Source organism: Listeria aquatica FSL S10-1188, assembly GCF_000525795.1.
Lineage (GTDB): Bacteria > Bacillota > Bacilli > Lactobacillales > Listeriaceae > Listeria > Listeria aquatica.
The window spans coordinates 1-55,608 of sequence record NZ_AOCG01000010.1; the positions used below are offsets into that span (position 1 = coordinate 1).

Here is a 55,608-nt window from a genome sequence, read left to right on the forward strand (position 1 = left end):
CAAGATTTTAAAGTGGATAGCGAAGGTGACAAAACGCGGAAAAGAACAGGTTTTATTCCGAGAAAAGAAGGAAAACATGCGGCTTGCGCCCAATTCCAACTTTGATTATGGAGTGAACTGGAACAATCAGGCGTTTAAACCTGGGAAATATACACTTCATCTAACGGCATGGGGGAGCGGGAAAAAATGGACGTTTACAAAGAACTTTGAAATCAAACGAGAGGAAGCCACCAAGTGGAACGACAAGGCAGTCGAACTGGAACGCGACTACACAATGTGGTATGTGATTGGCGGCGTGATTCTTGTCCTTCTTCTTCTGATTGGCGTGTATTTATTAGGCAGAAAATCACGCAAGAAAAAGGAAGAGGAGTAATAGATGAAAAATAAGCCGAGTAAAGCGGGAAAGCTTTGCTCGGCTTATTGATACTTTTATTTTACACGTAATTTTTGACCTACATAGATTGTGTTCGAAGACAATTTGTTAAGTGATTTAATTTTAGCTACAGAAGTTTTGTTTTTCGATGCTAAGCTCCATAGTGTATCACCTTTTTTAACGGTGTAGTAAGAAGCTTGTGAACTGTTGTTGCCGGGTTTTGGAGTGGAAACATTTCCGTTTGTGCTAGACGAAACTTTTAGAACTTGTCCAACGTGAATGACGTCAGATTTTAATCCGTTCCAGCTTTTTAGGTTTGCAACAGAAACACCAAATTTGTTCGAAATGCGCCATAAAGTATCGCCAGCGCTTACTTTATAAGTTTTTGCAGGGGCAGAAGAACCACCGCCTGTATTCGAATTTCCAGGATTTATGCCACCTGATGTTGGCGGCGCAACCACAGTTCCTTTTTTCACGATTAGTTTTTGATTTACATAAATCGTGTCGGATTTTAGGTTGTTCATCGATTTGAGTGCGGCAACGGAAACGCTGTGACGTGTTGCAATGCGCCACAAAGTATCACCTTTTTTGACAGTGTAATACACATCAGCCGAGGATCCTGCGTTATTTCCGCTTCCCGGTGTGTCAAACTGTGTGAGGTTATACGTTTTAATCAAGTTATTGAGCTTTACGCTATAGCTTGTATCTGTTGCGTATGTACCTGTTAGCGCTTTTGTTGCATCCAAGTAAGAAGCAGTGTTGCTCTTCCATGCGCCCGCATAATAATTTGGATTCCATGATGGGCCACCTTTAATAACGCGCGCATAATCTTCAAGAGATTGGTGATAAGATGGATACTTCCGGAAATAAGCATTTACTGGGTAAAGATTTCCTTTTCCATCATCTTCCATCGTTTGTTTCAATACGGACTGACCATTGTAGGATCCTTTTATGCCAAACAAGTTATAGTTTGGTACAGAACCTAACATGCTGGTTCCATAAGCACTTTCTAAAATGGCTTGTGCCATCATAACGGAAGCATAAAGGTCGTTTTGCGACGCGATTTGCGATGCACTGCCGCTGATTTGGTCAATGAATCCTTGGACAGTTGCTGTCGAACGCATTGTCGTTTTTTTGAATGTTGCTGTAAGTCGCAGAAGCGGAATAGCTTGCTATTGGTTGTGCTACTGAAGTTGCTTCCACATTTTGCTGCGATGTTTGCTCTTCAGCTGCTGGTGTGTGCTCTCCACCGTTTTGATCATTTGCTGCCACTTCATCAGCGCTAACTGTTGTCGCATAGGCAGGAACGATAACGGAACTTGCTGCAGCTGTGAAGCCTGCTAGTGCTACTCCTTTTTTCAGTGCATCTTTTTTTTGTTGATCTTTTTCTTGGAGTTTAGCGGCTTCGATTCTCTCTTTTCTACTTACGTTCATGAACGCTCACCTCAATTATTCAATAATTTACAGACATTTGTCATCTCTTTTATTATCGCATGTTTTTAGCGCGATAACCATCCAAAAAAGATTACAATTCAGTTTCAATTCCTTGTTATACAAAAAGTTGTCACATTTATTCGAATGTAAGCCTCCACAAGATCAAAAAATAAGTAGCTTGAAGATTTTGGAAGGCTCTGCTATACTCTAATTAAGTAAGTACTTGCTTTAGGCAGTGAGGGGAGCAAATTTGTGATTACAAATGAATCGATCATGGAAGCCACTTTAGAAATGGTTGCCAAAAATGGAATCAAAGGTTCGACAACGAGACAGCTTGCAGAAGCTGCAGAAATCAATGAAGCGACGATTTTCAAGAAATTCAAAAGCAAAGAAAATTTGATTCACATGACGCTTGAATTTCAGTTTGAAGCAATGAAACAAGAAATTGATGATTTTTTCGCGAAAGAAATCACGGATAACGAAGTTTTCTTGCGTGAAGTGAGTCGATTTATTTTTGAACTTTACGACCAGCACCGCTCCTTCATGGTCATTTCTGTGAAAGAAATTGGTAGTAAAGATATGGAGTTTATTAATCCTACAATCGTTGAATATTTATATGAAAAAGTAGATACCAAATTGAAGAGTTTTATGGATAGAAAAGGACAAGCAGAGCAGTCAGAGATGGTTTCTCTCGTGCTGAATAGCGTGATTTTACTAACGATGGTGGAGCGCGTTAATGATGATATTTACGATCGACCGCCCAAAATCTCGATCGATGCTGAAATGCTTGCAAACGTGTTGCGAAAAATAATTTATTAAAAAAAGAAAAAGCCAAAATCCGGCAAGAAAGCAGGGTTTTGGCTTTTTCGATTTTGGGGGACTAAAAGATAAGTTAAAGCATGGCCTTGTAAAGCGCCAAAATGTCGTGGAGAGAGGCTTCCCGCGGGTTCCCGCCTGTGCAAACATCTTTTAACGCGTCACTTGCAATGGCCTCAAGATCTGCTTCCTGAACGCCTAGTTCACTAATGTTTTGTGGGATCCCCACCGCTATTCCAAGGCTTTTCACTGCTTCTACCGCTTTTTCGCGGACTTCTTCAAGCGGAAGTGTTGCTGCATCAGGAACACTCATTGCGACCGCAATATCCCGGTATTTTTCGCCCGTTTCCGCTTTATTATAATCCATCACGATCGGAAGAAGCGAAGCACAAGCAACGCCATGTGGCACATCATACCAAGCACTTAACGGATGAGCCATGCCATGAACGAGTCCAAGCCCTACATTTGAAAACCCCATTCCCGCCATGTATTGTCCAAGTGCCATTTCTTCGCGCGCCTTTTCGCTACCAGAAACAGATGCTTCAAGTGCGTGGCTGATAATTTCAATCGCCTTTAAATGAAGCGAATCAGTGAGTGCCCAAGCGCCTTTTGTGATATAACCTTCAATGGCGTGAGTTAGGGCATCCATCCCTGTTGCCGCCGCAAGACCTTTTGGCATTCCAAGCATCATATCGCTGTCGACAAATGCGCAAACCGGGATGTCGTGCGGATCTACACAAACAAATTTACGATTATTCGCCGCATCAGTGATGACGTAATTGATCGTAACCTCGGCCGCAGTTCCTGAAGTCGTTGGGACTGCAAGAATCGGCAAGCTGGGTTTTTTCGTCCCCGGTTCCCCTTCAAGGCTCAAAATATCGGCGTGTTGCGGATTTGTGTGGATAATGCCCATTGCCTTCGCTGTATCAATTGGGGAGCCTCCGCCCACCGCCAAAATATAATCCGCACCAGAGGTCTTGAGCTTATGAACCCCTTCCGTTACATCTTGCATAGAAGGATTCGGTTTAATCCCATCGAACACCTCAAAATTCAATTGATTTTGCTCTAAAATCGCCGTAATTTTATCCAGAAGACCCGACTTCACAATTCCTTGGTCAGTAACAACCAAGCCTTTTTGAAAAGCACGTTTTTCTACTTCCTCTGCAATTTTAGAAATCGCACCTTTACCAAAATAAGAAGTTTCATTTAAAATCATTCGATTTACCACATTAAACAGCTCCTTTGTTAGTTGTTTCACAATAAATAACATAGAATTGGAGCTGCTCGCTTGCAGCTCCAATTCGCTAAGCAAGGTAGAAAACTTGCACCAAGTCCTTTGAAACAGGACTATTATCTTCATTGGATTTCATGATAGGAGCCATATAAGCCCACCATTTTTGGCAGATTTCAGTTTTTGAAATCTTATCGTAGGTTGCCTTGTCGGCCACTTCCAAATAAGCAAATAAAATATCTGTTGCAGGATCTAGAAAGATCGAATAATTGGATGCACCATGTTCTTTCAGTGCTTGCTCCATCTCAGGCCAAAGTTCATCATGCCGCTTTTTATATTCCGCTTGCTGTCCTTCATATAAATACATGATTGAAGCAATCCGTTCCATGTGAGTTAATCCTCCTTCAAATAGCCTTCTTTTGGGTTAACGCCAAATCTTTCACCTAGCTGAGTTAGCTCTTCATCAGTAATCGTTTGTTTGGCACCGCCTTGTGCGCAAACAATCGTATAAACCTGTGCTGCTTTTTCAGCCGTTTCAATTAAACCGAACGTTTCATCCATCGTTTCTCCAGAACCATAAATACCGTGGTGCGGCCAAACAACAAGTCGTGTTTCCTTCATTTTTTCAGAAGTCGCGATTCCAATTTCATTCGTTCCTGGAATTAGCCAAGGAACGATGCCGACGCCGTCTGGAAATACAACAAGGCATTCCGTGCACATCTGCCAAAGCGTCCGCGTAAAGAGGCGCTCATCTAGTTCGTGCGTAAACGTCATGGCCAGTAAATGAGTCGCGTGGCAGTGCATCACAATCCGATTTTTAGGATTGACAGAAAGCCTAGCGATGTGACTCATCAAGTGAGAAGGTAGTTCGCTTGTTGGCGTTCCGCCGTCCGTGTAGCCCCATAGCACCTCAACCCCAGCGCCATCCTCCGCAATCCGAATAATCCCCAAGTTTTCAGCAGGCGCTTTAGCCACATTTTTAAAATATTTCCCAGAACCTGTGACAAGAAAATATTTCCCAGCGAGGGCTTTTCCGTCAAAGTCCATCGGTATCAACCGAAGCACATTGGTGGGATCAAGATAAGGCGTAATTTCACTTTCTTCTAGCAAATAACTAATATTGCCGCCATTTCTTTCATCCCAACCTAAGCGATATAAATTTGAAGTAGTTTCAATCATTTCCCGAAGAAAAGGGGCATTTTCAATATTTTCCATCAAAGAGGACTCCTATCTATTTAAAAGTACATTTTTTTCATATTCGCGAACTTCTTTTAGCCAGTCAAGACCAACTGGAACCCCATTTAGTTCACAGAATTGGTTCCAGATATCGCCGAATGGGAAATCCTTTAATTCTTCCGTAAGAACCATTCGTGTTGTAAAGTCATTTTCAAGTTCGATTTTCTTCAGGTCATCCGTTGGTTCAAGGAATGCCTTAAGCAAAGCCTTTTGCGTATTTCGTGTGCCTACAACCCAAGCAGCGATACGGTTGATGGTCGCGTCGAAGAAATCGAGTCCAATATTTGTGATCGGTAGTAAATCGTTACGAACGAGCTCACGGCCGATTTCAGTTAATTCATCATCCATTAAGACCACATGGTCGCTATCCCAGCGCACAGGACGGCTAACATGCAACATAACACCCTTAGAAAACAAAGCTAACGAAGAAAGTTTGTTGGAAATAAATTCAGTTGGGTGGAAGTGGCCTGCGTCTAAGCAAATCAATTTGTCACGAGTTAAGCCGTAGCCCATATAAAATTCGTGGGAGCCAACTGTGTAGGCTTCTGCACCCAGTCCGAACAATTTGCTTTCTACCGCTTCTTGCGTATAGTTTTCATCTAGTTTTTCTTCAAAAATTTCATCGAGTGCTTCCATCAAACGTTTGCGCGGAGAAAGGCGATCAATCGGGTTATCTTTCATTCCATCTGGCATCCAGAAGTTGTTGATACAAGTTTGACCGAGTTCTTTTCCAAAGTATTCCGCAATTTTCCGGGAACGTTTGCCGTGCTCGATCCAGAAGTCACGCACTTCTTTATCAGGAGACGCTAGTGTGTAATTGTCCTTAAACATCGGGTGCGAGAAGAAAGTAGGGTTGAAATCAAGTCCCAATCCTTGTTCCTTTGCCCAGTCTACCCATTTTGAAAAGTGTTTTGGTTCAATCGTATTGAGATCCACTTTTTCATCGGTATCGACATAAATCGCATGCAAGTTCACTTTATGCTTCCCAGGAATCATCGCAAATGCTTTTTCCAAGTCAGAACGAAGTTGTTCTGGCGTATGTGCGGCGCCCGGATAATTTCCTGTTGCCATAATGCCGCCCGTTAATTCGCCATCTGGATTTAAAAATCCCTTCACATCGTCGCCTTGCCAGCAGTGCATCGAAATTTTGACCTCTTGCAATTTTTTCAGTGCTTCATCTGTATCGACACCAATTTTTGCATAGCGTTCTTTAGCCGCCAAATAACGTTTTTCTACTTCACTCATTGTAAAAGCCTCCTCTGATTAGTTACGAATTAGCGCCGCATAGCTTTCAAGCGCCTTCGTTTCCTTCATTTGTTCAGGAATAAATTCTTTTATTTCAAAAGACTCGCGGATTAAATCGCGTGCATCCTGCACGCTTCCGATTTCGCCTTCTGTAATTAGTTGTACACTTAAGTTCCCGATAGCTGTTGCCTCTTGTGGGCCGGCATAGACCTTGATACCTGCTAGATTCGCCGTAAGCTGATTCAGTGTCGCCACATTACTTCCGCCGCCAACAATATAAAGCGCATCAATTTCCTTCGAAGTGATCTCTTTCATTTTTTGAAGCGCCTGCGCGTAACAAAGTGCCAAGCTACCATACACACAATTGGTTAGTTCCCCGATCGATTCTGGAACCGGCTGCCCCGTATCCCGGCAGTAAGCTTGAATTTCCTCAATCATGTTATCTGGATTGTTAAAGCGGTCGTCGTTCACATCAATGATGGATACAAAGAATTCTTCTTTTTCGGCCAGTTGAGCCATCTCGGAAAAGCTATACTTATAACCTGTCAGGCGCGCGATTTCTTGCACGATCCAAAGACCCATGATGTTTTTTAGGAACCGGTAAGTTCCGTATGCGCCCCATTCATTTGTATAGTTTTCCTGAAAGGCAAGCTCACTTGTTATAGGCGTCCGAAGTTCCATTCCAAGAAGTGACCAAGTGCCGCTACTTAAGAAAGCCCAGTTTTCGCCTTTTGCGGGTGTTCCGACAACCGCAGAAGCCGTATCATGTGTCGCAACCGTGATGACATCCGTTTCCGGCAAGTCGAATTTTTCACGCCATTCGGGTTTTAATTTGCCAAGATGTGTTCCGGCATCACGAAGTTCTGCAAATTTGCAAGGGTCAATCCCGAGGTGTTCTAGCAAGTCCGAATCAAACAGTTGCTCCCGCAAATTGAGCATTTGTGTTGTGGATGAGTTTGTGGTCTCAGCGACTTGCTTGCCGGTAAGGATGAATCCAATGTAATCAGGAATCAGTAGGATTTTGTCCGCAGCCGCGATTAAATTTTTATCTTCCACATAAAGCTGATAAAGCGTATTTAATTCGAGAAATTGAATCCCCGTTTTCTTGTAAATATAATCTTTCGGGTATTCACTTGTTAGCACGCTAATTTTGCCTGCTGTTCGACTATCACGGTAGCTCACTGGATCGCCCAGTTTGTTACCCGCCGAATCAACGAGGACGTAGTCTACGCCCCATGTGTCGATTCCAAGTGTGCACGCGGAAATCCCCATCTGTTTGACCTTTTCAAGGCCGGTAAATATTTCATGAATCAGGGAATCCATGTCCCAGCGGTCGTGCCCATCGCGAAAGGTAAATCCGTTTTTAAAACGATGGATTTCGCTAAGTACAAGTTTCCCATCTCGGATATTTCCGAGTAGGAGCCGTCCGCTTGATGCCCCAATGTCAATGGCAACATAATTTTTCATCATTAATCACTTTCCTTTAAAACGCCTGTCGTTTCTTTTTTTACAAGATTAGGCTCTAAGTTTCCATAACGTTCTTTTGTGATTTCATCAAGAGTTCGACCGCGTGTATTTGGTGCCCAAATAACACCGATTAAGAGTGAAATTGCAAGGAGAGCAATCATAATCGTTCCTGCAACCGTAAAGCCAAGATTTGCAAGAATCACAGGGAAGATGATGGACCAAATTCCTGCACTACCGCGAACAAGGAAGAACATGATTCCTTGAACCCCGCCACGATATTGAGTTGGGAAAAGTTCCGTTGACCAAAGTGCATAAAAAGCTTGTGCACCGATTCCAGCAGAAATGCCCCAAAGAACAACGAATGTCCAAAGACCAAGCCAGCTCATGCCGACGTAAGTAAGAACGACCCAAGAAGCAACTGCCATTGCTGCGCCGACAAAGAATAAGAGGCGATGGCTTACGCGGTCGCCAAATTTGGCGAAGCCGAAATAAGTTCCAGCAGCAGTTAGGATCCAAAGTACCGCTTGTAGCAAATTGGCTTGTGTGTTGGTAAGGCCACCAACGGTTTCATAAACAAATGGCATGAAAAAGCCCATTGCTCCGGCAACAAGATTCCAGAACATATAAACCCCGACAAGGAATAAAATCGATTTGATATTTACTAAGTTTGAAAAAGCATTTTTCATCGGATGAGCTGGTTTTGCTCCAGATGCTTTTAATTTTGCTTGCTCTGCTTCCCAGTCTTTCGATTCATCGAGTTTGCGTTGTAAGTTCCAAGCGACAACTGCGACGATCAAAAGAGATAAGAAAAGTAAACGGTTTCCAAAGAGACCGAGCGGTGAAACTAAAATGCCAAGGGTGAAAATGATTGCCGGACCGCAAGACCAGGCGAACTGGGAAATTCCAATGTTTCTTGCCCGAGTTTTAGGGTCTGCCATTTCCGAAATATATGTCCAAGAAGCGGGAACGCCCGCGCCGACTGAGAGACCAGTAATTAAAAATCCTGCTAAAAGCATTGCAAAGTTCATCGAGAACATGATAATAGCAACGCCGAGAATGTAAACAAGCATGTTATATGTGTAAATAAATTTACGTCCATATTTATCAGCTAAATGTCCGCCGATAAGGGCACCAAAAGCCGATCCAAATGCGTTGGCACTGACTGCTCCAAGGAGCCCAACAGCAAAACTGCTGAGTCCAAATTGTTGTGCCCACAAAGTAAGACCACTAGCACCTGCAACAATACAACCTGAGTCTAGATAATTCGTTAATGATACTGCGATAGTTCCTTTTTTACTACTACCATTTGCCACATTACTCACAATTAACCCTCCTACGTATTTTGTTAAGCGCTTACTTATAATATATGTTTTAATGGTTGCGCTTACAATATCGAAGAGTTATGATAATAGTATCAAATATACAGGTGGAGATTACATGGAAGAACGAGTTGAAAAGCAGTTATATCGTTTGAATGCCAAGGAAAAATGGCAAAAAGAAACTGGACAATTTTCGATGGATTACCCGAAAAAATCCTTTTCTGAAAAAGATGGAACAATGAATTTGTTAAATGAATATTTTTTCCGAAATAAAGATATCTATGTTAGTAAACACAACCGTTTTGCAGATTATCCGGCGCATTCGCACCAGTTTTTGGAACTGAATTACATGCTTCGCGGTGAGTGTAAACAAGTGATCGAAGGAAAAGAAGAAACATTGCAAGAGGGGGAGTTATTGCTACTCGACATTGGTTGCCATCACTCGATTAAAGCGACGGGCGAGAACGACATTTTGATCAACATTCTTTTTCGCGATCAAAGTATCAATTTAGAGTGGCTTACGGGGATCAAGAAGAAAAACAGTTTAGTTTATGACTTTTTATTGAATTCAGCAGTTGATGGCCAGCGGATGAAAAAATATATTATCTTCAAAAGCGCCAACATTCCCCATATCAAAAGGGTTTTGGAACAAATTATCGTCGAGTATTTTTTAGATGAAGAGTTTTCAACTAAAATGATAACGCTTTATTTGCCAATATTATTTACTGAACTTGTGAGGAAATGTGATACGTATCTATCTGATGAAGTGAAAAATTTATATTCGGAAACGAATAATATTGCATTAAATACGTTACAATTGATTGAAAAAGAATATCGTGAATTGACTTTAAGCGGGGCTGCAGCTTCGCTCGGGTATAATAAAAATTATTTGAGCAATGTGATCAAGAAAAAAATCGGGGAAACTTTTACTGAGCTTGTGAACAAACAAAAATTGCTCGCGGCGGATCTTTTGATTGAATCAACAAGCCTGCCGATCAGTGAAGTTATAGAACAAGTTGGCTTTCAAAATAAAACCTACTTCTACACGCTTTATAAGAAAAAATATGGGATGCTGCCGCTTGAAAAGCGAAATACAAGCAAGGGAGTCAAATAATATAAAAAAATCCCGTTTGGTTCAGTGGGCTGAACCAAACGGGATTTTTGTTTTAACGAACGCGATACAATTCAACGATTTCTTTTGCTAAATCTTTGAAAGTGATACCGTTCATCAAGTGATCTTGCGCGTGAACTAATAACAATGATACAGGTGTTTTTTCACCGCGAGCTTCACCTTGGATAAGGGCTGTTTGCGAATGGTGAGCTTCAAGAAGTGCTTTGTCCGCTTCTTCAAGATACTTATCCGCTTCTTCAAAATTACCTTCTTTAGCGGCTTGAATAGCAAGCATTGCATTACTTTTTGCGTTTCCGCCATTGACAATGAGTCCCATGATTGTTTGTTCTAGATTTTCTGTATCCATTTTAACACGTCCTTAATTCTTTAATACTATATACAAGGTGATTAAGCTTCTGCTTCTCCTTTTTCACGACGGAGCTCTTGAATTTGAGCCATTTTCGCGAATGGAAGATAGATCAAGACAGCGATGATCAAGTTAACGGCTGCAAGAATACCACCTGCGATACTTTGTGTTGCAAGTGCACCACCGATAACTGGAGGCATTGTCCAAGGAGTGATGATTGTTGCTGCTGGAACAAGTCCAAGTTTTGTTGCAAAGTAAGCGATTGTTACAAGAACCATTGGTGTTAAGATATATGGAATGAACATGATTGGGTTCAGTACAATTGGAAGACCGAACATCATTGGTTCATTGATATTGAACACACCTGGTGCTGCTGAAAGTTTAGATACTGTCATGTAAGCTTTATGCTTACGAGCAACGATAAAGATCGCGATGATCAGTCCGATTGTTGCCCCAGTTCCTCCCATGTTCACAAATGAATCGAAGAAAGGTTTGTTAACGATATATGGAAGTTCTTTACCAGCTTTAAGTGCTTCTTGGTTAGCTGTGATCGCTGGAGCATTGATTGTTTGCATGAACGGGTCGATGATGTTCGCACCGTGCAAACCGAAGAACCATAGGAATGCAGAGATGAATGCAAGTAGAAGTGCTACGCCCCATGAGTTAGCAAGTCCCATGAACGGTTCTTGGATAAGTTTATAGAATTCATTAACAAGGTTTGTAATTCCAAATGCTTGGAAAAGAGCCGTAATAAGTGCAAAGATTGAAACTGTAATCATCGATGGGAATAGTGCTGCGAATGAACGAGACACTGCTGGCGGAACACCGTCAGGCATTTTGATGATTAGTTTTGGATTTCCGCTTAAACGCGTGAAAATTTCAGTAGATAAAATTGCGACGATAAGAGCTAAGAAAAGACCGATGGAACCAAGTCCGCCAACTCCTGGAATCCCTTTATCATCAGGAGCAATTGCGCCAATCGTGAAGAAAGTGGCAACTGAGATGACACCAGAAGATAATGCGTCTTTATCGTAAGATTTGGCAAGGTTATAAGCTACAGTAAAAGCAATTAAAAGTGCAAGAATCGCAAATGTACCATTCCAGATGTTTCCGCCGAAGTTTTGCCATTTTCCTTCGCCGAAAATGTTATTCATGAAATCTAGATAACCAGGAATTGGTAAATTGTTAATTAGTACTGCGAATGATCCTAGAATCATTAGCGGCATTGTCGCGATGAATCCATCACGGACAGCAACGAGATGGCGTTGTCCTCCGATTTTAGCTGCGTATGGAATAAAGTGTTTTTCCATAAAAGCGATAAAACCATTCATTTTAATACTCTCCTTTTTTTGATCCAGTTTGGATCTTTATTTAATATTTATAGAAACAACTTGTCAAAAGACGTTGTTCGCTAACGAAAGTTACTTCATCAATTCTTTCGCTGTTGCAAGAACTTTTTCCCCATTCATCGTACCGTAATCTGTCATATCAATAACGCCAACAGGTACGCCTTTGGGTTCTAGCTTTTCTTTCATTTTTCCTTCAAGGAAACGAACTTGTGGTCCAAGCATTAAGACATCAATTTCATCAAAGTGACTATCTGCCTCAGCTTCAGCGACAGCAAAAATATTTGCTTCAAGTCCTTCTGCCTCAGCTGCTTTTTGCATTTTGGTTACTAAAAGGCTTGTTGACATTCCAGCGGAACAAACGAGCATTATGGTTTTCAAAATCAAAACCTCCTAAAGTTTCATTTTATATTAACTATATATGCAAATTCCGTGCCAACTTTTAAAAGCTATGAAAGGGCTTCATAATAGCGTTTTCAAAAATATTTTTGCGTTACACATACAAAAACATCTGTGTAAAAATTACACGGATATCTTAACGAAATCTTTATGCCACAGGATAAGACCTTAACACTGTCTTTATATGCTTTTTGTTAGGATGGGGAGTGTAGAAAAAGTGAGGATTTAAAGGAGTGGGAAAAGTGGCTATTTTAATTGGGATCATGATCTGCATCACTGTAGGTTTAATGATTTATTTATTTTATATCCTGTTTCGAGGTGAAGACCTATGAGCAGGATTGTGATGCAAGATATTGTTTTTCTTCTACTATTGATAGCACTTGCGATACCAGTTGGGATTTATATTTACCGAATTCTAACATTTAAGCCCGTTTTTTTTAACGAAAGTCATCGCTCCTCTTGAAAAATTGGCTTATAAAATGATTGGGAAAAATGCGGAAGAAGAAATGAGCGCAAAAAGATACGCCGCATCCGTCGTTTTATTCAGCGGAGTAGGTTTGATTTTTTTTAATGGCAGTGCTCATGCTTCAAGGTGTGTTGCCGCTTAATCCAGAACATCAAAAAGGCATGTCGCTCGGGCTAGCGTTTAACACGGCTGCAAGTTTTGTCACGAACACAAACTGGCAAGCTTATTCGGGGGAAAGCGCACTTTCTTATCTTTCGCAGACGATCGGACTTACGGTGCAAAACTTCGTGTCGGCAGGAACGGGGATTGCCGTACTGTTTGCGCTTGTGCGCGGCTTTATTTTGAAGAAAACACATTCGGTCGGGAACTTTTGGCAGGACTTGATTCGCGTTACATTATACTTGCTCGTGCCACTTTCGCTTGTCATGGCGATTCTCCTTGTTTCGCAAGGGGTTGTGCAAAGCTTCGCGCCATACGTGACGACGGAAACGCTCCAAGAAGGTGCGAAACAGTTGATTCCGCTTGGCCCAGCAGCTAGCCAAATTGCGATAAAACAACTTGGAACAAATGGTGGAGGCTTTTTTGGAGCAAACTCAGCTTTTCCGTTTGAAAATCCAACAGCTTTTAGCAATTTATTAGAAATCCTTGCGATTCTTTTGATTCCGGCGGCGCTTGTTGTGGCATTTGGACGTGCGGTGAAAGATGCCAAGCAGGGGCGCGTAATCTTTACAGTGATGCTTGTTTTATTTTCAGTGGGTCTCATCGCGATGACAGCTGCTGAGCAATTTAGTTTGCCAAGTACTGCAGGTGTAGCAGATTCAGCCGGTAATATGGAAGGAAAAGAAGCGCGCTTTGGTGTCTCGGGCTCGACACTATTTGGCGTGGCGACAACCGCCGCTTCAAATGGTTCAGTGAACGCCATGCATGACAGCTTGACACCGCTTGGTGGAGCCGTGCCACTTTTCATGATGCAACTTGGAGAAATTGTCTTTGGAGGCGTTGGAAGTGGACTTTATGGCATGATCGCCTTTGTTATTTTAACGGTCTTTATTGCGGGGCTCTTAATTGGGCGAACGCCGGAATATCTAGGCAAAAAAAATCGAGCCGTTTGACATGAAAATGGTTTGTCTGATCATTTTAGGCCCGCCACTTCTTACTTTATTTGGAACAGCTATAGCGGTGCTTTTACCAGCCGCAACGAGCTGGCTAACCAATTCAGGCGCGCATGGCTTTTCTGAAATTCTTTATGCATTTACATCCATGGGGAACAATAATGGTAGTGCTTTTGCGGGATTTTCAGCGGATACCGCTTTTACCAATTGGATTGGCGGAATCATTATGCTTCTTGCAAGGTTTTTACCACTAGTCGCAACTTTATTCTTAGCTGGAAATTTGGCACAGAAAAAAGTTGTTCCTGAAAGTAGTGGGACGCTTTCGACGAAAAACGGGATGTTTGCGGGACTTTTGATTGGCGTTATTTTGCTAGTGGGAGCCTTAGTTTCTTGCCAAGTTTAGCACTTGGACCGATTGCCGATTTTTTCACGGCTGGTAAGTAGGAGGACTTAAAAATGAAGAAAAAAGAAATTTATGCGGACGCGGCGGCACAGTCGTTCTTTAAGTTGTCACCGAAAATTCAAATAAAAAATCCAGTTATGTTTGTGGTGTATTTGGGAGCAGTACTAACGACTGTCCTTTACTTCCTTGGTTTTTTCGGGATCCAAGATGAGGCGCGCTGGTACACATTTGTGATTGCGATGCTTTTGTGGTTTACTGTTCTTTTTGCGAATTTTGCAGAGGCGATAGCAGAAGGACGTGGCAGAGCGCAGGCAGGAAGCTTGCGCGGCGCAAGGAAAGACGTTTCGGCGAGAAAATTGCAAGATCCAGAAAACCACAATCTTTATACGGAAGTCCTTTCCAATGAGCTTAAAAAAAATGATGTGGTTCTAGTTAAGATGGGCGAACAAATTCCGATGGACGGAGAGGTCATTACGGGAGCAGCTTCTGTAGATGAAAGTGCGATTACTGGGGAATCAGCGCCAGTCATTCGCGAATCAGGTGGAGATAGAAGTGCCGTGACTGGCGGAACAACACTTGTCTCGGATTGGCTTGTGATTCGCGTGACAGCTGAGGCGGGTGAAAGTTTTCTCGATAAGATGATCGCGATGGTGGAAGGTGCGGCAAGAAAGAAAACGCCGAATGAAATTGCTTTGCAAATTTTGCTTGTGACACTGACGATTATCTTTCTGGCGGTATCGGCGACATTAATTCCATTTACCGAGTTTTCAAGTCATTTGGCTGGAAAAGGGGAAGCTATTTCACTTACTAATGTGATTGCGCTCCTTGTTTGCTTAGCTCCCACGACGATTGGAGCGTTACTTTCTTCTATTGGGATTGCGGGAATGAGCCGTTTAAATGAAGCAAACGTACTCGCGATGAGTGGTCGGGCGATTGAAGCGGCTGGAGATGTGGATGTCCTTTTGCTAGATAAAACGGGCACGATTACACTTGGAAACCGGCGAGCAAGTCAATTTTTGCCTGTAGCGGGTGTTTCGGAGCGCGAATTAGCTGATGCGGCGCAGCTTTCCTCATTAGCTGATGAAACGGCTGAGGGGAGAAGCATCGTGGTGCTTGCCAAGGAGCGCTTTGACATTCGAGGTCGGGAGCTTTCGAGTGCGGAAGCGGAGTTCATTCCTTTTACGGCGAAAACGCGGATGAGCGGTACGAATTTTGGTGGAGATGAGGTCAGAAAAGGTGCCGCGGATGCGGTAAAACAATTTGTGGAATCGGTTGGGTCGACTTATCCGGCTGAATGCGAGGAGCTTGTCGCCAAAGTAGCACAGGCTGGTGGTACGCCACTTGTTGTTGTGAAGAATAAGCAAGTGCTTGGCGTTGTTTATTTAAAAGATATCGTAAAAAATGGTGTAAAGGAGAAGTTTCAAGATTTACGGGCGATGGGGATTAAAACGATTATGATTACAGGGGATAATCCGATGACAGCAGCGGCTATCGCAGCAGAAGCGGGTGTTGATGACTTTTTGGCGGAAGCAACTCCAGAAGCGAAACTGGATTTGATTCGCTCGTATCAAAAGGAAGGGCACCTTGTTGCGATGACAGGCGATGGTACAAATGATGCGCCGGCGCTTGCGCAAGCAGATGTAGCTGTTGCGATGAATTCAGGGACACAAGCGGCAAAAGAAGCCGGAAACATGGTTGATCTTGATTCTAGCCCAACGAAGCTGATTGATATTGTAAGAATTGGGAAGCAGCTACTCATGACAAGAGGCGCGCTGACGACATTTAGCGTTGCAAATGACATTGCCAAATATTTTGCGATTATTCCCGTACTTTTTTATGGGATTTACCCTGAACTTGAAGTGCTCAATTTGATGCAATTAACGAGTCCTGTCACGGCGCTCTTATCGGCAGTTATTTACAATGCGTTTGTTATCGTCTGCTTGATTCCATTGTCACTCAGAGGCGTGAAATATCGTGAACTTCCCGCACAAAAATTATTAGGACGGAATATTTTGATCTATGGGCTCGGCGGCATTATTGCGCCGTTTATTGCGATCAAAGCGATTGATATGCTACTCACAGTGATGGGGATTTCTTAGGAGGCGAGAAAATGAAGGTTTTGATAAAGCAAGCTTTACTGGCATTCCTTTTTTTGACACTGGTTTGTGGTGTGGCTTATCCAGCAGTTGTAACTTTAATTGCGCAAGCTGCTTTCCATGATCAGGCAAATGGCAGTATAATAGAAGAAAATAAAGGCTCAGCATTAATTGGTCAGACGTTTACGGAACCTAAATACTTACTTGGTCGGCCGAATGACGCCGCTTCGAATTTGAACCCTGCTAGCAAAGAAGCAAAACTGGAACGGGAGGAGCGTGCAAAAGCCCTTAAAAAGCTTGATCCGAATCAAGACGCTCCAGTTCCAGCTGATCTCGTTATGGGTTCTGCAAGTGGTGTCGATCCACACATTTCCGTTGCGGCGGCCGATTATCAGGCGAAGCGGATTGCAAGTGAACGAGGAGTTTCGGCAGAACAAGTTGAAAAAATTATTCAAAAGCATACAACGAAGCGGCTGCTCGGTTTTATGGGGGAACCGGTTGTGAATGTGCTAGCTGTAAATTTAGAACTCGATAAAAGCTTATAGAGGAAGGGGGAGCTTGCTGTGGAATCGGTGAATAGGGATGAGCAAAATAAGAAACGCGGAAAGCTGAAAATTTATTTTGGCTATGCAGCAGGCGTTGGAAAGACTTACGCGATGCTCAGCGATGCGCGCGAGGAACTCGCGCGCGGTGTGGACGTTCGGATTGGCTACTTGGAGCCGCACATGCGGAAAGAAACGGTGGAACTCGCAGCTGGGCTTCCCCAAATTCCACTTAAGTCGATTCGCTACCGCGAAATCGATTTAACGGAGCTAGATCTAGATGGGATTTTGGATGCGCATCCGGATGTTGTGCTCGTGGATGAGCTGGCGCATACGAACCCTGAAGGCATGCGAAATCGTAAGCGATATCAAGATGTCAGTGAACTTTTGGATGCTGGCATTAGTGTCTACACAACCGTCAATGTACAACATATCGAAAGCTTGAATGATCTAGTTTCAAGTATGATGGATAGCGATCTAGCAGAGACCATTCCGGATTGGTTTTTTGACCAGGCAGATCAAATCCGCTTGATTGACGTTGAGCCAGATGAGCTTATTAAGCGACTTGAAGAAGGGAAAATTTATTCCAGTGATAGCATCCAAGTGGCGCTGAGCCACTTTTTTACGAAGTCAAATCTTCGCGTTCTACGGGAAATGGCAACGCGCAAAGCGGCGGATCGGATTAGTTCTTCTAATCAAAAAGAAGCTAGAACTAGCAATACAAACTGGCTTGTATGTGTTGATACATCTTTATCCGCGAAAAAGCTCATTCGATGGACAGCACGCGCGGCAGAAGCTTTTCACGGCACTTTTACAGCATTACATGTTTCGAGTGGTAAGCCACTTTCAAAAGACGAGACAGAGCGACTGCGCGAAAATATGGAGCTTGCAGAAGAACTTTCGGCAGAAACCGTTACAATAACGGGAAGTGAACTTGCGACGGCGATCTCTGAGTATGCTAATTTGTCCGGTGTTACAAATATTGTGATTGGCAAATCAAAAAAACATAATTGGATTTTTGGCGAAGACCTAGAAGACACATTATTTCATTTATTAGATAAAACCGAAATTCATATGGTGAAAACTGCGCCTGAAAAAGCAAAAAGGAGGTTGCGTTTTTCTTTGCGTGACACAATTAGCTGGAATGATACTTTCAAGATGTTAGTTGCACTTATTCTTGCGACGTTAGTGTCAGAAGTCTTGCTACACCTTGGAATCGGTGACCAAAATATCATTATGGTGTATATTTTGGCTATTGTTATCCTTTCACGTATAACGACAGGCTATCTTTATGGCATCATTGGTTCTTTTTTTTGCCGTTTTAATGTTCAATTTTTTCTTCATGAATCCGCTTTACACCTTTGATACAATTCAAGCAGGTTATCCGATCACATACGGTATCATGTTAATTGTAGCGCTCACGACAAGTGCGCTTACCGTCCGGATTAAAAACTTTGCCAAACAAGCCGTAATCAGAGAAAAGCATACTGAAATTTTATATGAATTAAATCGCAAGTTGTTAGCGGCACAAAATCTCCAAGCCATCCTCGAGCTGTCGACTAATTATATGTTGCGATTGTTTGCACGTTCTGTTGTTTTTTATCCAAAAGATCCAGAAAAAGAGTCAAGTGCTGTATTCCTACAGGCTGAAGATGAAACAAAATCTGAGGTACTGCTTTCAAAAGCGGAGCAGGCGGTTGTGCACTGGGTATTTCATAATGGAAAAGCAGCTGGGAAAACAACGGATACACTAAGTGGCGCGGCTGGATATTATATGCCCGTCATCGCTCAAGGGCAAGTGCTGGGTGTTGTGGGCTTATATGCGAGTCGTGAAAAAGGATTGATTTCGCAGGAGGAACGGAATTTTTTGCGGATGATAGGGTCGCAAATTGCGTTGGCACTTTTGAAACAGAAACTTTCTGATGAGCAAAATGAAATCTTAGTCGTTGCTGAAAAAAGAAAAAAATGCGCGGCAATTTGCTACGTGCTGTATCACATGATTTGCGTACACCGCTTACAGGAATCTTAGGAGCTAGCTCTGTTCTGCTTGAAAGTGAAGTGAAGTTAGACCATGATACGAAAACGAAACTGGTTCGAGATATTAAAGAAGATTCTGAGTGGCTAATTCGGATGATAGAAAACTTGCTATCAGTGACACGGATTAGTGATAAGGAGTTCGCGTTGAAACCTGAAAATGAAGCCATTGAAGAAATCATAGGTGAAGCTGTTCAGCGTGTACGAGCACGATTCCCAGGAAGAGAAATTGCCGTCCAAGTTCCAAATGAAGTGGTTTTCGCGCCAATGGACGGCACCTTAATTGAACAAGTTTTAATCAATTTAATGGAAAATGCACTGCGACATGGTGGGGCAAACGCACGTGTTTGGGTCACAGCGAAACTTGCTCAAAATGAGGTGCAATTTACGGTAAAAGATGATGGAACGGGGATTCCACGCGAAAAAATGAGACATCTTTTTGATGGGATTTCAGCGTTAGAAACGAGTCGCGTAGATCAGTCGCGCGGTTTAGGAATTGGGCTTTCACTTTGCATGTCGATCATTAAGGCACACGGTTGTAAAATGGAGGCATTAGAAAATCCAGGCGGTGGAACCATTTTCCGATTTACACTACCCTTAGGAGGAAATGAGGATGGGAATTAATCAATTTGTACTCGTGGTTGAAGACGAAGAAGGAATTGGTCGATTTATTCAGGCTGTATTAGAGGCAAGTGACTATAAAGTTCTCAGTGCGAAAACAGGAAAAGAAGCATTGCGCGTGGCTGCTTCCTATACACCAGACCTCATTTTGCTCGATTTAGGATTGCCAGACATGGATGGATTAGAGTTACTAAAATCACTTCGCCACTGGTCGAGTATTCCTGTCATTGTAGTGTCAGCGCGGCTTCATGAGCGCGAAAAAGTAGAAGCGCTTGATTTAGGTGCCGATGACTATATTACGAAACCTTTTGGAACTTCTGAACTACTCGCGCGAATTCGTACAGCTCTTCGTCACCGGAATAACAACTTAACGAATGAACAGGGACAAGAAATGACGATTTTTCAGTTTGATGATTTGCAAGTTAATTTTTTAAAACGACAAGTCACTTTAAATGGTGTAGAAATTCATTTTACACCAATCGAATATAAAATTGTGGCACTGCTTGCCAGTCACGCAGGCAAAGTGTTGACACATGACTTCATCATGCATGAAATTTGGGCCTACGCAAATGAAAATCAGGCACTGAGGGTCAATATGAGCAACATACGCCGGAAAATTGAAGCAAATCCGGCAGAACCCCATTATATTCGAACAGAAGTAGGGGTAGGCTATCGGATGCTAGAACCAGAGAGAGATTGATATTTTAATTAAGATAAAAGGAATGCGTAGAGGACCGTTAAGGCTCCCTATTTATACTGTGTCTTTTTGCGAACCTTATTTAGATGTTATGATAAATTTATCTGCGGACATAGTTGGAAATGGAAATTTAGGAATATTTATCCACAGCCCGAAAGATGGAAGAGAAAGGAATTTTGGAAGGTAGTTGTGGGAATTGTGGATAACTTGTGAGTGAACGATTGGCTTTTTAGCGGGCTAATAGGTATTTTTATACAAAAACATGCAGGGAAGAACGGCTTTTTAAAGGCATTCTTCCGTTTTTAATATGTATGAAAAAGAAATATCCACAAGTTATTCACAGAAATTTATCCTGTGAATAACTTGTGGATATCTTAAATAACTTAAAGATGCTCCCGTTCAAACGCCGTAATTTGATCAATTCGATTTGCGTGTCTGCCACCTTCATACTCAGCATTTAGCCAAACTTTTACAATATCAGAAGCAAGGCCAGAACCAACAACACGGGCGCCAAGAGCAATCACGTTTGAATCATTATGTTCACGGGTCGCATGTGCTGTAAATGTATCCCCAACTAAAGCGCACCGAATACCAGGTACCTTGTTAGCGGCGATGCTCATACCGACACCTGTTCCGCAGATCAGGATACCACGATTCACTTCGCCACTAGTCACTTTTTTAGAAACCGTGAAAGCGAGTTCAGGGTAATCCACAGATTCCGGTGTTTCCGGTCCAAATTCTTGATAAGTAATTCCAAGTGTTTCTAGCAGTTGAACAAGTGATTTGCGAAGCTCAATACCACCATGATCCGAAGCAATAGCAACCGTTAAAGCAGACATAACACAAAAGCCTCCTCGCGTAATCTTATTTCCACTTCTATTATAACCTTTTCCACAAGAAATGGGGAGAGGGCTTATATTATTTCTTAGGTTAAGATACATGTTTTTTATTTAATTTTTGAACAAAAAAGAGTAATTTTATGGTAAGATGAATTTGATATACAATATTGAAAAATTTTACAGAAAGAAGGATGAGATATGGATTTAGTTACGCTCTCGAAATGCAAAAAAAATTGCTGAAGATGTATATGCTGAGTTGTTGGAAAGAAATAATATAAAAATGAACGAGCATGAATTAAATTCCTTATTTGAGATGATAGAGAAGTTAACAATTTCTCCCTATGAAGATTTTATGGAATATTATTTTAATTATTTTTTTTCTTGGGTACAAGATACCTCAGATTGGTGAAGAGTTTGATTTGTTAAGGCTAGGTAAAAATTATCATTTAAATATAGAGTTAAAAAGTGAGGCTTCTGAGGAAAAAATATTAAAAACAACTTAAACGTAAAGAAAAATATTTAAGTGTGTTGGAGGTTAAAACATATCATATATGTTTTATAGCTTGGGATAAAAAGTTTTACATACTGAATAATGATGCACTTAAAAATATATCTAGCAGTGAAGTTATGGAATTCATAAGTAAACAAGAAGTTACTTTTCATAGAAGAATAGATATCGATAAGTTGTTTCAACCGAGTGATTTTTTAATTTCGCCTTTTAATGCAACAGATAAATTTATGGATGGCAGATATTTCTTGACACCACGGCAATATGAAATTCACAATCGAATTTTAAAAGGAGAAAAGAATGCATTAATTGAAGGAAAGGCAGGGACGGGCAAGACACTGTTAATATATGATATTGCAAAAAGTTTAAATAATAGTAAAAAAAAGTGTTCTCATTATTCATGGGGGAAATCTAAATGAAGGTCAAAGGTCTCTCCGAGATAACTATGGTTGGAATATAGAACCAATAAAAGATTACAAAGTTTGTTTGGAAGATAATATGAAAGAGTTAAATACAGTTATAATTGATGAGGCACAGAGGATTCGAGGAGATCAGCTAAAGGACATTATAGAGTTTTCAAAAGAAAACTCTATACAATTAATATTTTCTATGGACGAGAACCAGTGTTTGAGTGATCGAGAGATTAATGGAAAGAATAAGGAGAAAATTATACAGATTGTAGACGAAGAAAATAGATTTAGACTTAAAGATAAAATCCGAACAAATCCAGAAATAGCAGATTTTATTAAGAATCTATTTACACGCAATCCTTCCACTGGATTAATAGAAAACCCAGATCAAAATATACAAGTTAAATTCTTTGGATCTTACGAAGAAGGAGAGGCTTTTATAAATAAACTTGAAACTAAAGGTTGGGAGTCTATCACTTATGCGACAAGTACGCATAGTCCAGATGCACTAGAATTGTTAACAATGGGAATACAAAGAACCTCGCACAAGGTTATAGGACAAGAATTTGATAAAGTTGTGGTTGTGCTTGATAGCAATTTTAAATATATATACGATGACAAGAACATCGCTAGATTAACAGTAAATGAAAATACTTATTATCACGCGGAAAATATGCTGCTACAAAATCTGACGCGGACCAGAAGGAAGTTATTTCTCGTTATCATAGAAAATAAAGAACTATTTGTAGAAATTACTAAATTACTTAAAATATTTTAGAAGAAAAGCATCAGAGCCTTTAGCGAAATAAAAGGCTCCGATGCTTTTATAAAGTTTTCTTTTTTTGATTCCAAGCTTCACTGCGAACCACGATCACATCGCAAGGAGCGTTTTGGGCGACGTATTCAGTAACGCTGCCAAGTAACATTCGTTCCGTCGAGCTCAGCCCAGTTGCGCCAACGAGTACAAGGTCAGCTTGAAAATCAACTAGGATTTTTTTTTACAAAAGTGCTTTTCGGAGTACCAAATTGGATGAAAGTTTCAACATCTTGGACGCCGGCTTTCTTCGCTTCGTTTTCATAAATGCCTACAAGTTCTTCCCCGTAGCTCCTCGCCTTGTGAATAAAGGTTTGTTCGTAATCGATCAACGGGACAATACGGCGAATATCTGCAACAAAAGCAATTCCAAGTACGGCTCCGTCGCTAGCAGCCATTTTTGCTGCACGGCGGAAAGCAGCTTCAGCCTCGTTGGAACCATCAACGCCAACTAAAATGCGGCTATAAGTCGTCATTTTTCTCACCCTTTCAGATGTGCCTTTTTATTTCCTATACCCGCTTTTGGTGGTTATAGACGCGATGGATTTGTAAAATTTTAAGGTTATAGAATAAGAGGTTTATAAGCATCCAAAATGATAGATACCATTCCAAGTTTTTCGCTACTATTCCGCGTGTCATAACGAAAAGAACGGCCAATTAATCCATCATCTGGATTCCAGTAATGAAAATGAAAATGCCCATCCGAATCGCAATATTCTAGTAAATTTGTGACAAATCCTGCCGTTTCGAAAACAGTTGTTAGTTGCTTAGCATCGTAAACGATTTTATGACTAGCGGCAGGGTGATCCACGGGTCCAGGCCCACCAATTTGCACAAGCTCTTGGTAAGCTTGATTTCGAAAATGACGATCGGGAACAGCCACACGAATGTAACCGCCGGGTTTTAAAAAGTGAAAACAGTTTTTGGCAGCGAGAATCCCTTCTTCAAAATCCAGATGTTCAAAGACATGCTCGGCCAGAAGGGCATCAATACTACTTGCAGAAAACTGCCGGTTCCAGCTTGTGCGATCCAGTAAATCAAGTTCGTTTTCTTGAGTGGGAATCCAGCCCGGGTAGCGGGTTTCACCAGCGCCGATAATAACTTTTAAAGAATTAGCCACAAAATCACCTCATGTTTTTAACTTTATTATATAAAAAAACGGTGAGTGATTAAAATTTTTATGGGGAAAATAAAGTTTAAGCTGTTAAGAATTTGTCTTGTGTAAAGCGCAAAATCCTGTGTTTTCTGTTATAGTTAAGGAGAGAAAGTTTCATAAGAAGTGCATGCTATCGTTGGAATAGACGCCGATTTTTAGTTTCCATCTTGAAAAATCGATTCGATAGCTATTGCAATATGAATAGAAAATCATTTTAAAGAAACCTTGAAAAGTGAGGAATGTGAAATGGATTGGAATACACTTTTAAATGATAAGCGCCGACGTGAATCTGCTGTCACCCGCAGTAAAAGCACGGATATCCGAAGCGCTTTTGAAAATGACTATCAGCGAATCGTAATGAGTGCTTCATTCAGACGCTTGCAAGATAAAACACAAATTTTTCCACTTGAAAAAAGTGATTTTGTGCGCACGCGTTTAACGCATTCTATTGAAGTTGCGACGATTGCTAAATCAATGGGTAACATGGTTTCACATAAAATTGTAGAAGACGGTCTTGATCCGAGTTTTAAACCCGAACACGCTGAAAAAATTGCGGATATCCTAGCTTGTACAGGGTTGCTACATGACATGGGAAACCCGCCGTTCGGTCACTTTGGTGAAGAATCCATCCGCGAATGGTTCAAGGAAAATTTGGAACGCCTCGAATATGGCGGAAAAAAATTAACAGACATTTTAACAAAACAAATGAAAGAAGACTTTTACCATTTTGAAGGGAATGCGCAAGTTTTACGTGTTGTTTCCAAGCTCCACTACTTATTTGACGAGTATGGACTGAATTTGACACACGCCACACTAAACGGTGTGATCAAATATCCGGTTTCTTCGCTTGAAATCAATAAAAAACGAACTCGCAGTAAAAAACTGGGATACTTTTATGCAGACGAAGCCATTTTTAAAGAGGTGACAGCCGCAACAGGCGCCTTTAACAAACGCCACCCGCTCACGTTCTTGCTAGAAGTAGCCGACGATATCGCCTACTTGAACGCTGATTTAGAAGATGGTGTGAAAAAAGGGACGGTGACGATTCAGCAAATTTTACGTGGTTTCGAGGAATTCGACGAGCATAACTGGGTCACATCGGCCTGCTTCAATGAACTTAAGAAAAAAGCAGATCGCTATGAAGGTCAGGAAGAGGCTTTTATTGCCCAACAATGGTTAGCATCAAACGTGCGTGGGCAACTCATCAACCGCTCGCTCGAAGTCTTTTATGAAAACTACGAGCTAATCATGAAAGGTGAGTTTGATGATTCGTTACTAGACGCATCCGAAGCTTCACAGCTCGTTCAGATTCTGCAATATTTATCACGCACTTATATCTATACGAATCAAGGTGTGGTCGAATCAGAAATTGCCGGAAGTGAAATCATCTCAGCATTACTTGACAGCTATATTCCAGCCGTTTTATATTTTGATAGTGAAGAAGGAAAACAAACGGCCAAAGATAAACGACTCATGTCGCTTATTTCGGATAATTATCTGGGGTGTTATCGTAAAAATGCAGCGGAACAAGATGAAACCATAAAACTCTATCTACGTTTGCTACTTGTGACAGACTTTATTTGCGGAATGACGGATAATTACGCCAAAGATTTATACCAAAAACTAAGAGGACTACGCTAAACACAAAGGAGCTACTATTCATGAAAAAACTGCTAACAACATCACTTTTTTATTGTATCTTGGGGCTTATCTCAGGAATCTACTACCGGGAAATCACGAAATATGCAGATTTTACGGGAAAAACACAACTCTCCGTTTTGCACACACACTTGCTAATGCTTGGAATGTTCATGTTTTTGGTCGTGCTGCTACTTGAGAAAAATTTCGGTATCATGTCGAGCAAAAAGTTCAATGCCTTCTATTACATTTACAATGCGGGCTTGCTTCTAACAGTTGGCTTACTAACTTTCCATGGAACAATGACCGTACTTGGGCAAGAAACAGGAGCTGCGGTTTCCGGAATAGCCGGCCTAGGACACATTTTGCTTGCAGTGGGCCTTGTCATTTTGTTTTTAATCATGTACGAGAAGTTGAAAGAGGAGAAATAACTGGTTAAAAGTATTCTAATTTGGCGAAAAAGGAGCTTTCTATGCATGACTTCATACATAGAAAGCTCCTTTTTCAGGGATGCAGATAGATAATTTGATTTTTATTCCGTGAATGCTAGCTTAGGGGATAAGAATGGAGTATTTTGTAAAGATTCTACCTGGTTTTGGAACAAGAAAACTGAAGCGCATAGGCTTGTCTTGATGACTAACTTCTTGTTTAGCCACATTAAAGTGAAATGCAAGCTTTGTTTCTTTAGAAAGGCGTAGATCTTTACTAACAAACTGTTTTCCGTCTTCTGTATATACGTCTGCTGCTATTCCGGGCTCGAAATAAGGAATATTTAGCCAGATATTTTCAACGAAATTTTTATTGTTTTTCTTAAAACCATAATCATTTAACCCCAGAAGCTTAATAGATAAAAGAACATTAACATTAATTTGATCGCCTGATTGTTTTTTGCTCGTATTTAGTACTTTAAACTGAACAGATTTGTCCTGAACTTCTTGCTGGATAGGAATGATTTTTTCTGTCACTAAATGCCGGCTTTTGTAAGCCTGATTAACTGCATGGTAGCGATAAACAGCTAAGCTTAAAATGATCAAAATAAGAAGAATGGAAGTAAAAAGAAGTCTTTTTTTTATTTTTCACTCACAGTTCCTTCTTTCACAATAAAATGTTTCGTAGCTAAGGATTCAATAAATGGCAAATCGTGGGAAGCTATAATAAAAGTAATATTCAATTCTTGATTTAATTTTTTTTATATAGTGAATTAAATTTTGAATGCTTGTCTGGTCAAGAGCATTAGTAGGCTCATCTAGAATAATAAGTTCGCTATTTCCAATTAATGCCTGTGCGATGCCGAGTTTCTGTTTCATTCCGAGGGAGAACTTCTTAACTTTTTGTTTTCCTTGGAAAGGGAGATTAAATTCTTTTAAAAGCGAAATAATGTCTTCCTCTGTCACATCTTCTTGCAGTTCCGCTAATAGCTCCAAATTGGTAAAAGCAGTAAATTCTTCAATGAGACTCGGATTTTCGATGAGAATCCCAGCCTTTACGGGGTATTTTTCACCAACACGAACCATTTGACTGTCTACTTTAATTTCCCCAGATGTTTTAATTAATCCAAGTATTGCACGAATTATCAAGGTTTTACCGGAACCATTAATTCCTTCTAATGCCACAATATCTCCTTTATTAATAGAAACAGAGATGTCTTGTAATAAAGGCGTTCCTTTTAGTGTTTTTGAGACGTGATTTAGTGTGATATAGCTCAACTGACTGCCTCCTTATAGACTCTTTTTTTTTTATAAACGATCAAATAGCCAGCGCTCAAAATAATTAGCGTAATGTAAATATAGAAACAATCAAAATTGGAATAATAAGAAAACCGAGCCAGCATAGCTAAATTTAATAAATTCCATTTGACGCTTGTATAAATAGAAACAATTAAAATGATTATTGGGATAACAATGCCAGCAATAGGGCTAAATAGCGCGCATATTTGCTGGATAAATAAGAGAACTAAAACGCTTCCTAAGAGAATCGCGAAAAAACAAAAAAAGGGTGATGGGTTTCAGAAATTTGTAACCAAGTATGCGTTCCAGTTATCAGTTTTTGACAAAAACTAGCAATGGCAAAAGCGATACTTGTATAGGCAAAAGCGATTAAATAAAGAAAAAATGTATTTATTATTCCAAACTGAAATTGACTAAACCCTTTTCCTCTTAGTTGAACGGAATATTTTTCCCAGAGTGCTTGTAAGCTGTTACCGATTATGAATAAAGGAATTGTAAAAAAAACAAAACCAAAGGACAGGGATTTGGACTCGATTTGAAGCAACATCATGAAATGAAGTTCCATAAAAAAACAAACTGAACATAGATGTTTGTGGGTTGTCCTTTAACTGGATGGCTAGAATAATCTCTGTAAGAATGATAACCATCATTAAGTATAAGAAGCGTTTTTGAACAAGTTGCCTAAAATAATAGAATTGCACTTTTATTAATGCCTTCATAAAATATCCTTTTTCATTAATATGACGTATGCGCAAAGTAAAATGCTAACCATAAAGCCAGCTGTAATGAATAAAGTAGCAATCTCCTGTAGCAAGTATTTCTTGCCGATATATTCATAAATCACCGAGGGAAGTTGCTTAAGCGATAAAGCAAAACAAGTAATATTAAAAAATAAAAAGCTATGATAAAAGTAAATAGCTTGGAGCGAAATAAGAAATACAATAGAATACACAAGCCTGCCAAGACTAGTTGGCTTAGAAAAAGTGTAAGACTTTTTAAAATGAAGCTAGTGATAAAACTAGTAAGAACAGAGAAGCGGTTTGAAAAAACAAAGCCTAATATAGTTGAAAACAGCCAACTAAGCCAGATAAATAAATTTATTAGAAAGGTTTGCAAACAAGCTTGCTTCAACCAAATTTTTCTGCTTTGTGTAAAAGGAATATCGTGGATTTGAAAATGTAATACAGATAGATTGGCGATTATACACACATTAAAATAAACGATGAACAACAAAAAAACGATTGAATATTGATTCAAATGCTGAACTAAAATTGTCTGCGTCTAGATAGATGGGGATAAATGAAAAAGAATATAGGATAACCAAAATGGCTAAACTGATATAGAGTGGAACAAAGAGTTTAGACTTTTTCATTTGCTGTTTCCAAAGCTTACCAAAAGACACGTTTCTTCACCCCTCGAAAAATGAAATAGGCACTGTAGCAAAGGAGAGCGAAAAGAATGACTAAAATAGGGAGCCACTTGATATTTGTAGTTAGGGCTGTCTCTCTTGTAAATTCAAAGGGAGCAAGACTTCCAGTTTTGAGTGTTGGCAAAAATGAAGAAATAATCAATAATATGATCTGCAAGACAAGTCCTGACATAAGTGCTATGAAGGTGTTTTTAATCCACAAAGAACTCGCAGTGACAAATAAAGAAAATAGTCCGCCCCAAAAAAGCTGACCACAAGATAGAAAGCGCTGCGTGGAGAAATGGATGTGAATAATAAAGTGTTACAAACAGGGTGTTTTGATGAATAATCAAGAGATTTGAATTAAGCAAATTATCTGGAACGATATTTGGAAATAGGAAGAAATACAAGCCAAAATTAACAGCTAATGGAATAAGAACTACTATAAATCCTAACCCAAAAGAGATGCTGAGGTAGCTTCCTAATACTTGTCGAACATCGGATTTAATGAGGCTTTGATAGATAAAACCAGAATCAATATCTTTTCGTAAAAGTGATCCTGCTGGAAGAGCTGCTATTAATGGAAGTAGGATGAAAAAGATGGCGGATATCGTATTGAAAGGATCAATTGACATCCATCTGGTATAAGGTGAATCTAAGAAATGGTTTTCTGTTGCTAAGGAAATAGAAGGGTAAATTTGAAAAAGAGGAATAAGCAAAATGAGTAACAATAAAGCAAGAAAATAACGTCTGTTAATTCGTCTAAAGATGAATTTGAACATGGTTTCACTTCTTTCGTTTATTATGCAAGCAAATCATCATATGTCATGGCCTCTAGCGACGCTTATCTGACAGAATCAGGACTCCATACTCCTCGGGCATGAGCGTTAGCAAATCGGCGCGAATCAATTCTTACAGAGACCCCAGAACCATACCTTTCGACAGCTAAATTATAAAGGAAGGTCGCTTGTCCTCCTGGGTAGCTTCGGTAGGTTCGTCCTCCTGAAACATCTCGACCGTCATATAAAGCTGCCCAAATGTTGATGTAGGTTGATCCAGAAGTTGTTTTGTTATAGTAAGCAGTGCGGTTGTCTTTTTTAACGAGCAGGGGTATGATCATTCGGACTCCATATTCTATATTCATTTCCCCACGAAGTATCACCATGATTACTGGCTAAAGCATCTGTAGCAAATCCGAAACCGATAAGTGATAAGGAAAGTGCTGAAAACGGTATTATTTTCTTAAAATTCATATAAATCCTCCTGTTTGTAGTTTATTCATGATTGTATTGATGTTAAGAGGAACTTCTTATAATAATTTGCTCACCTCAACATACTAGCTTACATCATAAAAAATTGCAAATTTTCCGAAAATGTATAAAAATAGATGTTAATTTTTAGGGAAGTAGATATAAGTACGAGTTTAAAAATTTATTAGTAAAAAAATTTTGAATAGGGATAAAAAAGGAGAGACTTAGTATCTAAACTTTATTTAAATTTGTCTATAAATTGAATGATTAAAGTAAATTTAATTAAGAAACTATTGAAAGTTAAAGGTGAATTTTACAACTACCAAAAAATTTATTTATAGGAGGAGAGATCATGACTGCCTCTTGACACACACAACGCAAAGTGCTATCATAACCAAGGTGCCTCTTCTATAGAGGTCTTGAAAATGGAAATTGTTGTAGGGTTGTCTACAGCACTTTTATTTTTCCGAAAAAATGAACCACCTGGATGTGTGGAACTACTAAAGGAAAGGAGGAACCCATCCAATGCCTACTATTAACCAATTAGTTCGCAAACCGCGTCAATCTAAATCGAAAAAATCTGACTCTCCAGCACTTAACAAGGGACTAAACACTTTCAAGCGTGAACTTACTGATGTAAATTCTCCGCAAAAACGTGGTGTTTGTACTCGTGTTGGTACAATGACTCCGAAAAAACCGAACTCCGCGCTTCGTAAATATGCTCGTGTGCGCCTTAGTAACGGAATCGAAGTTACAGCTTATATCCCAGGTATCGGACACAACTTGCAAGAGCACAGTGTTGTTCTTATTCGTGGTGGACGTGTAAAAGACTTGCCAGGGGTACGTTACCATATCGTACGTGGTGCTCTTGATACAGCTGGTGTTGAAAATAGAGCTCAAAGCCGTTCTAAATACGGTACAAAAAAAACCTAAAAAATAAGCGATTTATTTTAAATTCAATTTATGAAAGGAGGATATCCAATGCCTCGTAAAGGTCCTGTTGCTAAACGTGACGTTTTGCCAGATCCGATTTACAATTCTAAACTTGTAACTCGTTTAATCAATAAAATGATGATTGACGGTAAACGTGGAAAATCCCAAGCGATTCTATACGCTGCTTTCGATATCATTAAAGAAGAAACTGGAAACGATCCAATGGAAGTTTTCGATCAAGCGATCAAAAACATCATGCCGGTTCTTGAAGTAAAAGCTCGTCGTGTCGGCGGTGCGAACTATCAAGTTCCAGTTGAAGTACGTGCTGATCGTCGTACTACTCTTGGTCTTCGTTGGTTAGTAAATTATGCGCGTCTTCGTGGAGAAAGAACAATGGAACTTCGCCTTGCTCGCGAAATCATGGATGCAGCGAACAATACTGGTGCATCTGTTAAGAAACGTGAAGATACACATAAAATGGCGGAAGCAAACCGTGCATTCGCTCACTATCGCTGGTAATAAAGAATTGGCTGCCGCTTTCTTTTTTGAAATTAGGCGAGCCGCTTAAAAAAAATGTTTGATGGAAGGAGAAAGACAACATGGCAAGAGAGTTCTCCTTAGAAAAGACACGTAATATTGGGATTATGGCGCATATTGATGCTGGTAAAACCACTACTACGGAACGTATTCTTTTCTATACAGGGCGTATTCACAAAATTGGTGAAACGCATGAAGGTGCCTCCCAAATGGACTGGATGGAGCAGGAACAAGAACGTGGTATCACGATCACTTCTGCTGCAACAACAGCTCAGTGGAAAGGGTACCGCGTAAATATCATTGATACACCAGGACACGTAGACTTCACTGTTGAAGTTGAACGTTCGCTTCGTGTACTCGATGGTGCAGTTGCTGTTCTAGATGCACAATCTGGTGTTGAACCGCAAACTGAAACTGTTTGGCGTCAAGCTACTACTTACGGGGTTCCTCGTGTAGTATTCGTCAACAAAATGGACAAAATTGGCGCAGATTTCTTATATTCTGTAGGAACTTTGCATGACCGTTTACAAGCTAATGCTCATCCAATTCAACTTCCAATCGGTGCTGAAGATACTTTCACTGGTATCATCGACTTGATTGAAATGCATGCATTGTATTATGAAGATGATCTTGGAAACGATCCACATGTTAGAGAAATTCCTGAAGATATGAAAGATCTTGCTGAAGAATATCATGGTAAACTTATCGAAGCTGTTGCTGAGCTCGATGAAGAGCTTATGATGAAATATCTAGAAGGTGAAGAAATCACAAAAGATGAACTTAAAGCGGCGATCCGTAAAGGAACACTTGCTGTTGAGTTTTATCCAGTCGTTTGTGGTACTGCGTTTAAAAACAAAGGTGTTCAACCGATGCTTGATGCAGTTATCGATTACCTTCCAGCACCAACTGATGTTCCAGCTATTAAAGGTACTTTGCCTGATGGTGAAGAATCTGAACGCCACGCAAGTGATGAAGAACCCTTCTCATCTCTTGCATTTAAAGTTATGACTGACCCTTATGTTGGCCGTCTAACTTTCTTCCGCGTTTACTCTGGTACTTTGAACTCTGGTTCTTACGTACAAAACTCAACAAAAGGTAAACGTGAACGTGTAGGTCGTATCCTGCAAATGCACGCTAACCACCGTGAAGAAATTGATATTGTTTACGCTGGTGATATTGCTGCAGCTGTAGGTCTTAAAGACACGACTACTGGGGACACACTATGTGATGAAAAGAACCAAATTATCTTGGAATCCATGGAATTCCCAGAACCAGTTATCTCGGTTGCAATCGAGCCTAAATCGAAAGCAGACCAAGATAAAATGGGTCAAGCTCTTGCGAAACTTGCAGAAGAAGATCCAACATTCCGTACTGAAACAAATACGGAAACGGGTCAAACGATCATCTCTGGTATGGGTGAACTTCACCTTGACATCTTAGTTGACCGTATGAAACGTGAATTCCGTGTTGAAGCAAACGTTGGTGCTCCTCAAGTATCCTATCGTGAAACATTCCGTTCTGCTGCTGATGTCGAAGGTAAATTCGTTCGTCAATCAGGTGGTCGTGGACAATATGGTCACGTTGTGATTCACTTTGAGCCTAACGAAGAAGGAAAAGGCTTCGAATTTGAAAATGCGATTGTTGGTGGGGTTGTTCCACGTGAATATATTCCAGCTGTTCAAGCAGGTCTTGAGGGTGCACTTGAAAATGGTGTCCTTGCAGGCTATCCACTAATTGACATTAAAGCAAAACTATTTGATGGTTCTTACCATGACGTTGACTCTAACGAAATGGCCTTCAAAGTAGCTGCTAGTATGGCACTTCGTAATGCTGCTAAGAAATGTAACCCAGTTCTTCTTGAACCAATTATGGGTGTGGAAGTTGTTATCCCAGAAGAATATCTTGGGGATATCATGGGGAACATTACTAGCCGTCGTGGTCGTGTAGATGGTATGGAAGCTCGCGGTAACGCACAAGTTGTTCGTGCTTTTGTTCCACTTGCTGAAATGTTTGGTTACGCAACTGACCTTCGTTCTTCAACTCAAGGTCGCGGAACTTACACAATGCAATTTGACCACTACGAAGAAACACCAAAATCAATTACTGAAGAAATCATCAAGAAAAATGGCGGAAATAAAGGCGAAGAATAATCGTTGCATTTCTGACTCACATCAAGTATAACTTTAATTAAGGAAGTACTTGCCGAGTGAATTTCACTTGGCAGCTATTAAATATCATTTTTTTAAACATTAAGGAGGATTTTATTAAAATGGCAAAAGAAAAATTTGACCGCTCAAAACCCCATGTAAACGTTGGAACAATTGGACACGTCGACCATGGTAAAACTACACTAACTGCAGCTATCACTACAGTTCTATCTAAAGACGGAATGGCACAAGCATCTGCTTATGACCAAATCGATGGTGCACCAGAAGAACGTGAACGTGGTATCACTATCTCTACTGCACACGTAGAGTATGAAACTGCTAACCGTCACTATGCACACGTTGACTGCCCAGGACACGCTGACTATGTTAAAAACATGATCACTGGTGCTGCACAAATGGACGGAGCTATCCTAGTAGTATCTGCTGCTGATGGCCCAATGCCACAAACTCGTGAACACATTCTTCTTTCTCGTCAAGTAGGTGTTCCTTACATCGTTGTATTCCTAAACAAATGCGACATGGTTGACGACGAAGAACTACTTGAACTAGTTGAAATGGAAGTTCGTGAACTTCTAAGCGAATATGACTTCCCTGGCGACGACATTCCTGTAATCAAAGGTTCTGCACTTAAAGCTCTTGAAGGAGACGCTGAATGGGAAGGCAAAATCCATGAATTAATGGACGCTGTTGATTCTTACATTCCAACTCCAGAACGTGATCATGACAAACCATTCATGATGCCAGTCGAAGACGTATTCTCGATCACTGGTCGTGGTACTGTTGCAACTGGACGTGTTGAACGTGGACAAATCAAAGTTGGTGACGAAGTTGAAATCATCGGTATCAAAGATACTGCTAAATCAACTGTTACTGGTGTAGAAATGTTCCGTAAGCTTCTTGACTATGCAGAAGCTGGAGATAACATTGGTGCGCTTCTTCGTGGGGTTGCTCGTGAAGATATCGAACGTGGACAAGTTCTTGCTCAACCAGGATCGATCACTCCACACACTAAATTCGAAGCTGAAGTTTATGTTTTAACTAAAGAAGAAGGTGGACGTCATACTCCATTCTTCACAAACTACCGCCCACAATTCTACTTCCGTACAACTGACGTAACTGGTGTTGTTGAACTTCCAGCAGGTACTGAAATGGTTATGCCTGGAGACAACATTACAATTACAGTTGAACTTATCGCTCCAATCGCGATTGAAGATGGTACTAAATTCTCAATCCGTGAAGGTGGACGTACAGTAGGCGCTGGCGTTGTAGCTAAAATCGACAAATAATAAATTTATTTGTTCTATAAAAGTCGGTGAAGCATTTATGCTTCCCGGCTTTTTTTTGTTGTTTTTCTGACCCTGATAGGCGTATGCTTGATATGGAAAAGGAAAGGTAGGGATAAAGAATGGCAGCAAAAGAAAGAAGATTACAAATAAAAGCAAAATGTGCGGAGTTTGGTGGTGGATATGCTCAGCTAGTCGAACCCATTAATGATATGCTACTTGCATTAGATGCAGATATTTCGCAAGAAACGGCAAGTCAGGTGCTTTTGAATATTGAACTCTATGCAAAAGGAGAGAAATATCTACCGGATTGCCATCTGGATGAAAGTAATCATTTTCTAGATGACGGCATAAAAGCGCTAAAAGCAGGGGATCTTGGGAATGCGGCCTTACAACTATTCGGAGCAGGACTTAATTTTGCAAGTTTTGCTGCGAAAGCGAACGGTGTGAAAAAAGTAGACGCGCATCCGATGCTTGCTGCACGTTTCAAGCGTTTGAAGGAAATGAAAGAATGACAAAAAAGGAACTTGGCAACTGCCAAGTTCCTTTTTTGTCACGCCTAAATTTGGCGGGTTAAAATTTCATTTGTAAGAGCCGAAAGCTGGTCACGGTAAGCACCTTTCGGCAGCTTAGCGATTTCTTTTTGGGCTTTCTTCGTGTATTTTCCTGCAAGTTCAAATGCTTGCGCCGTACCCTGATAGCGGTTGATAAGCGTCGTTAGCTCGCGGAGATCCGCGTCTGTCATCTCCTCTTTCTTGCTAAGAAGAGGTTCAAAATCTCGCTTATGGCCACGCATCGCATAGATGAGCGGAAGCGAGTAAACCCCTTGGAGGACATCGTTTAACACCGGTTTTCCGAGCCCGTCATCCGTACTCGTGTAATCAAGCACATCGTCAATGATTTGAAACGCCATGCCGAGATAATGCCCGATATTCCAAGCTTTAATGGCAAGTGCACGAGGAGTTTTGCTAGAGACTGCGCCAGAATAGCAACTCAAGGCAAACAGCTGCGCCGTTTTCCCTGAAATGCGTGCGAGGTAGGACTTTACAGACACATTTAAATCGTAACGCGTGCGCATTTGATCAAGCTCACCCATCAAAATTTTCTCGATGTTTTTACTGCTGAATTCAATGTTCGAAATCGAATCCGAATGCTTGGACAAAATCTTAAAACAAATGGTGAATAAATAGTCACCAGTATAGACCGCATAGTGATTTCCGTATTTCGAATTGATCGTTGGTTTACCTCGTCTGATAGAAGATTCATCCACAACGTCATCGTGAATCAGCGTCGCCATATGTAGGACTTCAAGCGCTGCTGCAACAGATATGGCACGATCTCGGTCGTAATCCGGACCAAGGTTCGCCGAAAGTAAGGCAAATGCCGGCCGAAGTAACTTGCCGCCAGCGTGAATCAACATTTTAATGTTTTCTTCAACACGTTTATCGCGAATTTGAATATTTTCTTCAATGGTTTGAAGCACATCAGCAAGATCAGTTTTTAGTTCAGGATAATGTTCCCACATGGAATGAAGTTGCATAGCGAAACTCCTTTTTTCTATTTATTCGAGTGTGCGCTGTTCTTGTTTGGCGTTAAAAAACACACGTAGGGTTTCAACGTTTTTCAGTAAATAATTAGCTGCGATTCCTACTGCGATCCCTGAAAGAATACCGATAAAGGAAAGGACGGGTAGATAAAGCATTACGCTCCAAGAACCCGCGATCCAGCTTGCTACAACTAGTTGACCAACGTTATGCAGAATTCCCCCGGTTGTGCTGACGCCAATGATACTAACATTTTTAGGTCCTAATTTTTGTACTGCCCACATTCCGATAAAACTTAGTAAAGCACCGGCTGCGCTGTACAAAAATGTAGAAATAGTTCCGCCAAGTAAAGTCGAGAGGACAAGGCGGATGATGATGATCATAAAAGTATCTTTAGTCGAGAGCGTATAAAGCGAGATGCAGGTAATGATATTAGCGAGCCCAAGTTTTGCTCCAGGTGCGAATGCAAAGGGGAAGGGGATAGCTCGTTCTAATAAGCTAATCACCACAGCTTGCGCCGCGAGCAGAGCGATATAAACTAGACGTTTATTTTTCGTCATAAAATTTCACTTTCCTTTTTTCTTCCTGAAGAATCAAGAAGAAATAATCATATCGTCGTCATCGTTGTTGTTTGAACCGCCATCAGTTGCCTTCACTTCGATAACGAGTTTATGTGGGAGACAAACAATCGTTTCACCGCGTTTTGTAATGGCACCTGTTCGAACGCAAACTTGGTCACCACATGTAGCTTTAGAGATTCGAATTTGTTCATCTTTCACTTCAATCGTATTGGAATCGCCATCATCTTGTGTAATAGTGAAGGATTCTGTACCGGTGTGTCCAGTTAAAGCAACTTTTTTATATTCTTTGCCATCTACCGTAATAACGGCAGTCAACCCTTGATTTTCTGTGGTTTTCGGTTCATTCGCTTTAACATAAGAGAAAATAGCTAGAGGCAAAAAAGAAAGCAATGTTAGCAAAACGACAAGAATGATATCGAAGCGACGAATCATTTTTAAATATGGCTTCACTTACTTTCCCCCTCCGATCATTTTCCTATCCCTTTTATTGTATAGGATTTAAGTGAAAAAATATACCGTTTTTCTTCTGAATGTATAAATAAACTGATTGAAAATAAGAGGAGCGAAATCCACAAATGGGACTTCGCTCCTTGTTCAAAGTTATCCGTTATTTCCTGTCTGAATCCCGGTAAACAGCACGAGGTTTACCGTACCAGAAGTTGCCAAGGTGTTTTTGGAACCAAGGAACAACCCAATAATCTAAACCAAATGTGCGACCAGCACCATTTAGCATTGCGAACGAAGCAGGAAGAGCCCAGAATTTGTCCCATCCAAGCATAGCGCTCAGTGTAAACATTACTAGGAAGCCCATGCTTCCAACGCTTGCAAGCCAAGTGAATAGTCCAACTACAAGCGCAAGACCAATGGCAAGTTCAATGAAAGGAACAACCTTTTGCATGAAAACAGCCACATCTTGATTTGGCATTACGATTTTCATGATCCATTCAAACCAGCCCCACATGTGACTTAAAATAGGTGTTGTCACATTTTGAGCAGCATCACCGGCAGCATCACCAGCAGCTTGGCTCGCGCCAGATGTAGCAGCAGCTTGCAACCAGTCAAATGGCATTTTCGAAGTCGTTGCAGTTAACCAAGAATCAGGTCCAAGCCCTTGGAACATCGGCTTAAGATTTGTCAGACTGACTTTATCCCAAGTCCCTTCACCGTAAATCTTCGCAAGTGCTTCATCAATCCAGAACCAACCTAGATAAACACGTAGTGGTAAGCTCCAAATAACATTTCCGTAACGAGAAGTCCAGCCGCGGAAAATGTTGCGATGGTCTTTGATATGGAAGAATTCGTGCATAATATATTGCCACATGTAGTAACCGCTTCGGATTCCGAAGAAGTAGTACAAGTTAACGATGTGTTTCATAAAGATCGCAAACCAGCCAGAAAGATGCATCCCAGAAAGGTTTGCAACCCCGTACTTAGCACCAATCGAAACCATAACACCGTGATATTTCCCTTGGAAAGGTGTTTTGTCTCCGCCACTAATTTCAGCAATGATGCTTTTGGCAGCAGTCATCCCAGTTTGTTCGGCCGCTTCAACGATTTGTGGAGTTGGTTTGCCTTCTTCTTCCTCAAAGTAAGCTAAGTCCCCGATAACATAAGTGTTTTCGTATTTTTCAGCTTCCATATATTGGTTGACTTTAAGACGACCAGCACGTGCTGATTCCATTCCATAATCTTTTGTATCTGAATTTGCACGGACACCAGCAGTCCAAATTAACGTGTGTGTCGGAAGTTCTTCACCAGATTTTAAGACAATGCTTTCAGGTTTGACTTCAACAATTGCAGCGCTTTTAAGGATTTTAATACCTTTTTTCACCATGTATTTTTCAGCTTTGTCGGCATCGCGGCGTTCTAACATGTTTAGAATTGTTGGAGCCGCTTCAACGACGATCAATTCAATTTCAGCTTTGTCGATTTTGTTATCTTTTGCAAGACGATCTTTCCATTCAAGCAATTCGCCAACCATTTCAATTCCAGTAAAACCAGAACCACAGACAACGAAGCGTAGCATGGCTTTACGCTTTTCAACGTCTTGTTCGCGGCTAGCTTTTGTAACGGTCGCCTCAATGTGTTTTCTCAAACGAACAGCATCTTCCCAAGACCAAAGCGTGAATCCGTTTTCTTGTACGCCCGGCGTACCGAAGTCATTCGGCTCTCCACCCATACCAAGTACAAGATAGTCATAGGGATAGCTTCCATGTTCAGTTGTTACAACCTTTTTGTCGTGATCTACGTTTGTGACATTATCCGTCACCAGATTTACTTTTGTGCGATTGAACAAACGACGCAAATCATATTGAATAGCTGTCGGTTCAACGCGCCCACCAGCGACTTCATGAAGTTCCGTCATCATTGTATGATATGAATGACGGTCGATCAAAGTGATTTTCACATCTTGATCTCTTTTGTACTTTTTCGCAAGCTTCTTTGCTGCGTGTACCCCTGCATACCCTGCCCCTATCAGAACAATATTTTTTTCAGGCATATGCGTTCTCAACTCCTTGTTATTTTATTCACAAACAAATAAATTAGTGCAAAGTAAAAAGTATAATAATAACCTAACATAGTGTAACAGATTCTATAGACCCTTGTCTAGACCGTTTTGAGTAAAAAACTACAAAAGTAAAAAAAATAGTGCTTTATTGGAAACAACTCATTTTTTATGGGTGTAAATACCTTGAAGTAAGTAGGTATAATGACTGTTTTGTTTGCTATTTATCAAATTTTGCAAGAAACAAGAGCTTTCTCCCTTCATTTAGTTTATTTTTTATAAAATTCTATAAATTAGATTATTTTGTTGTGTATAGACAAAGTCCTGTCGTGATGGTATGATTTGAATGTAATCGTGATAGACGCTTTCAAATTAGGTTTTCTTGCTCGCGTTATCACAAACTTTATTAGTTAAGGTGGGAGCGAATTATGGAATTGAAAAAAGTTGCGATGGGGCTTACTGCTGTAGTAGCATCAAGCATGTTGTTAGTAGCTTGTGGGAATGATAATAGTTCTTCTGACAAGAAATCAGGTAGCGATACAAAACAAGAACAAAAAAAAATCCGCAGATGCTAAAACAGACGGAACAATGACTGATGGAACATACAAACTAGAAGAACAAAACTATGATGATAAAGGCTGGAAAGGCTTTATGTCTATCAAAGTAAAAGATGGCAAAATTACAGACGCAAACTATGACTATAAAAATAAAGATGGCAAGTTAAAATCTGAAGATGCAGACTACGAAAAAGCAATGAAAGCTAAAGCTGGTACTGGTCCGAAAGAATACTTGAAAGAACTTAACGATTCTCTTGTGAAAAACCAAGCGGCTGGAGCAGTAGAAGTTGTTTCTGGTGCTACGCATTCTTCTGATACATTTATCAACTATGCAAACCAATTGATCCAAGCAGCACAACGTGGTGACACAACAACAATCAAGATCAATAACGGTGAAAAAATGCAAGACGGAACTTACAAATTAGAAGAACAAAACTACTCGAACGGCTACCGCACAGTGTTCTCGATGACTGTTAAAGATGGTAAAATCTCTGAATCTGATTACAACTATGTAAATAAAGATGGTCAAAAGAAAACGGACGATGCTGACTATGAAAAAACAATGAAAGAAAAAGCTGGCACTGGTCCAAAAGAATATATCCCAGCACTTAATGAATCTTTAGTTGACAAGCAAGAAGCAGGAGAAGTGGATACAGTTTCTGGAGCTACTCATTCTTCCGATCAATTCAAGATTTACGCTGCACAACTTATCAATGCGGCACAAAACGGGAACACAAGTACAATCAAAGTTTACAACAAAGTAGAAGAATAAGATTCTTTCCGAGTTGGAATTAACAAAAACCCCTAGAGTTAGACGCCTAACTCTAGGGGTTTTTTCATTTGGAAGGGATAGCATTTTAGCGGCTTTTAAGTTATAGTGTAAACGTTGAATAAAAAGATACATTTTAAGGAGTTAAAGGGGAGGGAACCCAGTGTCTATCAAGGCATTTTTAGAGCTGGTGGAAATCAGAACAAAAATTGCAAGTGTCTACCCATTTGTTCTTGGTACATTGTTTGTCTTTTACAAACTACAAACGATTAACCTTGGAAATACACTTATTTTCTTTGTTGCAATGCTGATTTTTGATTTAACAACAACAGCTATCAACAATTATATGGACTACCGAAAAGCAACGGACAATCACGATTACGATTTTCGAGTGGAAAGTAATGTGATTGGGAAAATGAACATCCCGCAAAAAAAACGTCATTTTATTGATTTTTACGATGTTTCTCATAGCTACGGCTCTTGGTGTATGGCTTGTAGTTCGAACAGATTTATTGGTACTTTTGATTGGCTTTGCATGTTTTTGTATTGGCATTTTATATACATTTGGACCAGTTCCATTATCGCGCATGCCGCTTGGCGAAGTGTTTTCAGGCGTAACAATGGGATTTGGGATTTTCTTTTTGGCAATTTACATGAGTGCGTATGATGCAGGAGTCGCTAACTTATTGTGGCAAGGGGAATGGATTGACATCCGTTTCAATCTGCTACGAATCATTGAAATTGGTGTCGTATCGCTGCCGTGCATCTTCACCATCGCGAATATCATGCTAGCAAATAATCTTTGTGACCTTGACGAAGATATTCGTAATCACCGCTACACGCTACCATATTATATTGGCAGGAAAATGGGGGTACTACTTTTCAATACGCTTTATTACGCCTCTTTTGCCGCCGTGGTCGCTGCAGTCATTTTGCGTTACTTAAGTCCGATTATGCTTCTCGTTTTACTTGTGATCCCGCTTGTATACCGTAATCTTAAAAAATTCAATCAAGAGCAAGTGAAGTCAAAAACTTTCGTTGTAGCCATCAAAAACTTTGTGCTCATCAATGCATCGCTTGCCGTGTTACTTGCGATCAGTATTCTCATTAAATATCTATTTTAAATGGAAGGAAGGCAATTTGGATGATTGATAAGCTCATATTTGGCCGCTTTGTTCCAGGAGAGTCTTGGATACATGCGTTGGATGCCCGCACGAAATTGCTTGGCGGATTCTACTTCATTGCCATCTTATTTTTAGCCAATAACCCATACGCCCATGCTTTGATGATTGCTTTCACTTTCGGCGTAATCTTCCTAACAGGGATTAAAGTTAAAGTATTCATCAAAGGCGTGCGGCCGCTGCTTTGGTTGATTTTGTTCACGGTGATCTTGCAAATGCTATTTACAAGTGGCGGAATCATTTATTTTGAGTTCGGTCCTTTCACGATTTCATCTTTCGGAGTCATAAATGGTATCTACGTATTCATCCGTTTTACACTCATCATCATCCTATCTACAGTCATTACACTCACAACAACGCCGATGGATTTGACCGATGCCATTGAATACTTACTACGCCCACTTAAGTATCTCAAGGTTCCGGTCGCAGATATTGCTTTAATGATCACCGTTGCGCTTCGCTTTATTCCAACACTCATGGAAGAGACGGATAAAATCATGAAAGCCCAACGAGCGCGAGGTGTCGAGTTTGGAGAAGGGAATTTGTTTGAGCAAATGAAAGTAGTCGTACCAATCTTTATTCCGCTATTCGTCAGTTCGTTCAATCGAGCGGAAGATTTGGCGGATGCAATGGAAGTCCGTGGTTACGATGGCGGAGAAGGTCGTACAAAATTTAGATTGCTGCACTGGCGTTGGATCGACTTAATCGCTTTAATTGTAATTGTGCTACTGACAGCTTCACTTATCTATTTACGAGGTTATTAATTAAACTATCCCCGCCCGAAAACAAGTCAAGAACTTGTTTTCGGGCGGGATTTGTTTTGGCGCGTTTTACTCAAATTGTGCTACCTATAGCTAAGGGTGCTTGGTTCTTTTTGTTGACCGTATGCTCATGACTCAAATTATAACAACACAAAATGCTATAGGTTAAGTAAAAAAAATAGTACTTGTAAAATAATGGTGGATTCGCTCATGGAACAATAGGTTTTACAACAAAATCCTGCTTATTAAAAAACTTTTCTGCAGTGTTTTAGGTTTGTATAATAAACAAAAAACAGACAAAAAATGGACAAAAAGTAGATAGCGGGAATTAAATTACGTTTAAATCCCTGGTTTAAGCATAGGAGGCGGATGTTAAAATAATGAATGTGAATAGTTCCTATTCATTAAAAATGATAAGAAGAAAAGGAGGAGTTTTCATTGTTTGGTCGGAAAAAGAGATTGAAGTTTATAGAAGAAAATCGAGTGAGTCCGGAGGAGCAAGTCTATTTGGGTCTAGGTGCTGTTCTTGTAGATGTGAATTCTGCGTCTAGCCTAGTGTTTAAAATGCGCGGGAAACCTAAATATATGGCTCAGATAATAGAAGCGGGATGGGGGATTGTGGATAGAGCAACGGCGCTTCAAATGATTGATTGGCTTTTAGAGCAAGGGCATGTAGCGGAATATCAAACTGAATTTGAAAATTTTCGAGCTGGGGGATTTAAAGGGACTTCTGCTGAGAAAAATGCGGATTGGAAAGAACTGGAAGAAGATATCAAAACATTCGGAAGTGAATTTACAGTTGAATATTTTAGAAACTGTACAACTGTTATAGCTTGGGATTTTGAAAGAGCAGCATTTTTGGCTCGAGTATGTCATCATCTTGGCTATTTGGAAGAGCGAGAGGCTTGGGAAATCATTAAAGAACGAGTTGCTCCGCTAGTTAGAAAAGAAGATTTTAAAGATTGGAAGGAATATGCGGTTTCATTTCTTGCGGGACGTAGTTTTTGTTTCGGTGCTAATGACGTAGATGTTATTCTAACGACTAATGACCTTTTGGGAGAAAAGAAGGAAGCGGCTGTTTGGCAAGAAAGCCCTTTGTCGAGTTTATAAACCTAGGAGGATAAGTAAGGTGAGTCCACAAATTGTTACATATTTAGTTTTAATTTTATCTGGAATTTATGCAATTCATGTTGTTTTTGGCTTAATTCGAGTTAGACGCCAAGGAGAAACGATGTATTTTCGACCGTTTCGATTTATAGCTGCTATTATTGTTTTCTTGCTAGCGCTTTATGCTGTCACTTCCAATATGACTTATGATGACCTAGTAGTTAAAATTGAGGATTGGTTCCGGTAAAACAATGAAAAGATGAATGAGTACACAAATATAAGACAATATTTGGACTGCGACTAACCGGTGAATAAAAGGGTTGGCGCAGTTTTTTGCTGTCGAAAGAATTGAGTTTTGATCTTTTTGCTTTTTATCAGTGTAGTAAAGACAAGTGGGTAGTCTGTTTTCCTAAAGAAAAATAAATACTAGTTTTTTTTCTTCTATAATATATAACGTTTATTTTACGTTAGAATTTCAAAAATGAAATTCCCTAATCGAATCTGAAACTTTTTCAAAAAACGGTTGATTCGTAAGGGTAACCCGTGTATAATAGATAAAGTGCAAATGGATAGGCACTCGTCTGCCCTTTTGTGCCCACAACCCCCTATTTGGCGAGGTTGTAGATGTGATGAAGTGGAAGGTTGCTGACACACCCGGCCGCTTTGCCATGGCGGGTACTCAGGTAATTTCCATGGAGAATGTCTATTTTAAAAATAGGCGAGAAGGAGGGAAAATAATGGCAAAACAAAAAATTCGTATTCGTTTAAAAGCTTATGATCATCGTATTTTAGATCAATCAGCTGAAAAAATCGTTGAAACTGCGAAACGTTCTGGCGCTTCTGTGTCTGGTCCGATTCCGCTTCCAACAGAAAAATCTGTTTATACGGTTTTACGTGCGGTCCATAAATATAAAGATTCGCGCGAACAATTCGAAATGCGTACGCACAAACGTTTAATCGACATCGTTAACCCAACACCACAAACGGTTGACAGCTTGATGCGTTTGGATCTGCCGAGTGGTGTAGATATCGAAATCAAACTTTAATAAATTGGGCGAAATGCCCGCAAAAATAACAATTAACAGGAGGTGTGACTCATGACCAAAGGAATCTTAGGTAGAAAAGTAGGGATGACTCAAGTTTTCACTGAAAACGGGGAACTTATTCCAGTTACAGTAATCGAAGCAGCGGATAACGTTGTACTTCAAAAGAAAACAGTTGAAACTGACGGTTACGAAGCGGTTCAAATCGGCTTCGAAAACAAACGTGAAGTTTTAGCGAACAAACCCGAAAAAGGTCATGTAGCAAAAGCCAATACTACTCCTAAGCGCTTCATTCGCGAATTCCGCGATGTAAACTTAGACGAGTATGAAATTGGTTCAGAAATCAAAGTAGATGTATTCGCAGAAGGTGACGTCGTGGACGTGACAGGCGTATCGAAAGGTAAAGGGTTCCAAGGTGTTATTAAACGCCACGGACAAGCTCGCGGGCCAATGGCTCACGGTTCTCGTTACCACCGTCGCCCTGGTTCAATGGGTCCTGTAGCACCTAACCGTGTTTTCAAAAATAAACTTCTTCCAGGTCGTATGGGTGGAGATCAAATCACTATCCAAAACTTGGAAATCGTTAAAGTAGACGCAGAAAAGAACTTACTTTTAGTAAAAGGTAATGTTCCTGGTGCAAAAAAATCATTAGTTCAAATTAAAACTGCTATTAAAGCAAAATAAAAAGTTGGAAAGGAGGACTAACGAATGCCAAAACTAAGCTTACTTAAACAAGATGGATCACAAGCTGGCGAAATCACGTTGAACGATGCTGTTTTCGGTGTTGAACCAAACGAAAAAGTTGTTGTCGACGTTATTTTGAGCCAAAGAGCTTCCTTACGTCAAGGGACTCATAAAGTAAAAAATCGTTCTGAAGTACGTGGTGGTGGTCGTAAACCATGGCGTCAAAAAGGTACTGGTCGTGCTCGTCAAGGTTCGATCCGTTCGCCGCAATGGCGTGGTGGTGGTACTGTATTTGGACCAACTCCTCGTTCGTACGCATACAAATTGCCGAAGAAAGTTCGCCGTTTAGCGATCAAATCGATCTTATCTTCAAAAGTACTTGATAATGATATCGTAGTACTTGAAGATCTAGCATTTGAAACGCCAAAAACAAAAGAATTTGCGGCTTTCCTTAAAAATATCTCTGTAGATACAAAAGCTCTTGTTGTCGTTGCTTCTGAAAGCGAAAATATCGAACTTTCTGCACGCAACATCCAAGGCATTACTGTTATTCCGGCTGAAAGTATCTCAGTACTAGAAGTTGCTGGACATGATAAACTCATTGTCACACAAGCAGCTGTTCAAAAGATAGAGGAGGTGCTTGCATAATGGATGCACGCGACATCATTAAGCGCCCGGTTGTCACTGAGGAATCTACTAGTGTTCTTGATGACAAGAAATACACTTTTGAAGTAGACACTCGTGCTACAAAAACTCAAATCAAACATGCAATTGAAGAAATCTTTGAAGTTGAAGTAACGAAAGTAAACGTTATGAACTACAAAGGGAAGAAAAAACGCATGGGTCGTTATGTTGGTTATACGAACAAGCGTCGTAAAGCAATCGTAACTTTGAGTAATGATAGTAAAGAAATTCAATTCTTTGAAGTTTAATACGAACATTTTTGAATAAAATCTAACGAGGAGGGAAAAAAATGGCGATTAAAAAGTACAAACCTACCACAAACGGCCGCCGTCATATGACAAGTTCTGATTTTGCTGAGATTACGACAAGTACTCCAGAAAAATCTTTGCTACGTCCTATGAAAAAGAAAGCTGGTCGTAACAACCAAGGTAAGTTAACTGTTCGTCATCACGGTGGCGGTCATAAACGTCAATACCGTGTGATCGATTTTAAACGTAATAAAGATGGCGTTCCTGGACGTATCGCTACAATCGAATACGATCCAAACCGCTCGGCTAATATTGCACTCGTTCACTACGCTGATGGAGAAAAACGCTACATCATCGCAGCGAAAGGCCTGGAAGTTGGCCAAACAATTCATTCTGGAGCAGAAGCTGATATCAAAATCGGAAATGCTTTAGAACTTAAAGATATTCCAGTGGGTACTGTTGTCCACAATATCGAACTTAAACCTGGGAAAGGCGGACAACTTGTTCGTTCTGCTGGAGCAAGCGCTCAAATTCTAGGTAAAGAAGGTAAATACGTTCTTGTACGTCTTAAATCTGGTGAAGTTCGTATGATTCTTGCTACTTGCCGTGCTACAATCGGTCAAGTTGGTAATGAGCAACATGAACTTATCAACATTGGTAAAGCTGGACGTTCGCGTTGGATGGGTAAACGCCCAACTGTTCGTGGTTCGGTTATGAACCCTAACGATCACCCACATGGTGGTGGTGAAGGTAAAGCACCGATCGGACGTAAATCTCCAATGTCTCCTTGGGGCAAACCAACACTTGGATATAAAACTCGTAAGAAAAACAACAACTCCGATAAATTTATCGTACGTCGTCGTAAAGGTAAATAAGATCTGGGATAAAATTACGTTAATTTTGATAGCAGGGAGTTTGCGGAGGCTAAACTCCGGCTTCCTAGCTATACGAAGGGAGGTTCCGTCATGGGTCGTAGCTTAAAGAAAGGACCTTTTGTCGATGAACATTTGATGAAGAAAGTGGAAGCAGCAAATGAAAGTGACAAGAAACAAGTAATTAAGACTTGGTCGCGTCGTTCCACTATTTTTCCAGTATTCGTAGGTCAAACAATTGCTGTATATGATGGACGCAAACATGTTCCTGTTTATGTTCAAGAAGATATGGTTGGACACAAATTAGGTGAATTTGCACCAACTCGTACTTACCGTGGACACGCGGGAGACGACAAAAAAAACAAAACGATAATTTCGAGAGGAGGATATCTAAATGGCAAGTGAAATTACAAGTGCAAAAGCCGTTGCCAAAACGGTACGTATTGCTCCTCGTAAAGCGAGAATCGTTATTGATTTAATCCGAGGCAAGCAAGTTGGCGAAGCAATTGCAATTTTGAAGTTTACTCCAAAAGCAGCTTCACCAGTTATTGAAAAAGTATTGAAATCTGCTATGGCAAACGCTGAACATAACTATGATTTAGACGTAAACAACCTAGTGGTTTCGGAAGCTTTCGTTGATGAAGGTCCGACACTTAAACGTTTCCGTCCACGTGCACAAGGTCGTGCAAGTGCAATCAATAAACGTACAAGCCACATCACTGTTGTGGTATCTGAAGTGAAGGAGGGATAAACGTTGGGTCAAAAAATACATCCAATTGGTATGCGTATCGGTGTCATTCGTGACTGGGATTCAAAATGGTACGCTGAAAAAGATTACGCTAATTTCTTACATGAAGATTTGCGCATTCGTGATTACATTGCTAAACGCTTGGCTGATGCTTCCGTTTCGCGTGTTGAGATCGAACGTGCTGCTAACCGTGTGAATATCACTATTCATACAGCTAAACCTGGTATGGTAATCGGTAAAGGTGGTTCAGAAGTTGAAGCGCTTCGTAAAGCCCTAAACGATTTAACAGATAAACGTGTCCACATCAATATCGTTGAAATCAAACGTGCTGATCTAGACGCAAAACTTGTTGCTGAAAACATTGCAAGACAACTTGAAGGACGTGTTTCTTTCCGTCGTGCACAAAAACAAGCTATCCAACGTACAATGCGTGCTGGTGCGAAAGGAATTAAAACTCAAGTATCTGGTCGTCTTGGCGGAGCTGATATTGCTCGTGCTGAACACTATAGCGAAGGAACTGTACCGCTTCATACTCTTCGTGCTGATATCGATTATGCATGGGAAGAAGCAGATACAACTTATGGTAAACTAGGCGTTAAAGTTTGGATCTACCGTGGTGAAGTCCTTCCAACGAAGAAAAACAATGTGGAAGGAGGAAAATAATTATGTTAGTCCCTAAACGTGTAAAATACCGTCGTGAATTCCGTGGAAATATGCGCGGTCGTGCGAAAGGCGGCACAGAAGTTGCATTTGGTGAATATGGTCTTCAAGCTGTTGAAGCTTCTTGGATCACAAACCGTCAAATCGAAGCTGCTCGTATCGCAATGACTCGTTACATGAAACGTGGCGGTAAAGTTTGGATTAAAATTTTCCCTCATAAATCTTACACATCTAAACCAATCGGAGTTCGGATGGGTAAAGGTAAAGGTGCTCCGGAAGGCTGGGTAAGTCCAGTTAAACGTGGCAAAATTATGTTTGAAATCGCAGGTGTGCCTGAGGAAGTTGCGCGTGAAGCGTTGCGCCTTGCATCACACAAACTGCCGGTCAAAACAAAGATCGTAAAACGTGAAGAAATTGGTGGTGAAGCAAATGAAAGCTAAAGATATCCGTGAACTATCCACTACCGAAATCCAAGATCAAGAAAAAGCGCTAAAGGAAGAGCTTTTCAACTTGCGCTTTCAATTAGCTACAGGACAATTGGAAAATACTGCTCGCATTAAAGAAGTACGTAAATCCATTGCTCGTATGAAAACAATTGTGAAAGAAAGAGAACTTGCTTAAGACGAAATTAATAAGGAGGTTTTAATACATGGCTGACCGTAATCAACGTAAAGTCTATACAGGTCGCGTTGTATCCGACAAAATGGATAAAACGATTACTGTAGTTGTTGAAACATACAAAAAGCATGGTTTGTATGGTAAACGCGTGAAGTATTCGAAGAAATTCAAAGCTCATGATGAAAATAACACTGCAAAAACTGGCGATATCGTTCGTATCATGGAAACTCGCCCTCTATCTTCAACTAAACATTTCCGTTTACTAGAAGTAGTAGAAGAAGCAGTAATTATTTAATAGTTTTATAAAATAGTGAGAGATCAAGATGTTTCTCTTACCTGTTATTCTGGAAGGAGGGTGTCCTAATGATTCAACAAGAAAGTCGTATGAAAGTGGCTGATAACTCTGGCGCACGTGAAGTACTAACAATTAAAGTGCTAGGTGGATCAGGACGCAAAACTGCTAACATTGGTGATGTTGTTGTATGTACTGTTAAACAAGCAACACCAGGTGGCGTTGTCAAAAAAGGCGAAGTCGTTAAAGCAGTAATCGTTCGTACTAAGAGTGGAGCACGTCGTCAAGATGGTTCTTACATCAAATTTGATGAAAATGCATGTGTCATTATCCGTGATGATAAAAGTCCTCGTGGAACACGTATTTTTGGACCTGTTGCTCGCGAACTTCGTGAAAACAACTTCATGAAAATCGTTTCTTTAGCTCCAGAAGTTCTTTAATAAACAAGTTTCAAACCAAGGAGGTGCTAAGACTAATGCATGTCAAAAAAGGTGATAAAGTACAAGTTATTACTGGTAAAGATAAAGGCAAATCCGGCAAAGTTCTTGCTGCATTCCCAAAAAAAGATCGTGTAATTGTTGAAGGAATCAACATGGTGAAAAAACATACGAAACCTTCCAATATCAATCCACAAGGTGGAATCTTGAATGTTGAAGCACCAATTCACGTATCTAACGTAATGCTTATCGACCCTAAATCAGGCGAGCCAACACGTGTGAGCTATGAAGTAAAAGGCGATAAAAAAAGTACGTGTAGCTAAAAAATCCGGTGAAGTCATCGATAAATAATTTAAGTAATTGAGGAAGGAGGCAACATTACATGAATCGCCTTAAAGATCGCTATCTTAAGGAAATTGTTCCTGGTATGATGAGCAAGTTTAACTATTCTTCTGTTATGGAAGTACCTAAAATTGAAAAAATCGTAATCAACACTGGTGTTGGTGATGCAGTGGCAAACGCTAAAGTTCTTGACAGTGCTGTTGAAGAACTTGCATTAATCACTGGTCAAAAACCAGTTATCACAAAAGCTAAAAATTCGATCGCTGGATTCCGTCTTCGTGAAGGAATGCCAATCGGTGCGAAAGTAACGCTTCGTGGTGACCGTATGTATGATTTCTTAGACAAATTGATTAATGTTTCACTTCCACGTGTTCGTGACTTCCGTGGGGTTTCGAAAAAAGCTTTCGACGGCCGCGGTAACTACACGCTGGGTGTGAGAGAACAATTGATTTTCCCTGAAATTGATTATGATAAAGTTTCTAAAGTTCGTGGTATGGATGTTGTTATTGTTACAACTGCAAAAACTGACGAAGAATCCCGTGAGTTATTAACTCAAGTTGGAATGCCGTTTCAAAAATAATCAATAATTAAAGTAGGGAGGCGAAAACGTGGCTAAAAAATCAATGATCGCTAAGCAAAAACGCGAACCAAAATTCGCAGTTCAAGGTTATACTCGTTGCGAACGTTGTGGACGTCCACATTCCGTTATTCGCAAATTTAAATTATGCCGTATTTGTTTCCGCGAACTTGCCTATAAAGGTCAAATTCCTGGCGTTAAAAAAGCAAGCTGGTAAACCTAAGTTTAAGGAAGGAGGATAATAACACATGGTGATGACAGATCCAATTGCAGATTTTCTAACTCGTATCCGTAATGCGAACATGGTAAAACATGACAAATTAGAATTGCCTGCATCGAAAATCAAAAAAGAAATTGCTGAAATCTTAAAACGTGAAGGTTTTATCCGTGACGTTGAGTATATTGAAGATGAAAAGCAAGGCACAATTCGTGTTTTCTTGAAATATAGTCCATCTGGCGAACGCGTAATCACTGGTCTTAAACGTATCAGTAAGCCAGGGCTTCGTGTTTATGCTAAATCGAACGAGGTACCAAAAGTTCTTAATGGCTTAGGTATTGCAATCGTATCTACTTCTCAAGGTGTCCTAACTGACAAAGAAGCTCGCGCTAAACAAGTGGGCGGAGAAGTACTTGCATACGTTTGGTAAAATTTTATTCATAAGGAGGTGCGACAATGTCCCGTATCGGTAAAAAGCCTATTACAATTCCTGCTGGTGTAACAGTTACACTTGATGGAAATAAGGCAACAGTTAAAGGTCCTAAGGGTGAACTTGTAAGAGAGTTCAATCCTGAGATTAAAATTGAAATCGAAGGAAGTGAAATTAACGTTTCACGTCCATCTGACAATAAAAATCACCGTGCTCTCCATGGTACGACTCGTGCAGTCCTAAATAACATGGTTGTTGGAGTCTCAGAGGGCTACGAAAAATCACTTGAATTAGTCGGTGTCGGTTACCGTGCTCAAAAACAAGGTTCAAAACTTGTTCTTAACGTAGGGTATTCCCATCCAGTCGAATTTGAAGCGCCAAAAGGTGTCGAAATTGAAGTGCCTGCGAATACAAAAGTAATCGTAAAAGGCTTCAACAAAGAACACGTTGGTGAACTTGCTGCTAATATTCGTGCTGTACGTCCGCCTGAACCATATAAAGGTAAAGGTATCCGCTATGAAGGCGAATATGTACGCCGCAAAGAAGGTAAAACTGGTAAATAATGCCGCGTAAGCGATAAGAGAAGAGGTGAGTCGTGTGATTACTAAAATCGATAAAAATAAAGTTCGTAAAAAAAAGACATGCTCGTGTTCGCTCTAAAATTACTGGAACTGAAAGCCGTCCTCGTCTAAACGTTTTCCGTTCTAATAAAAATATCTACGCTCAACTAGTTGATGACGTAAATGGTGTAACACTTGTAAGTGCTTCGAATTTAGATAAAGACTTTGGTTCTGCTGAATCAAAAGTTGACGCTGCTAGCAAGGTTGGCGAATTAGTTGCAAAACGTGCTTCTGAAAAAGGAATTTCTGCAGTTGTTTTCGACCGCGGAGGGTACTTGTACCATGGCCGTGTTAAAGCGCTCGCTGATGCAGCTCGCGAAAATGGATTAGAATTCTAATAAAGAAGGAGGGAAAACTTAGATGGCTGAAATTATTGATGGAAACAAATTAGATGTAGAAGAACGCGTTGTTACAATCAACCGTGTTGCTAAAGTTGTAAAAGGTGGACGTCGATTCCGTTTTACAGCACTTGTGGTTGTTGGCGATAAAAACGGTCATGTTGGATTCGGTACTGGTAAAGCGCAAGAAGTTCCAGATGCGATCCGCAAAGCTGTCGAAGACGCTAAGAAAAATATGGTGTTTGTACCAACTGTTGGAACTACAATTCCTCACACAGTAGTTGGTCACTTTGGTGGTGGAGAAATCCTACTTAAACCAGCAAATGCCGGTTCTGGGGTAACGGCTGGTGGTCCAGTTCGTGCCGTACTTGAGCTTGCTGGGGTTGCGGATGTGTCTTCTAAATCACTTGGATCAAACACGCCAATCAACATGGTTCGTGCGACAATCGATGGAATTAAACAACTTAAAAAAGCTGAAGAAGTAGCTAAACTTCGCGGTAAAACAGTTGAAGAATTGTTAGGATAAGGAGGGAATTATCATTATGGCTAAATTAGAACTTACTCTAAAACGTAGCTTAATCGGTCGTCCCGGAGATCAACGTGAAACTGTAAAGGCACTAGGCCTTCGCAAGACACATTCCGTTGTCGTTAAAGAAGATAATCCTGCAATTCGTGGGATGATTAACAAAGTTAGTCATCTTCTAGACGTAAAAGAAGTTTAAGCTAGTATATTTAATGAAATAAAGAAGAAATAGGAGGAGGTGCTTGAACATGAAACTTCACGAATTAAAACCTGCAGAAGGTTCGCGCAAAGAGCGCAATCGTGTTGGTCGTGGAACAGGCTCTGGTAACGGAAAAACTGCCGGCCGTGGACATAAAGGGCAAAAAGCTCGTTCAGGCGGTGGCGTACGTTTAGGATTTGAAGGTGGACAACTTCCACTTTTCCGTCGTTTGCCTAAACGCGGTTTTACAAACATCAACCGTAAAGAATTCGCGATTGTGAATTTAGATGTTTTAAACCGTTTTGAAGACGGCACTGAAGTAACACCTGAACTTCTAATTGAAACAGGTGTTGTGAACAATGCTAAATCTGGTATTAAAATCCTTTCGAATGGATCTATTGAGAAGAAACTTACAGTGAAAGCTAATAAGTTTTCTGCAGCAGCTAAGGAAGCAATCGAAGCTGCCGGCGGAAAAGCTGAGGTGATCTAATGTTTCAAACGTTAGTAAACTTTTTCCGTGTCAAAGATATTCGGAATAAGATTTTCTTCACTCTTGCGATGCTTATCATTTTCCGTATTGGAACATTCATACCTGTGCCTGGGGTGAATGCAGCGGCATTGCAACAAACAATGGAAGGCGGTATTTTTGGGTTCTTAAACACCTTTAATGGTGGGGCACTTAAAAATTTCTCCGTTCTTGCGATGGGGGTTATGCCTTACATCACTGCATCCATCATTGTACAGCTTTTACAAATGGATGTTGTTCCAAAACTCACTGAGTGGTCTAAACAAGGTGAAATGGGACGTAAAAAACTCAATCAATTGACGCGTTATTTGACAATTGGTTTGGGACTTATTGAAGCCTTCGGTATGGCTTACGGATTTAACCGTTTGTCAGGGTCCACACTTATCTTCAACGCTTCTGTAGCGCAGTACATCGTAGTTGCGATTGTGCTTACAACAGGAACAATGTTTTTAATGTGGCTTGGTGAACAAATTACGGTTAAAGGTGTCGGAAACGGGATTTCCATTATCATTTTCGCGGGAATCGTAGCTCGTATTCCAGATGGAATTCGTCAAGTTTACGTTCAACAAATTGAAGATGCTGGCGATCAACTTTTCCTTCACATCTTAGTTCTTGCTGGAATTGCACTTGCTGCGCTTCTAATTGTTGTTGTAGTTATTTACTTCCAACAAGCACTACGTAAAATTCCGATCCAGTATTCAAAACGTGTAGCTGGAAATAAGCAAGCGGGTGCGCAAGCTACTCACTTACCACTAAAATTGAACTCTGCTGGGGTTATTCCAGTAATCTTTGCGAGTGCTTTTATTATCACACCGCAAACGATCTTGACGTTCTTTGATAGTAGTAACGGTGTTGTATCTGTACTCAAAAACGTATTTGATTATACAAAACCGATTGGCATGGTCTTGTATGTAGCTCTGATCATCGCATTCACTTATTTTTACGCTTTTATCCAAGTTAACCCTGAAAAAGTGGCAGATAACTTGAAAAAGCAAGGTGGATATATTCCAAGTAAACGTCCGGGAAGGGAAACACAAGCTTATCTTACTTCGGTACTTTATCGCTTAACCTTCATCGGAGCCTTATTCCTTGCCGCAGTTGCAATCATTCCGACAATCGGAACGACAGCATTTGGATTACCTCAAACGCTCGCAATCGGTGGCACGAGTCTTCTAATCGTTATCGGGGTAGCACTTGATACAACGAAACAATTGGAAGGGCAACTGGTTAAACGGAATTATCGAGGATTCATCAAATAACGCGCGGGCACTTGCTATGGTTTTCCTAGCAGGTCTGCCTTGCGGGTACAAGGAGCGAATCAATTGAAACTAGTATTAATGGGCCTTCCTGGTGCCGGTAAAGGTACACAAGCCGAGAAAATTGTTGAAAAATATCATATTCCCCACATCTCAACAGGAGATATGTTTCGTCAAGCAATGAAAGATGAAACTGAACTAGGACTTGAAGCTAAATCTTATATGGATAAAGGTGACTTAGTTCCTGATGAAGTGACAAATGGTATTGTTCGCGAACGTCTAGCTCAAGATGATGCAAAAAA

The 55,608-nt window shown here is 40.5% G+C and carries 65 protein-coding genes and 6 pseudogenes (1 of these 71 only partly in view); 47 read left to right on the top strand and 24 right to left on the bottom strand.

Annotated elements, in window-relative coordinates; all coding sequences use genetic code 11:
* The coding region (locus MAQA_RS07540) for a DUF3324 domain-containing protein (protein ID WP_036072752.1) at positions 1 to 373 on the top strand (373 nt) is incomplete at its 5' end.
* A 56-nt stretch (positions 374 to 429) separates the two neighbouring features.
* On the opposite strand, the gene MAQA_RS07545 is transcribed toward MAQA_RS07540, so the two are convergent.
* Entirely contained in the window at positions 430 to 1,497 is a 1,068-nt protein-coding gene (locus MAQA_RS07545) for a LysM peptidoglycan-binding domain-containing protein (protein ID WP_052008532.1), read from the bottom strand.
* Positions 1,463 to 1,807 carry a hypothetical protein gene (locus MAQA_RS15595; RefSeq protein WP_052008533.1) on the bottom strand — a complete coding sequence of 115 codons (345 nt, stop codon included), beginning with the start codon at positions 1,805 to 1,807 and terminating at the stop codon, positions 1,463 to 1,465. Before MAQA_RS15595 ends, MAQA_RS07545 begins: the two co-directional genes overlap by 35 nt.
* A gap of 252 nt (positions 1,808 to 2,059) precedes the next feature.
* On the opposite strand from MAQA_RS15595, the gene MAQA_RS07550 reads away from it, so the two are divergent.
* The gene (locus MAQA_RS07550; protein WP_036072753.1) at positions 2,060 to 2,626 is read left to right on the top strand and encodes a TetR/AcrR family transcriptional regulator; all 567 of its coding nucleotides are present in this window, start codon (positions 2,060 to 2,062) and stop codon (positions 2,624 to 2,626) included.
* A 73-nt stretch (positions 2,627 to 2,699) separates the two neighbouring features.
* Here MAQA_RS07550 and fucO read toward each other — a convergent pair whose 3' ends face one another.
* The 6 genes from fucO to MAQA_RS07580 are packed head-to-tail and all read right to left on the bottom strand — an operon-like array spanning position 2,700 to position 9,115.
* Complete coding sequence (fucO, locus tag MAQA_RS07555) at positions 2,700 to 3,893, bottom strand: lactaldehyde reductase (RefSeq protein WP_052008534.1); 1,194 nt, start codon at positions 3,891 to 3,893, stop codon at positions 2,700 to 2,702.
* A 34-nt stretch (positions 3,894 to 3,927) separates the two neighbouring features.
* On the bottom strand, positions 3,928 to 4,242 hold the full coding sequence (rhaM, locus tag MAQA_RS07560; protein ID WP_036072754.1) for an L-rhamnose mutarotase: 315 nt from the start codon (positions 4,240 to 4,242) through the stop codon (positions 3,928 to 3,930).
* 5 nt (positions 4,243 to 4,247) lie between these two features.
* Positions 4,248 to 5,069 carry a rhamnulose-1-phosphate aldolase gene (gene rhaD, locus MAQA_RS07565; RefSeq protein WP_036072755.1) on the bottom strand — a complete coding sequence of 274 codons (822 nt, stop codon included), beginning with the start codon at positions 5,067 to 5,069 and terminating at the stop codon, positions 4,248 to 4,250.
* 12 nt (positions 5,070 to 5,081) lie between these two features.
* Complete coding sequence (gene rhaA / locus MAQA_RS07570) at positions 5,082 to 6,335, bottom strand: L-rhamnose isomerase (RefSeq protein ID WP_036072762.1); 1,254 nt, start codon at positions 6,333 to 6,335, stop codon at positions 5,082 to 5,084.
* An 18-nt stretch (positions 6,336 to 6,353) separates the two neighbouring features.
* Positions 6,354 to 7,802, bottom strand: coding sequence for a rhamnulokinase (gene rhaB / locus MAQA_RS07575; RefSeq protein WP_036072930.1), 1,449 nt, complete (start codon positions 7,800 to 7,802; stop codon positions 6,354 to 6,356).
* A 2-nt stretch (positions 7,803 to 7,804) separates the two neighbouring features.
* Complete coding sequence (locus tag MAQA_RS07580) at positions 7,805 to 9,115, bottom strand: MFS transporter (protein WP_173400313.1); 1,311 nt, start codon at positions 9,113 to 9,115, stop codon at positions 7,805 to 7,807.
* 124 nt (positions 9,116 to 9,239) lie between these two features.
* Here MAQA_RS07580 and MAQA_RS07585 point away from each other — a divergent pair, with 124 nt between their 5' ends.
* The gene (locus tag MAQA_RS07585) at positions 9,240 to 10,235 is read left to right on the top strand and encodes an AraC family transcriptional regulator (RefSeq protein ID WP_036072769.1); all 996 of its coding nucleotides are present in this window, start codon (positions 9,240 to 9,242) and stop codon (positions 10,233 to 10,235) included.
* Between the two features lie 52 nt (positions 10,236 to 10,287).
* Here MAQA_RS07585 and MAQA_RS07590 read toward each other — a convergent pair whose 3' ends face one another.
* The 3 genes from MAQA_RS07590 to MAQA_RS07600 form a co-directional block, all read right to left on the bottom strand.
* Positions 10,288 to 10,599 (bottom strand): PTS sugar transporter subunit IIA, encoded by a 312-nt coding sequence (locus MAQA_RS07590; protein ID WP_036072770.1) that lies wholly within the window; start codon positions 10,597 to 10,599, stop codon positions 10,288 to 10,290.
* 41 nt (positions 10,600 to 10,640) lie between these two features.
* On the bottom strand, positions 10,641 to 11,930 hold the full coding sequence (gene celB, locus MAQA_RS07595) for a PTS cellobiose transporter subunit IIC (RefSeq protein WP_036072771.1): 1,290 nt from the start codon (positions 11,928 to 11,930) through the stop codon (positions 10,641 to 10,643).
* 90 nt (positions 11,931 to 12,020) lie between these two features.
* A complete protein-coding gene (locus tag MAQA_RS07600) occupies positions 12,021 to 12,326 on the bottom strand; it encodes a PTS sugar transporter subunit IIB (RefSeq protein ID WP_149023338.1) in 306 nt (101 codons plus the stop codon).
* 346 nt (positions 12,327 to 12,672) lie between these two features.
* Between MAQA_RS07600 and kdpA the strand changes: the two are divergent.
* From kdpA to MAQA_RS07625, 7 genes and pseudogenes are all read left to right on the top strand, one after another.
* Positions 12,673 to 14,366 (top strand): annotated as a pseudogene (gene kdpA / locus MAQA_RS07605) (potassium-transporting ATPase subunit KdpA).
* Positions 14,367 to 14,378: 12 nt separating this feature from the next.
* Positions 14,379 to 16,424, top strand: a complete 2,046-nt coding sequence (gene kdpB / locus MAQA_RS07610; RefSeq protein WP_036072772.1) for a potassium-transporting ATPase subunit KdpB — start codon at positions 14,379 to 14,381, stop codon at positions 16,422 to 16,424.
* 11 nt (positions 16,425 to 16,435) lie between these two features.
* Positions 16,436 to 16,966, top strand: a complete 531-nt coding sequence (gene kdpC / locus MAQA_RS07615; RefSeq protein WP_036072773.1) for a potassium-transporting ATPase subunit KdpC — start codon at positions 16,436 to 16,438, stop codon at positions 16,964 to 16,966.
* 18 nt (positions 16,967 to 16,984) lie between these two features.
* On the top strand, positions 16,985 to 18,328 hold the full coding sequence (locus MAQA_RS15600; RefSeq protein ID WP_277619953.1) for a universal stress protein: 1,344 nt from the start codon (positions 16,985 to 16,987) through the stop codon (positions 18,326 to 18,328).
* Positions 18,255 to 18,992, top strand: a complete 738-nt coding sequence (locus tag MAQA_RS16135) for a DUF4118 domain-containing protein (RefSeq protein ID WP_277619954.1) — start codon at positions 18,255 to 18,257, stop codon at positions 18,990 to 18,992. The genes MAQA_RS15600 and MAQA_RS16135 overlap by 74 nt, the downstream gene beginning before the upstream one ends.
* On the top strand, positions 18,965 to 19,621 hold the full coding sequence (locus MAQA_RS15610; RefSeq protein WP_241463160.1) for a sensor histidine kinase: 657 nt from the start codon (positions 18,965 to 18,967) through the stop codon (positions 19,619 to 19,621). The genes MAQA_RS16135 and MAQA_RS15610 overlap by 28 nt, the downstream gene beginning before the upstream one ends.
* Entirely contained in the window at positions 19,611 to 20,318 is a 708-nt protein-coding gene (locus tag MAQA_RS07625) for a response regulator (RefSeq protein WP_036072774.1), read from the top strand. The genes MAQA_RS15610 and MAQA_RS07625 overlap by 11 nt, the downstream gene beginning before the upstream one ends.
* A 380-nt stretch (positions 20,319 to 20,698) precedes the next feature.
* On the opposite strand, the gene rpiB is transcribed toward MAQA_RS07625, so the two are convergent.
* The gene (gene rpiB, locus MAQA_RS07630) at positions 20,699 to 21,154 is read right to left on the bottom strand and encodes a ribose 5-phosphate isomerase B (RefSeq protein ID WP_036072776.1); all 456 of its coding nucleotides are present in this window, start codon (positions 21,152 to 21,154) and stop codon (positions 20,699 to 20,701) included.
* Positions 21,155 to 21,781: 627 nt separating this feature from the next.
* Here rpiB and MAQA_RS13745 point away from each other — a divergent pair.
* On the top strand, positions 21,782 to 22,081 hold the full coding sequence (locus MAQA_RS13745; protein ID WP_149023340.1) for a DEAD/DEAH box helicase family protein: 300 nt from the start codon (positions 21,782 to 21,784) through the stop codon (positions 22,079 to 22,081).
* Positions 22,082 to 22,160: 79 nt separating this feature from the next.
* Positions 22,161 to 22,850, top strand: a complete 690-nt coding sequence (locus MAQA_RS13750; RefSeq protein WP_052008536.1) for a DNA/RNA helicase domain-containing protein — start codon at positions 22,161 to 22,163, stop codon at positions 22,848 to 22,850.
* A gap of 46 nt (positions 22,851 to 22,896) precedes the next feature.
* Here the strand turns inward: MAQA_RS13750 and MAQA_RS07640 are convergent.
* Together MAQA_RS07640 and MAQA_RS07645 are read right to left on the bottom strand one after the other, a co-directional pair.
* Positions 22,897 to 23,362 (bottom strand): annotated as a pseudogene (locus MAQA_RS07640) (universal stress protein).
* An 86-nt stretch (positions 23,363 to 23,448) separates the two neighbouring features.
* Entirely contained in the window at positions 23,449 to 24,006 is a 558-nt protein-coding gene (locus tag MAQA_RS07645) for a class I SAM-dependent methyltransferase (protein WP_036072779.1), read from the bottom strand.
* 282 nt (positions 24,007 to 24,288) lie between these two features.
* On the opposite strand from MAQA_RS07645, the gene MAQA_RS07650 reads away from it, so the two are divergent.
* Positions 24,289 to 25,683: a deoxyguanosinetriphosphate triphosphohydrolase gene (locus MAQA_RS07650; RefSeq protein ID WP_036072782.1), complete on the top strand. Its 1,395-nt coding sequence runs from the start codon at positions 24,289 to 24,291 to the stop codon at positions 25,681 to 25,683.
* Positions 25,684 to 25,703: 20 nt separating this feature from the next.
* The gene (locus tag MAQA_RS07655) at positions 25,704 to 26,111 is read left to right on the top strand and encodes a DUF2871 domain-containing protein (protein WP_036072785.1); all 408 of its coding nucleotides are present in this window, start codon (positions 25,704 to 25,706) and stop codon (positions 26,109 to 26,111) included.
* 120 nt (positions 26,112 to 26,231) lie between these two features.
* Here the strand turns inward: MAQA_RS07655 and MAQA_RS13755 are convergent, their stop codons facing one another.
* The 6 genes from MAQA_RS13755 to MAQA_RS15615 all read right to left on the bottom strand — a co-directional run bounded on the left by MAQA_RS13755 (position 26,232) and on the right by MAQA_RS15615 (position 30,068).
* Positions 26,232 to 26,645 carry a hypothetical protein gene (locus MAQA_RS13755; RefSeq protein WP_149023341.1) on the bottom strand — a complete coding sequence of 138 codons (414 nt, stop codon included), beginning with the start codon at positions 26,643 to 26,645 and terminating at the stop codon, positions 26,232 to 26,234.
* A gap of 159 nt (positions 26,646 to 26,804) precedes the next feature.
* The gene (locus MAQA_RS07665; RefSeq protein WP_206537544.1) at positions 26,805 to 27,386 is read right to left on the bottom strand and encodes an ATP-binding cassette domain-containing protein; all 582 of its coding nucleotides are present in this window, start codon (positions 27,384 to 27,386) and stop codon (positions 26,805 to 26,807) included.
* A 259-nt stretch (positions 27,387 to 27,645) separates the two neighbouring features.
* The gene (locus MAQA_RS14565) at positions 27,646 to 27,957 is read right to left on the bottom strand and encodes a hypothetical protein (RefSeq protein ID WP_159099968.1); all 312 of its coding nucleotides are present in this window, start codon (positions 27,955 to 27,957) and stop codon (positions 27,646 to 27,648) included.
* A gap of 165 nt (positions 27,958 to 28,122) precedes the next feature.
* Positions 28,123 to 28,251 (bottom strand): hypothetical protein, encoded by a 129-nt coding sequence (locus tag MAQA_RS16140; RefSeq protein WP_277619956.1) that lies wholly within the window; start codon positions 28,249 to 28,251, stop codon positions 28,123 to 28,125.
* 776 nt (positions 28,252 to 29,027) lie between these two features.
* Complete coding sequence (locus MAQA_RS14465; RefSeq protein WP_149023342.1) at positions 29,028 to 29,597, bottom strand: hypothetical protein; 570 nt, start codon at positions 29,595 to 29,597, stop codon at positions 29,028 to 29,030.
* A 315-nt stretch (positions 29,598 to 29,912) separates the two neighbouring features.
* Positions 29,913 to 30,068 (bottom strand): hypothetical protein, encoded by a 156-nt coding sequence (locus MAQA_RS15615; RefSeq protein ID WP_241463158.1) that lies wholly within the window; start codon positions 30,066 to 30,068, stop codon positions 29,913 to 29,915.
* A 522-nt stretch (positions 30,069 to 30,590) separates the two neighbouring features.
* On the opposite strand from MAQA_RS15615, the gene rpsL reads away from it, so the two are divergent.
* From rpsL to MAQA_RS07710, 5 genes are all read left to right on the top strand, one after another.
* Positions 30,591 to 30,998, top strand: a complete 408-nt coding sequence (gene rpsL / locus MAQA_RS07690) for a 30S ribosomal protein S12 (protein WP_036072793.1) — start codon at positions 30,591 to 30,593, stop codon at positions 30,996 to 30,998.
* Between the two features lie 48 nt (positions 30,999 to 31,046).
* Positions 31,047 to 31,517 (top strand): 30S ribosomal protein S7, encoded by a 471-nt coding sequence (gene rpsG, locus MAQA_RS07695; protein WP_036072795.1) that lies wholly within the window; start codon positions 31,047 to 31,049, stop codon positions 31,515 to 31,517.
* A gap of 80 nt (positions 31,518 to 31,597) precedes the next feature.
* Positions 31,598 to 33,685 carry an elongation factor G gene (fusA, locus tag MAQA_RS07700; RefSeq protein ID WP_036072812.1) on the top strand — a complete coding sequence of 696 codons (2,088 nt, stop codon included), beginning with the start codon at positions 31,598 to 31,600 and terminating at the stop codon, positions 33,683 to 33,685.
* A gap of 119 nt (positions 33,686 to 33,804) precedes the next feature.
* Positions 33,805 to 34,989: an elongation factor Tu gene (gene tuf, locus MAQA_RS07705; RefSeq protein WP_036072813.1), complete on the top strand. Its 1,185-nt coding sequence runs from the start codon at positions 33,805 to 33,807 to the stop codon at positions 34,987 to 34,989.
* 119 nt (positions 34,990 to 35,108) lie between these two features.
* On the top strand, positions 35,109 to 35,501 hold the full coding sequence (locus MAQA_RS07710; protein ID WP_036072815.1) for a hypothetical protein: 393 nt from the start codon (positions 35,109 to 35,111) through the stop codon (positions 35,499 to 35,501).
* A gap of 44 nt (positions 35,502 to 35,545) precedes the next feature.
* On the opposite strand, the gene MAQA_RS07715 is transcribed toward MAQA_RS07710, so the two are convergent.
* From MAQA_RS07715 to MAQA_RS07730, 4 genes are all read right to left on the bottom strand, one after another.
* The gene (locus MAQA_RS07715) at positions 35,546 to 36,526 is read right to left on the bottom strand and encodes a polyprenyl synthetase family protein (protein WP_036072816.1); all 981 of its coding nucleotides are present in this window, start codon (positions 36,524 to 36,526) and stop codon (positions 35,546 to 35,548) included.
* 21 nt (positions 36,527 to 36,547) lie between these two features.
* Positions 36,548 to 37,090 (bottom strand): flavinylation system FAD exporter subunit EetB, encoded by a 543-nt coding sequence (eetB, locus tag MAQA_RS07720; RefSeq protein ID WP_036072818.1) that lies wholly within the window; start codon positions 37,088 to 37,090, stop codon positions 36,548 to 36,550.
* 33 nt (positions 37,091 to 37,123) lie between these two features.
* Positions 37,124 to 37,561, bottom strand: coding sequence for a NusG domain II-containing protein (locus tag MAQA_RS07725; RefSeq protein ID WP_036072821.1), 438 nt, complete (start codon positions 37,559 to 37,561; stop codon positions 37,124 to 37,126).
* Between the two features lie 157 nt (positions 37,562 to 37,718).
* A complete protein-coding gene (locus MAQA_RS07730) occupies positions 37,719 to 39,611 on the bottom strand; it encodes an FAD-dependent oxidoreductase (protein ID WP_036072822.1) in 1,893 nt (630 codons plus the stop codon).
* A gap of 434 nt (positions 39,612 to 40,045) precedes the next feature.
* Between MAQA_RS07730 and pplA the strand changes: the two are divergent.
* The 28 genes and pseudogenes from pplA to MAQA_RS07870 all read left to right on the top strand — a co-directional run.
* A pseudogene (pplA, locus tag MAQA_RS07735) lies at positions 40,046 to 40,946 on the top strand (extracellular electron transfer flavoprotein PplA).
* 160 nt (positions 40,947 to 41,106) lie between these two features.
* Positions 41,107 to 42,067 (top strand): annotated as a pseudogene (gene menA, locus MAQA_RS07740) (1,4-dihydroxy-2-naphthoate polyprenyltransferase).
* Between the two features lie 20 nt (positions 42,068 to 42,087).
* Entirely contained in the window at positions 42,088 to 42,888 is an 801-nt protein-coding gene (gene fmnA / locus MAQA_RS07745; RefSeq protein WP_036072824.1) for an FAD export ECF transporter transmembrane subunit FmnA, read from the top strand.
* Between the two features lie 435 nt (positions 42,889 to 43,323).
* Positions 43,324 to 43,995, top strand: coding sequence for a DUF1266 domain-containing protein (locus MAQA_RS13760; protein WP_052008538.1), 672 nt, complete (start codon positions 43,324 to 43,326; stop codon positions 43,993 to 43,995).
* Positions 43,996 to 44,014: 19 nt separating this feature from the next.
* Positions 44,015 to 44,239 (top strand): hypothetical protein, encoded by a 225-nt coding sequence (locus tag MAQA_RS07755; RefSeq protein WP_036072833.1) that lies wholly within the window; start codon positions 44,015 to 44,017, stop codon positions 44,237 to 44,239.
* A 490-nt stretch (positions 44,240 to 44,729) separates the two neighbouring features.
* Positions 44,730 to 45,038: a 30S ribosomal protein S10 gene (gene rpsJ / locus MAQA_RS07760; RefSeq protein WP_007474836.1), complete on the top strand. Its 309-nt coding sequence runs from the start codon at positions 44,730 to 44,732 to the stop codon at positions 45,036 to 45,038.
* Between the two features lie 51 nt (positions 45,039 to 45,089).
* Complete coding sequence (rplC, locus tag MAQA_RS07765) at positions 45,090 to 45,719, top strand: 50S ribosomal protein L3 (RefSeq protein ID WP_036072838.1); 630 nt, start codon at positions 45,090 to 45,092, stop codon at positions 45,717 to 45,719.
* 24 nt (positions 45,720 to 45,743) lie between these two features.
* Positions 45,744 to 46,367 carry a 50S ribosomal protein L4 gene (rplD, locus tag MAQA_RS07770; RefSeq protein ID WP_036072839.1) on the top strand — a complete coding sequence of 208 codons (624 nt, stop codon included), beginning with the start codon at positions 45,744 to 45,746 and terminating at the stop codon, positions 46,365 to 46,367.
* Positions 46,367 to 46,651 carry a 50S ribosomal protein L23 gene (rplW, locus tag MAQA_RS07775; RefSeq protein WP_036072840.1) on the top strand — a complete coding sequence of 95 codons (285 nt, stop codon included), beginning with the start codon at positions 46,367 to 46,369 and terminating at the stop codon, positions 46,649 to 46,651. The genes rplD and rplW overlap by 1 nt, the downstream gene beginning before the upstream one ends.
* A 41-nt stretch (positions 46,652 to 46,692) precedes the next feature.
* On the top strand, positions 46,693 to 47,526 hold the full coding sequence (gene rplB / locus MAQA_RS07780; protein WP_036072851.1) for a 50S ribosomal protein L2: 834 nt from the start codon (positions 46,693 to 46,695) through the stop codon (positions 47,524 to 47,526).
* A gap of 90 nt (positions 47,527 to 47,616) precedes the next feature.
* Positions 47,617 to 47,928, top strand: coding sequence for a 30S ribosomal protein S19 (gene rpsS, locus MAQA_RS07785; RefSeq protein ID WP_052008539.1), 312 nt, complete (start codon positions 47,617 to 47,619; stop codon positions 47,926 to 47,928).
* Positions 47,918 to 48,274, top strand: coding sequence for a 50S ribosomal protein L22 (rplV, locus tag MAQA_RS07790; RefSeq protein ID WP_036072854.1), 357 nt, complete (start codon positions 47,918 to 47,920; stop codon positions 48,272 to 48,274). Before rpsS ends, rplV begins: the two co-directional genes overlap by 11 nt.
* Positions 48,275 to 48,277: 3 nt before the next feature.
* Positions 48,278 to 48,934, top strand: a complete 657-nt coding sequence (rpsC, locus tag MAQA_RS07795) for a 30S ribosomal protein S3 (protein WP_036072856.1) — start codon at positions 48,278 to 48,280, stop codon at positions 48,932 to 48,934.
* A 2-nt stretch (positions 48,935 to 48,936) separates the two neighbouring features.
* The gene (gene rplP, locus MAQA_RS07800; protein WP_007474821.1) at positions 48,937 to 49,371 is read left to right on the top strand and encodes a 50S ribosomal protein L16; all 435 of its coding nucleotides are present in this window, start codon (positions 48,937 to 48,939) and stop codon (positions 49,369 to 49,371) included.
* On the top strand, positions 49,361 to 49,552 hold the full coding sequence (rpmC, locus tag MAQA_RS07805; protein WP_036072858.1) for a 50S ribosomal protein L29: 192 nt from the start codon (positions 49,361 to 49,363) through the stop codon (positions 49,550 to 49,552). The genes rplP and rpmC overlap by 11 nt, the downstream gene beginning before the upstream one ends.
* A 28-nt stretch (positions 49,553 to 49,580) precedes the next feature.
* The gene (gene rpsQ, locus MAQA_RS07810; protein WP_036072860.1) at positions 49,581 to 49,844 is read left to right on the top strand and encodes a 30S ribosomal protein S17; all 264 of its coding nucleotides are present in this window, start codon (positions 49,581 to 49,583) and stop codon (positions 49,842 to 49,844) included.
* 68 nt (positions 49,845 to 49,912) lie between these two features.
* Positions 49,913 to 50,281, top strand: coding sequence for a 50S ribosomal protein L14 (gene rplN / locus MAQA_RS07815; protein ID WP_003723686.1), 369 nt, complete (start codon positions 49,913 to 49,915; stop codon positions 50,279 to 50,281).
* Positions 50,282 to 50,316: 35 nt separating this feature from the next.
* Positions 50,317 to 50,629 (top strand): annotated as a pseudogene (gene rplX / locus MAQA_RS07820) (50S ribosomal protein L24).
* Positions 50,630 to 50,660: 31 nt separating this feature from the next.
* Positions 50,661 to 51,200, top strand: a complete 540-nt coding sequence (rplE, locus tag MAQA_RS07825) for a 50S ribosomal protein L5 (protein WP_036072862.1) — start codon at positions 50,661 to 50,663, stop codon at positions 51,198 to 51,200.
* Between the two features lie 28 nt (positions 51,201 to 51,228).
* Positions 51,229 to 51,414 (top strand): type Z 30S ribosomal protein S14, encoded by a 186-nt coding sequence (locus tag MAQA_RS07830; protein WP_036072865.1) that lies wholly within the window; start codon positions 51,229 to 51,231, stop codon positions 51,412 to 51,414.
* Positions 51,415 to 51,445: 31 nt separating this feature from the next.
* On the top strand, positions 51,446 to 51,844 hold the full coding sequence (gene rpsH, locus MAQA_RS07835) for a 30S ribosomal protein S8 (protein ID WP_036072868.1): 399 nt from the start codon (positions 51,446 to 51,448) through the stop codon (positions 51,842 to 51,844).
* A gap of 26 nt (positions 51,845 to 51,870) precedes the next feature.
* A complete protein-coding gene (gene rplF / locus MAQA_RS07840; protein ID WP_036072870.1) occupies positions 51,871 to 52,407 on the top strand; it encodes a 50S ribosomal protein L6 in 537 nt (178 codons plus the stop codon).
* A gap of 34 nt (positions 52,408 to 52,441) precedes the next feature.
* Positions 52,442 to 52,802, top strand: a pseudogene (gene rplR / locus MAQA_RS07845) (50S ribosomal protein L18).
* A 22-nt stretch (positions 52,803 to 52,824) separates the two neighbouring features.
* On the top strand, positions 52,825 to 53,328 hold the full coding sequence (gene rpsE / locus MAQA_RS07850) for a 30S ribosomal protein S5 (RefSeq protein ID WP_036072874.1): 504 nt from the start codon (positions 52,825 to 52,827) through the stop codon (positions 53,326 to 53,328).
* A 16-nt stretch (positions 53,329 to 53,344) separates the two neighbouring features.
* Positions 53,345 to 53,524: a 50S ribosomal protein L30 gene (gene rpmD, locus MAQA_RS07855; RefSeq protein WP_036072876.1), complete on the top strand. Its 180-nt coding sequence runs from the start codon at positions 53,345 to 53,347 to the stop codon at positions 53,522 to 53,524.
* A gap of 49 nt (positions 53,525 to 53,573) precedes the next feature.
* A complete protein-coding gene (gene rplO, locus MAQA_RS07860; RefSeq protein WP_036072879.1) occupies positions 53,574 to 54,014 on the top strand; it encodes a 50S ribosomal protein L15 in 441 nt (146 codons plus the stop codon).
* On the top strand, positions 54,014 to 55,309 hold the full coding sequence (gene secY, locus MAQA_RS07865) for a preprotein translocase subunit SecY (protein ID WP_036072881.1): 1,296 nt from the start codon (positions 54,014 to 54,016) through the stop codon (positions 55,307 to 55,309). Before rplO ends, secY begins: the two co-directional genes overlap by 1 nt.
* A 63-nt stretch (positions 55,310 to 55,372) precedes the next feature.
* A protein-coding gene (locus tag MAQA_RS07870) for an adenylate kinase (RefSeq protein ID WP_036072941.1) crosses the window boundary here: on the top strand, positions 55,373 to 55,608 show its 5' portion. It continues 412 nt past the right edge of the window; the window shows 236 of its 648 coding nt (coding positions 1-236); it begins with the start codon at positions 55,373 to 55,375; its stop codon lies beyond the right edge, outside the window.

What these genes read in the sequence shown, in the direction of transcription:
- celB (WP_036072771.1), bottom strand. Translation starts at nt 11,930, where the DNA reads ATGAATGGTTTTATCGCTTTTATGGAAAAACACTTTATTCCATACGCA.
- rhaD (WP_036072755.1), bottom strand. Translation starts at nt 5,069, where the DNA reads ATGGAAAATATTGAAAATGCCCCTTTTCTTCGGGAAATGATTGAAACT.
- rplN (WP_003723686.1), top strand. Translation starts at nt 49,913, where the DNA reads ATGATTCAACAAGAAAGTCGTATGAAAGTGGCTGATAACTCTGGCGCA.
- fmnA (WP_036072824.1), top strand. Translation starts at nt 42,088, where the DNA reads ATGATTGATAAGCTCATATTTGGCCGCTTTGTTCCAGGAGAGTCTTGG.
- rplB (WP_036072851.1), top strand. Translation starts at nt 46,693, where the DNA reads ATGGCGATTAAAAAGTACAAACCTACCACAAACGGCCGCCGTCATATG.
- MAQA_RS07710 (WP_036072815.1), top strand. Translation starts at nt 35,109, where the DNA reads ATGGCAGCAAAAGAAAGAAGATTACAAATAAAAGCAAAATGTGCGGAG.
- MAQA_RS13750 (WP_052008536.1), top strand. Translation starts at nt 22,161, where the DNA reads ATGAAAGAGTTAAATACAGTTATAATTGATGAGGCACAGAGGATTCGA.
- MAQA_RS07625 (WP_036072774.1), top strand. Translation starts at nt 19,611, where the DNA reads ATGGGAATTAATCAATTTGTACTCGTGGTTGAAGACGAAGAAGGAATT.
- kdpB (WP_036072772.1), top strand. Translation starts at nt 14,379, where the DNA reads ATGAAGAAAAAAGAAATTTATGCGGACGCGGCGGCACAGTCGTTCTTT.
- rpsG (WP_036072795.1), top strand. Translation starts at nt 31,047, where the DNA reads ATGCCTCGTAAAGGTCCTGTTGCTAAACGTGACGTTTTGCCAGATCCG.
- rpmC (WP_036072858.1), top strand. Translation starts at nt 49,361, where the DNA reads ATGAAAGCTAAAGATATCCGTGAACTATCCACTACCGAAATCCAAGAT.
- MAQA_RS16135 (WP_277619954.1), top strand. Translation starts at nt 18,255, where the DNA reads ATGGCATCATTGGTTCTTTTTTTTGCCGTTTTAATGTTCAATTTTTTC.
- rpsQ (WP_036072860.1), top strand. Translation starts at nt 49,581, where the DNA reads ATGGCTGACCGTAATCAACGTAAAGTCTATACAGGTCGCGTTGTATCC.
- MAQA_RS14465 (WP_149023342.1), bottom strand. Translation starts at nt 29,597, where the DNA reads ATGTTCAAATTCATCTTTAGACGAATTAACAGACGTTATTTTCTTGCT.
- eetB (WP_036072818.1), bottom strand. Translation starts at nt 37,090, where the DNA reads ATGACGAAAAATAAACGTCTAGTTTATATCGCTCTGCTCGCGGCGCAA.
- MAQA_RS07650 (WP_036072782.1), top strand. Translation starts at nt 24,289, where the DNA reads ATGGATTGGAATACACTTTTAAATGATAAGCGCCGACGTGAATCTGCT.
- rplC (WP_036072838.1), top strand. Translation starts at nt 45,090, where the DNA reads ATGACCAAAGGAATCTTAGGTAGAAAAGTAGGGATGACTCAAGTTTTC.
- rplD (WP_036072839.1), top strand. Translation starts at nt 45,744, where the DNA reads ATGCCAAAACTAAGCTTACTTAAACAAGATGGATCACAAGCTGGCGAA.
- secY (WP_036072881.1), top strand. Translation starts at nt 54,014, where the DNA reads ATGTTTCAAACGTTAGTAAACTTTTTCCGTGTCAAAGATATTCGGAAT.
- fucO (WP_052008534.1), bottom strand. Translation starts at nt 3,893, where the DNA reads ATGTTATTTATTGTGAAACAACTAACAAAGGAGCTGTTTAATGTGGTA.
- rpsE (WP_036072874.1), top strand. Translation starts at nt 52,825, where the DNA reads ATGGCTGAAATTATTGATGGAAACAAATTAGATGTAGAAGAACGCGTT.
- MAQA_RS15615 (WP_241463158.1), bottom strand. Translation starts at nt 30,068, where the DNA reads ATGAATTTTAAGAAAATAATACCGTTTTCAGCACTTTCCTTATCACTT.
- rplF (WP_036072870.1), top strand. Translation starts at nt 51,871, where the DNA reads ATGTCCCGTATCGGTAAAAAGCCTATTACAATTCCTGCTGGTGTAACA.
- tuf (WP_036072813.1), top strand. Translation starts at nt 33,805, where the DNA reads ATGGCAAAAGAAAAATTTGACCGCTCAAAACCCCATGTAAACGTTGGA.
- rpsJ (WP_007474836.1), top strand. Translation starts at nt 44,730, where the DNA reads ATGGCAAAACAAAAAATTCGTATTCGTTTAAAAGCTTATGATCATCGT.
- kdpC (WP_036072773.1), top strand. Translation starts at nt 16,436, where the DNA reads ATGAAGGTTTTGATAAAGCAAGCTTTACTGGCATTCCTTTTTTTGACA.
- rhaM (WP_036072754.1), bottom strand. Translation starts at nt 4,242, where the DNA reads ATGGAACGGATTGCTTCAATCATGTATTTATATGAAGGACAGCAAGCG.
- rpsL (WP_036072793.1), top strand. Translation starts at nt 30,591, where the DNA reads ATGCCTACTATTAACCAATTAGTTCGCAAACCGCGTCAATCTAAATCG.
- rpsS (WP_052008539.1), top strand. Translation starts at nt 47,617, where the DNA reads ATGGGTCGTAGCTTAAAGAAAGGACCTTTTGTCGATGAACATTTGATG.
- rpmD (WP_036072876.1), top strand. Translation starts at nt 53,345, where the DNA reads ATGGCTAAATTAGAACTTACTCTAAAACGTAGCTTAATCGGTCGTCCC.
- MAQA_RS07545 (WP_052008532.1), bottom strand. Translation starts at nt 1,497, where the DNA reads ATGCGTTCGACAGCAACTGTCCAAGGATTCATTGACCAAATCAGCGGC.
- rpiB (WP_036072776.1), bottom strand. Translation starts at nt 21,154, where the DNA reads ATGTCTGCTTTAACGGTTGCTATTGCTTCGGATCATGGTGGTATTGAG.
- rplO (WP_036072879.1), top strand. Translation starts at nt 53,574, where the DNA reads ATGAAACTTCACGAATTAAAACCTGCAGAAGGTTCGCGCAAAGAGCGC.
- rplW (WP_036072840.1), top strand. Translation starts at nt 46,367, where the DNA reads ATGGATGCACGCGACATCATTAAGCGCCCGGTTGTCACTGAGGAATCT.
- fusA (WP_036072812.1), top strand. Translation starts at nt 31,598, where the DNA reads ATGGCAAGAGAGTTCTCCTTAGAAAAGACACGTAATATTGGGATTATG.
- rplP (WP_007474821.1), top strand. Translation starts at nt 48,937, where the DNA reads ATGTTAGTCCCTAAACGTGTAAAATACCGTCGTGAATTCCGTGGAAAT.
- MAQA_RS07730 (WP_036072822.1), bottom strand. Translation starts at nt 39,611, where the DNA reads ATGCCTGAAAAAAATATTGTTCTGATAGGGGCAGGGTATGCAGGGGTA.
- MAQA_RS07715 (WP_036072816.1), bottom strand. Translation starts at nt 36,526, where the DNA reads ATGCAACTTCATTCCATGTGGGAACATTATCCTGAACTAAAAACTGAT.
- MAQA_RS13745 (WP_149023340.1), top strand. Translation starts at nt 21,782, where the DNA reads ATGGAATTCATAAGTAAACAAGAAGTTACTTTTCATAGAAGAATAGAT.
- rhaB (WP_036072930.1), bottom strand. Translation starts at nt 7,802, where the DNA reads ATGAAAAATTATGTTGCCATTGACATTGGGGCATCAAGCGGACGGCTC.
- MAQA_RS07655 (WP_036072785.1), top strand. Translation starts at nt 25,704, where the DNA reads ATGAAAAAACTGCTAACAACATCACTTTTTTATTGTATCTTGGGGCTT.
- MAQA_RS07585 (WP_036072769.1), top strand. Translation starts at nt 9,240, where the DNA reads ATGGAAGAACGAGTTGAAAAGCAGTTATATCGTTTGAATGCCAAGGAA.
- rpsH (WP_036072868.1), top strand. Translation starts at nt 51,446, where the DNA reads ATGGTGATGACAGATCCAATTGCAGATTTTCTAACTCGTATCCGTAAT.
- MAQA_RS07590 (WP_036072770.1), bottom strand. Translation starts at nt 10,599, where the DNA reads ATGGATACAGAAAATCTAGAACAAACAATCATGGGACTCATTGTCAAT.
- rplV (WP_036072854.1), top strand. Translation starts at nt 47,918, where the DNA reads ATGGCAAGTGAAATTACAAGTGCAAAAGCCGTTGCCAAAACGGTACGT.
- rhaA (WP_036072762.1), bottom strand. Translation starts at nt 6,335, where the DNA reads ATGAGTGAAGTAGAAAAACGTTATTTGGCGGCTAAAGAACGCTATGCA.
- MAQA_RS14565 (WP_159099968.1), bottom strand. Translation starts at nt 27,957, where the DNA reads ATGATGTTGCTTCAAATCGAGTCCAAATCCCTGTCCTTTGGTTTTGTT.
- MAQA_RS15595 (WP_052008533.1), bottom strand. Translation starts at nt 1,807, where the DNA reads ATGAACGTAAGTAGAAAAGAGAGAATCGAAGCCGCTAAACTCCAAGAA.
- rplE (WP_036072862.1), top strand. Translation starts at nt 50,661, where the DNA reads ATGAATCGCCTTAAAGATCGCTATCTTAAGGAAATTGTTCCTGGTATG.